General features: G+C 63.9%; 52 protein-coding genes (2 of these 52 running past the window's edge). 15 read left to right on the top strand and 37 right to left on the bottom strand.

The features are described from left to right. A protein-coding gene (edd, locus tag CJU94_RS08105; protein WP_095418245.1) for a phosphogluconate dehydratase crosses the window boundary here: on the bottom strand, positions 1-1,462 show its 5' portion. Its footprint begins 443 nt before the window's first position; only the first 1,462 of its 1,905 coding nucleotides appear in the window; it begins with the start codon at positions 1,460-1,462; its stop codon lies beyond the left edge, outside the window. A gap of 300 nt (positions 1,463-1,762) precedes the next feature. Between edd and CJU94_RS08100 the strand changes: the two genes are divergently transcribed. Beyond that, a complete protein-coding gene (locus tag CJU94_RS08100; protein WP_095418244.1) occupies positions 1,763-2,608 on the top strand; it encodes a MurR/RpiR family transcriptional regulator in 846 nt (281 codons plus the stop codon). Positions 2,609-2,674: 66 nt separating this feature from the next. Here CJU94_RS08100 and CJU94_RS08095 read toward each other — a convergent pair whose 3' ends face one another. Both CJU94_RS08095 and CJU94_RS08090 read right to left on the bottom strand, forming a co-directional pair. After that, a complete protein-coding gene (locus tag CJU94_RS08095) occupies positions 2,675-3,430 on the bottom strand; it encodes an OmpA family protein (protein ID WP_095418243.1) in 756 nt (251 codons plus the stop codon). A gap of 125 nt (positions 3,431-3,555) precedes the next feature. Beyond that, positions 3,556-6,669: a YadA-like family protein gene (locus CJU94_RS08090; protein ID WP_425272191.1), complete on the bottom strand. Its 3,114-nt coding sequence runs from the start codon at positions 6,667-6,669 to the stop codon at positions 3,556-3,558. Positions 6,670-7,265: 596 nt separating this feature from the next. Here CJU94_RS08090 and CJU94_RS08085 point away from each other — a divergent pair. After that, positions 7,266-7,805 (top strand): nuclear transport factor 2 family protein, encoded by a 540-nt coding sequence (locus tag CJU94_RS08085; RefSeq protein ID WP_244220929.1) that lies wholly within the window; start codon positions 7,266-7,268, stop codon positions 7,803-7,805. A 106-nt stretch (positions 7,806-7,911) separates the two neighbouring features. Here the strand turns inward: CJU94_RS08085 and CJU94_RS08080 are convergent, their stop codons facing one another. The 10 genes from CJU94_RS08080 to CJU94_RS08035 form a co-directional block, all read right to left on the bottom strand. Further along, a complete protein-coding gene (locus tag CJU94_RS08080; protein WP_095418241.1) occupies positions 7,912-8,364 on the bottom strand; it encodes a hypothetical protein in 453 nt (150 codons plus the stop codon). A gap of 440 nt (positions 8,365-8,804) precedes the next feature. Continuing rightward, a complete protein-coding gene (locus tag CJU94_RS08075) occupies positions 8,805-9,221 on the bottom strand; it encodes a CopD family protein (protein ID WP_095418240.1) in 417 nt (138 codons plus the stop codon). 85 nt (positions 9,222-9,306) lie between these two features. Next, positions 9,307-10,578, bottom strand: coding sequence for a glutamate-5-semialdehyde dehydrogenase (locus CJU94_RS08070; protein ID WP_091799142.1), 1,272 nt, complete (start codon positions 10,576-10,578; stop codon positions 9,307-9,309). 221 nt (positions 10,579-10,799) lie between these two features. Beyond that, complete coding sequence (gene holA, locus CJU94_RS08065; RefSeq protein ID WP_095418239.1) at positions 10,800-11,918, bottom strand: DNA polymerase III subunit delta; 1,119 nt, start codon at positions 11,916-11,918, stop codon at positions 10,800-10,802. A 54-nt stretch (positions 11,919-11,972) separates the two neighbouring features. Next, complete coding sequence (locus CJU94_RS08060) at positions 11,973-12,524, bottom strand: LPS-assembly lipoprotein LptE (RefSeq protein ID WP_095418238.1); 552 nt, start codon at positions 12,522-12,524, stop codon at positions 11,973-11,975. Positions 12,525-12,615: 91 nt separating this feature from the next. Then, positions 12,616-15,207 carry a leucine--tRNA ligase gene (gene leuS, locus CJU94_RS08055; RefSeq protein WP_095418237.1) on the bottom strand — a complete coding sequence of 864 codons (2,592 nt, stop codon included), beginning with the start codon at positions 15,205-15,207 and terminating at the stop codon, positions 12,616-12,618. A 128-nt stretch (positions 15,208-15,335) separates the two neighbouring features. Next, positions 15,336-15,767: an ExbD/TolR family protein gene (locus CJU94_RS08050; RefSeq protein ID WP_095418236.1), complete on the bottom strand. Its 432-nt coding sequence runs from the start codon at positions 15,765-15,767 to the stop codon at positions 15,336-15,338. Between the two features lie 27 nt (positions 15,768-15,794). Then, positions 15,795-16,505, bottom strand: a complete 711-nt coding sequence (locus CJU94_RS08045) for a MotA/TolQ/ExbB proton channel family protein (RefSeq protein WP_095418235.1) — start codon at positions 16,503-16,505, stop codon at positions 15,795-15,797. Between the two features lie 99 nt (positions 16,506-16,604). Further along, positions 16,605-17,402, bottom strand: coding sequence for a 4-hydroxy-tetrahydrodipicolinate reductase (gene dapB, locus CJU94_RS08040; RefSeq protein WP_095418234.1), 798 nt, complete (start codon positions 17,400-17,402; stop codon positions 16,605-16,607). A gap of 174 nt (positions 17,403-17,576) precedes the next feature. Beyond that, positions 17,577-18,407, bottom strand: a complete 831-nt coding sequence (locus CJU94_RS08035; RefSeq protein WP_095418233.1) for an outer membrane protein assembly factor BamE — start codon at positions 18,405-18,407, stop codon at positions 17,577-17,579. Positions 18,408-18,565: 158 nt separating this feature from the next. On the opposite strand from CJU94_RS08035, the gene fur reads away from it, so the two are divergent. After that, positions 18,566-18,994, top strand: coding sequence for a ferric iron uptake transcriptional regulator (gene fur / locus CJU94_RS08030; protein WP_095418232.1), 429 nt, complete (start codon positions 18,566-18,568; stop codon positions 18,992-18,994). Positions 18,995-19,112: 118 nt separating this feature from the next. Here the strand turns inward: fur and CJU94_RS08025 are convergent, their stop codons facing one another. The 3 genes from CJU94_RS08025 to CJU94_RS08015 all read right to left on the bottom strand — a co-directional run bounded on the left by CJU94_RS08025 (position 19,113) and on the right by CJU94_RS08015 (position 22,074). Beyond that, positions 19,113-19,625: an ureidoglycolate lyase gene (locus tag CJU94_RS08025; protein WP_167397521.1), complete on the bottom strand. Its 513-nt coding sequence runs from the start codon at positions 19,623-19,625 to the stop codon at positions 19,113-19,115. 16 nt (positions 19,626-19,641) lie between these two features. Next, positions 19,642-20,652: an allantoicase gene (gene alc / locus CJU94_RS08020; protein ID WP_095418230.1), complete on the bottom strand. Its 1,011-nt coding sequence runs from the start codon at positions 20,650-20,652 to the stop codon at positions 19,642-19,644. A gap of 99 nt (positions 20,653-20,751) precedes the next feature. Next, a complete protein-coding gene (locus CJU94_RS08015) occupies positions 20,752-22,074 on the bottom strand; it encodes a C4-dicarboxylate transporter DctA (RefSeq protein ID WP_095420258.1) in 1,323 nt (440 codons plus the stop codon). 228 nt (positions 22,075-22,302) lie between these two features. Here CJU94_RS08015 and CJU94_RS08010 point away from each other — a divergent pair, with 228 nt between their 5' ends. Then, on the top strand, positions 22,303-22,998 hold the full coding sequence (locus CJU94_RS08010; protein WP_095418229.1) for a FadR/GntR family transcriptional regulator: 696 nt from the start codon (positions 22,303-22,305) through the stop codon (positions 22,996-22,998). Positions 22,999-23,093: 95 nt separating this feature from the next. Here the strand turns inward: CJU94_RS08010 and gap are convergent, their stop codons facing one another. Both gap and tkt read right to left on the bottom strand, forming a co-directional pair. Continuing rightward, a complete protein-coding gene (gene gap, locus CJU94_RS08005) occupies positions 23,094-24,104 on the bottom strand; it encodes a type I glyceraldehyde-3-phosphate dehydrogenase (RefSeq protein ID WP_095418228.1) in 1,011 nt (336 codons plus the stop codon). 96 nt (positions 24,105-24,200) lie between these two features. Beyond that, the gene (tkt, locus tag CJU94_RS08000; protein WP_095418227.1) at positions 24,201-26,222 is read right to left on the bottom strand and encodes a transketolase; all 2,022 of its coding nucleotides are present in this window, start codon (positions 26,220-26,222) and stop codon (positions 24,201-24,203) included. Between the two features lie 279 nt (positions 26,223-26,501). On the opposite strand from tkt, the gene speE reads away from it, so the two are divergent. The 3 genes from speE to CJU94_RS07985 all read left to right on the top strand — a co-directional run bounded on the left by speE (position 26,502) and on the right by CJU94_RS07985 (position 28,662). Then, positions 26,502-27,374: a polyamine aminopropyltransferase gene (gene speE, locus CJU94_RS07995; protein ID WP_095418226.1), complete on the top strand. Its 873-nt coding sequence runs from the start codon at positions 26,502-26,504 to the stop codon at positions 27,372-27,374. Positions 27,375-27,488: 114 nt separating this feature from the next. Continuing rightward, positions 27,489-27,902: a VOC family protein gene (locus CJU94_RS07990; protein WP_011489849.1), complete on the top strand. Its 414-nt coding sequence runs from the start codon at positions 27,489-27,491 to the stop codon at positions 27,900-27,902. A gap of 19 nt (positions 27,903-27,921) precedes the next feature. Then, positions 27,922-28,662 carry a 16S rRNA (uracil(1498)-N(3))-methyltransferase gene (locus tag CJU94_RS07985; RefSeq protein ID WP_095418225.1) on the top strand — a complete coding sequence of 247 codons (741 nt, stop codon included), beginning with the start codon at positions 27,922-27,924 and terminating at the stop codon, positions 28,660-28,662. A gap of 154 nt (positions 28,663-28,816) precedes the next feature. Here the strand turns inward: CJU94_RS07985 and CJU94_RS07980 are convergent, their stop codons facing one another. The 3 genes from CJU94_RS07980 to CJU94_RS07970 form a co-directional block, all read right to left on the bottom strand. Then, on the bottom strand, positions 28,817-29,380 hold the full coding sequence (locus tag CJU94_RS07980; RefSeq protein WP_095420257.1) for a barstar family protein: 564 nt from the start codon (positions 29,378-29,380) through the stop codon (positions 28,817-28,819). A gap of 16 nt (positions 29,381-29,396) precedes the next feature. Then, complete coding sequence (locus CJU94_RS07975) at positions 29,397-29,813, bottom strand: ribonuclease (protein WP_095418224.1); 417 nt, start codon at positions 29,811-29,813, stop codon at positions 29,397-29,399. A gap of 442 nt (positions 29,814-30,255) precedes the next feature. Further along, entirely contained in the window at positions 30,256-32,595 is a 2,340-nt protein-coding gene (locus tag CJU94_RS07970) for an NADP-dependent malic enzyme (protein WP_095418223.1), read from the bottom strand. 207 nt (positions 32,596-32,802) lie between these two features. Here CJU94_RS07970 and thiL point away from each other — a divergent pair, with 207 nt between their 5' ends. The 4 genes from thiL to CJU94_RS07950 all read left to right on the top strand — a co-directional run bounded on the left by thiL (position 32,803) and on the right by CJU94_RS07950 (position 35,479). After that, positions 32,803-33,801, top strand: a complete 999-nt coding sequence (gene thiL, locus CJU94_RS07965) for a thiamine-phosphate kinase (protein WP_095418222.1) — start codon at positions 32,803-32,805, stop codon at positions 33,799-33,801. Further along, positions 33,791-34,369 carry a phosphatidylglycerophosphatase A family protein gene (locus CJU94_RS07960; RefSeq protein ID WP_208645352.1) on the top strand — a complete coding sequence of 193 codons (579 nt, stop codon included), beginning with the start codon at positions 33,791-33,793 and terminating at the stop codon, positions 34,367-34,369. The genes thiL and CJU94_RS07960 overlap by 11 nt, the downstream gene beginning before the upstream one ends. A 67-nt stretch (positions 34,370-34,436) precedes the next feature. Continuing rightward, complete coding sequence (locus CJU94_RS07955) at positions 34,437-34,937, top strand: CinA family protein (RefSeq protein ID WP_091799080.1); 501 nt, start codon at positions 34,437-34,439, stop codon at positions 34,935-34,937. A 23-nt stretch (positions 34,938-34,960) separates the two neighbouring features. Next, a complete protein-coding gene (locus tag CJU94_RS07950) occupies positions 34,961-35,479 on the top strand; it encodes a cupin domain-containing protein (RefSeq protein ID WP_095418221.1) in 519 nt (172 codons plus the stop codon). A 45-nt stretch (positions 35,480-35,524) separates the two neighbouring features. Here the strand turns inward: CJU94_RS07950 and pyrF are convergent, their stop codons facing one another. Then, positions 35,525-36,340, bottom strand: coding sequence for an orotidine-5'-phosphate decarboxylase (pyrF, locus tag CJU94_RS07945; RefSeq protein ID WP_095418220.1), 816 nt, complete (start codon positions 36,338-36,340; stop codon positions 35,525-35,527). Positions 36,341-36,582: 242 nt separating this feature from the next. Further along, positions 36,583-37,644, bottom strand: coding sequence for an aldose 1-epimerase (locus CJU94_RS07940; protein ID WP_095418219.1), 1,062 nt, complete (start codon positions 37,642-37,644; stop codon positions 36,583-36,585). A 53-nt stretch (positions 37,645-37,697) separates the two neighbouring features. Here CJU94_RS07940 and CJU94_RS07935 point away from each other — a divergent pair, with 53 nt between their 5' ends. Beyond that, entirely contained in the window at positions 37,698-37,874 is a 177-nt protein-coding gene (locus CJU94_RS07935; RefSeq protein ID WP_157763726.1) for a hypothetical protein, read from the top strand. Here the strand turns inward: CJU94_RS07935 and CJU94_RS07930 are convergent. From CJU94_RS07930 to CJU94_RS07890, 9 genes are all read right to left on the bottom strand, one after another. Beyond that, entirely contained in the window at positions 37,871-38,752 is an 882-nt protein-coding gene (locus CJU94_RS07930) for an SMP-30/gluconolactonase/LRE family protein (protein WP_095420255.1), read from the bottom strand. The two genes, CJU94_RS07935 and CJU94_RS07930, sit on opposite strands and share 4 nt — an antisense overlap. A gap of 29 nt (positions 38,753-38,781) precedes the next feature. Continuing rightward, on the bottom strand, positions 38,782-39,582 hold the full coding sequence (locus CJU94_RS07925) for an SDR family NAD(P)-dependent oxidoreductase (RefSeq protein WP_095418217.1): 801 nt from the start codon (positions 39,580-39,582) through the stop codon (positions 38,782-38,784). A gap of 30 nt (positions 39,583-39,612) precedes the next feature. Next, positions 39,613-40,629, bottom strand: a complete 1,017-nt coding sequence (araH, locus tag CJU94_RS07920) for an L-arabinose ABC transporter permease AraH (protein WP_095418216.1) — start codon at positions 40,627-40,629, stop codon at positions 39,613-39,615. Between the two features lie 54 nt (positions 40,630-40,683). After that, on the bottom strand, positions 40,684-42,216 hold the full coding sequence (gene araG, locus CJU94_RS07915; RefSeq protein ID WP_095418215.1) for an L-arabinose ABC transporter ATP-binding protein AraG: 1,533 nt from the start codon (positions 42,214-42,216) through the stop codon (positions 40,684-40,686). 133 nt (positions 42,217-42,349) lie between these two features. After that, positions 42,350-43,348: an arabinose ABC transporter substrate-binding protein gene (locus CJU94_RS07910; RefSeq protein ID WP_095418214.1), complete on the bottom strand. Its 999-nt coding sequence runs from the start codon at positions 43,346-43,348 to the stop codon at positions 42,350-42,352. 131 nt (positions 43,349-43,479) lie between these two features. Next, positions 43,480-44,256 (bottom strand): SDR family oxidoreductase, encoded by a 777-nt coding sequence (locus CJU94_RS07905; RefSeq protein ID WP_095418213.1) that lies wholly within the window; start codon positions 44,254-44,256, stop codon positions 43,480-43,482. Further along, positions 44,253-44,933: a 2-dehydro-3-deoxy-6-phosphogalactonate aldolase gene (locus tag CJU94_RS07900; RefSeq protein WP_095418212.1), complete on the bottom strand. Its 681-nt coding sequence runs from the start codon at positions 44,931-44,933 to the stop codon at positions 44,253-44,255. The genes CJU94_RS07905 and CJU94_RS07900 overlap by 4 nt, the downstream gene beginning before the upstream one ends. A gap of 36 nt (positions 44,934-44,969) precedes the next feature. Further along, positions 44,970-46,043 (bottom strand): 2-dehydro-3-deoxygalactonokinase, encoded by a 1,074-nt coding sequence (locus tag CJU94_RS07895; protein ID WP_095418211.1) that lies wholly within the window; start codon positions 46,041-46,043, stop codon positions 44,970-44,972. Continuing rightward, positions 46,040-47,044, bottom strand: a complete 1,005-nt coding sequence (locus tag CJU94_RS07890) for an IclR family transcriptional regulator (protein WP_095418210.1) — start codon at positions 47,042-47,044, stop codon at positions 46,040-46,042. The genes CJU94_RS07895 and CJU94_RS07890 overlap by 4 nt, the downstream gene beginning before the upstream one ends. A 1,179-nt stretch (positions 47,045-48,223) precedes the next feature. On the opposite strand from CJU94_RS07890, the gene CJU94_RS07885 reads away from it, so the two are divergent. Then, positions 48,224-48,676: a hypothetical protein gene (locus CJU94_RS07885; protein ID WP_095418209.1), complete on the top strand. Its 453-nt coding sequence runs from the start codon at positions 48,224-48,226 to the stop codon at positions 48,674-48,676. A gap of 547 nt (positions 48,677-49,223) precedes the next feature. On the opposite strand, the gene mtgA is transcribed toward CJU94_RS07885, so the two are convergent. The 5 genes from mtgA to mpl all read right to left on the bottom strand — a co-directional run bounded on the left by mtgA (position 49,224) and on the right by mpl (position 55,164). Continuing rightward, on the bottom strand, positions 49,224-49,946 hold the full coding sequence (mtgA, locus tag CJU94_RS07880) for a monofunctional biosynthetic peptidoglycan transglycosylase (protein WP_095418208.1): 723 nt from the start codon (positions 49,944-49,946) through the stop codon (positions 49,224-49,226). 65 nt (positions 49,947-50,011) lie between these two features. Next, complete coding sequence (gene aroE, locus CJU94_RS07875) at positions 50,012-50,875, bottom strand: shikimate dehydrogenase (protein ID WP_095418207.1); 864 nt, start codon at positions 50,873-50,875, stop codon at positions 50,012-50,014. Further along, a complete protein-coding gene (locus tag CJU94_RS07870) occupies positions 50,872-52,986 on the bottom strand; it encodes a ribonuclease catalytic domain-containing protein (protein ID WP_095418206.1) in 2,115 nt (704 codons plus the stop codon). The genes aroE and CJU94_RS07870 overlap by 4 nt, the downstream gene beginning before the upstream one ends. Before the next feature lie 184 nt (positions 52,987-53,170). Next, complete coding sequence (locus tag CJU94_RS07865; protein ID WP_095418205.1) at positions 53,171-53,773, bottom strand: YqiA/YcfP family alpha/beta fold hydrolase; 603 nt, start codon at positions 53,771-53,773, stop codon at positions 53,171-53,173. Continuing rightward, positions 53,770-55,164: a UDP-N-acetylmuramate:L-alanyl-gamma-D-glutamyl-meso-diaminopimelate ligase gene (gene mpl, locus CJU94_RS07860; RefSeq protein WP_095418204.1), complete on the bottom strand. Its 1,395-nt coding sequence runs from the start codon at positions 55,162-55,164 to the stop codon at positions 53,770-53,772. Before mpl ends, CJU94_RS07865 begins: the two co-directional genes overlap by 4 nt. A 277-nt stretch (positions 55,165-55,441) precedes the next feature. On the opposite strand from mpl, the gene CJU94_RS07855 reads away from it, so the two are divergent. After that, positions 55,442-56,095 carry a UDP-N-acetylmuramate--alanine ligase gene (locus tag CJU94_RS07855; protein WP_095418203.1) on the top strand — a complete coding sequence of 218 codons (654 nt, stop codon included), beginning with the start codon at positions 55,442-55,444 and terminating at the stop codon, positions 56,093-56,095. A gap of 10 nt (positions 56,096-56,105) precedes the next feature. Continuing rightward, positions 56,106-56,471, top strand: partial view of a TlpA family protein disulfide reductase gene (locus tag CJU94_RS07850; RefSeq protein WP_095418202.1) — the 5' portion only. Its footprint extends 186 nt past the window's final position; the window shows 366 of its 552 coding nt (coding positions 1-366); it begins with the start codon at positions 56,106-56,108; the stop codon falls past the right edge of the window.

The raw sequence follows: 56,471 nt of genomic DNA, 5'->3' as shown, positions 1-56,471 counted from the left end.
GCATGCCGTTTGCGCGCGCGCCCTGGAAGCGCACCACGGCAATGAAGTCGCGCTTCAGCTCGCCTTTGTCGAACGCTTCCTGCACGGCTTCCTGCGAATCGAACACGATCGCCGGTGCCTTCACCTTGCGATGCTGCGCCGCGACCGCCGAAATCTTGATCACGCCGCGGCCGAGCTTGCCCTGCATCAGACGCAGGCCGCCGTCCGGCTGGAACGGCTCCTTGATGCCGCGCAGCACGGCCGTGTCTTCGCTGTTTTGCGCGCCCGGCACCCACTGCAGCTTGCCGTCGATCAGCTTCGGCTCTTCGGTGTAGTGCTTGAGACCCTTGCCCGCGACCGTGTTGACGTCCTCGTGCAGCAAGCCGCCTTCCAGCAGATTGCGCACCAGGAACGCCACGCCGCCGGCCGCGTGGAAGTGGTTCACGTCGGCCTTGCCGTTCGGATAGATCTTCGCGAGCAGCGGCACCGCTTGCGACAGCGCGTCGAAGTCGTCCCAATCGATCACGATGCCCGCCGCGCGAGCAATCGCCACCAGGTGCAGCGTGTGATTGGTCGAGCCGCCCGTCGCCAGCAAGGCGACGATGCCGTTGACGATCGCCTTCTCGTCGATCACATGGCCGATCGGCGTGTAGTTGCCGCGCTCGACCGTCAGATCGAGCACGCGGCGCGCGGCCTGCGCGGTCAATGCGTCGCGCAGCGGCGTATGCGGATGCACGAAAGCCGAACTCGGCAGATGCAGTCCCATCAGTTCCATCAGCATCTGATTGCTGTTGGCCGTGCCGTAGAACGTGCAGGTGCCGTGGCTGTGATACGCGGCGGCTTCCGCTTCGAGCAGCGCGTCGCGGCCGCACTGGCCGGTGGCGAATAGCTGGCGTGTCTTGGCTTTGTCGTCGTTGGACAGGCCGCTGCCCATCGGGCCGGCCGGCACGAAGATGGTCGGCAGATGGCCGAACTGCAGCGCGCCGATCAGCAGGCCCGGCACGATCTTGTCGCAGATGCCGAGGCACAGCGCCGCGTCGAACATGTTGTGCGTCAGCGCGACGGCCGTGCTCATCGCGATCACTTCGCGCGAGAACAGCGACAGTTCCATGCCCGCGTTGCCTTGCGTGACGCCGTCGCACATGGCCGGCACACCGCCCGCGAATTGCGCGACGCCGCCGTTTTCACGCGCGGCCTGTTTGATGATGTCCGGGTAGTTTTTGTACGGCGCGTGGGCCGACAACATTTCGTTGTACGCGGACACGATGCCGATGTTCGGCTCGCGAATCTGCTTGATGACGAGCTTGTCGTTGCCTTCGAGCCCGGCGAAACCGTGGGCCAGATTGGCGCACGAGAGCGCGCCGCGCGCCGGAAACCGGCCTTGCGCCTGTTCGATGCGGGCCAGATACGCCTCGCGCGTGGGCTTGCTGCGCTCGACCACGCGTTGCGTGACCTTCAACAATTGCGAATGCGGGGAAACCATCGGAGCTCCTTCGTCGCTGGCGTGAGGCGGGCGCGCACTGTGCCAGGTAGGTATCGCGGGGATGTCGGATCAGTTGACGACGCCATCTTAGTAGAAAAACTACACGATCGCAACGACGAACGCTGCTGCGCTGCCGCATAGAGAAACGGCCCGAAAGGCCCAACCCGCCTTGATTCTACGTACCGCACCCATAACCTAGGGAATACACCTACGGCACGAAATGTAGTTTTTGTACCTATCCATCACCCTCCATCAATCGGATATAGTCCACGCATTCTTCAGCATAGTGCGAGTTTTCCAATGATGCTGTCCCAGGTGGAAGAGATGCGCGACCAGTTGCGGCCATCCGAGCGCAAACTGGCCGACTACGTGATCGAGGCGCCGCGCGAAGTGCTCGATCTGTCGATGACCGAAGTAGCCGCCCGCGCAGGCGTGAGCCAGCCAACCATCGCGCGGTTTTGCCATGCGCTCGGCTTTTCGGGGTTTCGCGAGTTCAAGATCCGGCTTGCGCAAGGCATTGCGTCGGGTGTGCCGACCGTCTATCGGGACGTGCGGCCGGACGAGGGCGCGCCCGGTCTGATCGCCAAAGTCTTCGACCGCACCATCGGCACGCTGATCGAGGTGCGCAACAGCCTGTCGCCGGATAGCGTCGAAGCCGCCGTCGAACTGCTGGCGAACGCGGCGCGCATCGAGTTCTACGGAGCGGGCGGCTCCGGGATTGCCGCGCAGGATATTCAGCACAAGTTTTTCCGGCTCGGCATGCCGAGCGTCGCGTACTCCGATCCGCATACCTATTCGATGTCGGCGGCGCTGCTCGGACACGGCGACGTGGTGGTCGCGGTATCGAATACCGGCCGCACCCGCGACATCATCGAAGCCGCGCGTTCGGCGCTTGCCCGTGGCGCGAAAGTGATCGCGATCACGCATGGCAGCTCACCGCTCGCGCGGGTCGCGTCGATCTGTCTGTTCTCGAACGTGGTCGAGGAAAACGATGTGTTTTCGCCGATGACATCGCGCATGTCGCATCTGGCGATCGGCGACATTCTGGCGGTCGGCGTCGCGCTCAAGCGCGGGCCCGAACTGGTGGAGCGGGTGGGACAGGCGAAAGGCGTGATCGGCCGCTTGAGGGTCGACGACGAGGGTTGATGCGTTCGATATGAAAAAGACCTGCGCGGTGGCAGGCCTTTGTGGTCGAGCGATGCGAGCCGCTGGTTACTCCGCGAGTACGCGAACGTCCACGCGGCGGTTTTGCATGCGGCCTTCCGCCGTCGCATTCGACGCCACCGGATCGGCGCTGCCCAAGCCTCGTGCGACGAATTGCCCGGCGCGCAGGCCGCCGTCACGCAGGTATTGCACGACAGCGGCGGCCCGCGCCTGGGAGAGGTTCAGGTTATGTGCTTCCGAGCCCGTCGCGTCGGTATAACCTACCACCGTCACGCGAGGCAGGTTGACGCCCTGATTCAAGCGCAGGAAGTCGTCGAGGTTTTTCTTTGCAACGGGGCTCAGCACCGCGCTATCCGTCGCGAAGTTCGCGTTGCCTTGCAGCAGGAGGCGAACCTGCGGCGCCACCTGTTTTGCTTGGGGCTGCGCAGCCGGCGGTTGCGGAACCGGCTGTTGTGAAGCCGCCTGCGGAGCCTGTGGCGGCGCCGGCTGAGCCACAGCCGGTGTGCCGCACATGAAGGTCAATTCGCGCGCGTCTTTCTTCGGCGCGCCGTCGCTTACGCGATCAACGGCTTCGAGCCATGTCACCGGTTGATTCTTGCAGGTCTGCCCAGCCACACGCACGCAACTCTTCGGGCTTTCGAAGAGTCCCTCGCAGCTGACCCGATAAATCGGCGCCTGCTGGTTCGGCACGCTCACTGCGTGAAGCGTATAGGTGGGGCCCGACTGCGTGGTGCACGCAGCAAGGAACGTCACAAACGCGCCGAGCAGCAGCACGCGCGGCGACTTAAAAAGAGTTGGGTTCATTTTCAGGAATTCAGTCGATCGAAGCGGCGCTCTTGCCGCGTGTGCCGCGGACAGGAGCGCGCTTGCAGTTAAGTCAAAGCAGACCAGGCTGACGGACGAGGCTCACGCCCCGTCCGTCATGGCGCTTACCACTGGTAGGAAGCCCCCACGCCCACCGTCGTGCCTTGCGAGCTCGTGCCCGCGCCGGCCTTCATCTTCAGGTTCTGGGTGATGCGTGCCGAGATGCCGAGCGCCACAGCCTGCGAGCCCTTGTACGAGCCACCGCCGACACCGACCGCGATCGTCTTGCCTTGATCGACGTCCGGAATCATCGTCAGCGCCGTAGCGGCCGCGATACCGGCGTACGCATTCTTCGCGACCTGGTTCACGCCGTTCTGCACCGCGTTGATCTGCTGGTCGGTGTAGTCCTTCGCCGACGTACCGGCCGGCAGATTGCCGACCGACGCGCCGATCGCCTCGTTCAGCTGGCCGACGTTGACGGCGTCGGTAGCAGTCGTACCGGCCGCGACGTTGGTGATCTGGCGTTCACTGCCCGCCGAGCCCACCGACACCGTGTTCGCACGGTCCGCCACCGAGTTCGCACCCAGCGCCACCGAATTGGCCGCGCTCGCCTTCGCGTTCGCGCCCATTGCCGTGGCATGCGTGCCGCTGGCCATTGCGGCGTCCGTGTCATGGTTCCCGTCGGCTGCGAACAGCGGGTTGCCCCCCGAATTGATGATATTCGTGACGTTGGAGATCGCCGCGTTCATCTGGCTGACGTTGACCGCGTCGTCAGCGGCCGAGCCTGCCGCCACGTTGTGGAGCTTCGTGCCGCCCGCTACACCGTTACCCATCGTGACGCTGTTGTAGTTGGCCGAGCCGTCCGCGTTGTGGTCGTACGTGACGGCGGCGTTGGTCGTGCCATCCGTATTGATCACACCCGACGCCTTCAACTGCGCGACGTTCACCGCATCCGTGTCCGCCGTACCGGCCGCCACGTTCGTGATCTGGCGCTCCGCACCGGCCGCGCCCACCGACACCGTGTTGGCACGATCAGCCACCGAGTTCGAACCCAATGCCACCGAGTTCGCTGCCTGCGATTGCGCGTTACCGCCGATTGCCACCGATTCCGCACCCTTCGCCAGCGAGTCAGCCAGGGTCGAGTTCACGTGCACGTACATGACGCCGCTACCCGTGGTGATGTTGTTCAGCGTGCTGTTGATCGTGCTGATGTCGGTGGTGTTCTGCGTCACACGGTTGTCGAGGTTGCTGATCGCGTCGCCCGCATTGTGCACGGTCGTGCCGTTCACCACGTAGGACGGGGCCGAGATCGAGCCATCCGTGTTGACCGTCGAACCGCCGCCGATCGCATCCGCCACGCTCTGCGATACGCCGTAGAGCTGCGAACCGTTCACCGCATCCGCGCTCGTCGCGTTCACTGCGCCTGCGGCCACACCCGTCAGTTGACGCGCGCCTGCGGTGCCCGTGAAGTCGACCAGCGTACCGTCGGTGGCCTTTGCGACCGTGATGTTGCGCGTCGTTGCGTCCTGTTGCACCAGGCCCACCGAACCGATGTTCATGTTGTTCGTCAGGTTGGTGATGTCCGTGGTGTTCCGCGTCACCTGCTGGTTGGTTGCGAACAGTTCGCTGCCGTTGACCGCATCCGTGCTCGTCGCGCTCAGGCGGCCAGCCGCCACGTTCGTGATCGTGCGCTCGCTACCCACTGTACCCACGCTCACCGTGCTCGACGGAGCGATGCCTGCGAACGTGTAGGTGATGCCGCCGATCGTCGTGCCGGAGGTTGCCACCGCCGTTGTCGTCGTCGAACCTGCGCCGAGTGCCACCGCGCCGGCGTTGGTTGCCTTCGCGCCGTTGCCCAGTGCGATTGCGTCAGCGGCGGATGCCACCGCTGCCGGGCCGGCTGCCAGGCTGTTGGTGCCTGTGGCCGACGAATCCGCCAGCGTCGAATTCGCGTGGAAGTACTTGACGCCGCCACCGTTGGTGATGTTGTTCACCGTGTTGCTGATGTTGGTGACGTTCCCCGCGATGTTCGTGACGTTGTTGCTCAAGGTGTTCACGTTGTTGTTGATCGTGTTCACCTTGGCGTCTTCGGACTGCAGCTGACTCACGTTCACCGCATCCGTGGCCGCCGAACCGGCCGCCACGTTCGTGATGCGACGCTCCTTGCCTGCTGCGCCCACCGACACTTCGCCATTGGCCGCCGACGCGATACCCGACAGCGTACCCGTACCCGGGTTGTAACCCGCAGCCGACAGGTTCGCCGTCGTCGTCGAGTTCGAACCCAGTGCCACCGAGTTCGCTGCCGTCGCCTGGGCATTGCCGCCGATCGCCACTGCATCCGTGCCTGTCGCCGAAGAATCCGCCAGCGTCGAGTTAGCGTGGAAGTACTTGATGCCACCACCATTGGTGATGTTGTTCACCGTGTTGCTGATGTTGGTGACGTTCCCCGCGATGTTCGTGACGTTGTTGCTCAGGGTGTTCACGTTGTTGTTGATCGTGTTCACCTTGGCGTCTTCGGACTGCAGCTGGCTCACGTTCACCGCATCCGTCGCAGCCGAACCGGCTGCCACGTTCGTCACACGACGCTCGGCTCCTGCCGAGCCCACTGACACTTCACCGTTTGCCGTCGAAGCCGTACCCGACAACGTCCCAGTACCCGGGTTGTACCCCGCTGCCGACAGGTTCGCCGTCGTCGTCGATCCGTAGCCCAGCGCAACAGAACCCGTGGTCGACGCATTCGCGCCCTCGCCGATGGCAGTGGAGTTGGTTGCGGAGGCTTGAGTGAAAGCACCGACTACGGTGGATTGGTCACCGCTGGCCGTTGACTGCGAACCTAACACTGTCGTGTAGTTACCCGACGCCAAAGCAGCGTCGCCAATCGCAGTCGTTGCCCAGTTTGTTGCTTGTGCCCAAGTACCCACGGCAGTTGCTTGCGAGGTACTATCGTCGGACCGGCCAGCGACAGATTGATAGCCTATTGCGACGTTTGCTCCTGGACTGATGCTATTTGCACCCCATGCCATTGCTCCTCCTCCAATCGCAATGGCACCGTACGAATTGCTTCTAGGGGTAGAAACCGTCGTCGCGTTACTCCCAAGCGCAACATCCCAGCCTCCACCAGTAGTCGCGCCCGCGCCTACGGCCTCCGACGTTGAGCCTCCGTTCGCCGTGCCACCATCCAGTGCTCCCGCGTTCGCCTGCATTGAAGCAAAGCCTCCTACCCCGGCTGCCAGTAGCACCGCCAAGCTTGCTTTCGTGCTTTTACTCTTCTTCCCCCGCGCCTTCGCCACTTCGGGTGCCGCGACATACGTCCCGGTCGTTTCATTCCACACGGTTTTGTACGACTTGTTCACAATCCTGCCTATTTAAGATGAGGTGACCCATTCGGCGCAGCACTGTCGCCTCGGAGAGAGGCGCTCCAGACATCCAATCGCAACCCATAGCATGGTTAAAACAACTGGGGAAAATGAGAATTTTCTCTTCAATCTCATTAATGCCTGCGGCGATATCGCAAAGATAAAGGCAGCCGAATAGGGGTTGAATAGGATTTGTCTCAAATCATTCGGCTATAAGTGCGCGTGTCCGAGTTAATCCACGCGCCGTACTGACGGCGATTTACGCTGCGCTCAAGCGTCGCAGCCAAGTATCGCTGCGACGGCGCTATAGCGAGCTGCCTACGTACTTGAGGTAAGCGGAAAGGTCGAAGAAGGAAAGGCAGCAGCCGCCGCTAAAGTACTCGAGACATCAAAAACAGACAGATTGAGAATTGTCTTATTTTAATTAAATAAAAAAGACTAATATTTTTACAAATACTGCCAACCAACGAAAATCATTCATGAAACTATCGCTTGGCAGCAAACACGAGAAAAACGATCGCACGGCACCCGACAACCTGGCTGGAACAGTGAGATCCAATACTCCCCCAACTCAATTTATTGAGATTAACGAAATGAAATCCGTTATTCGCCCCACGTTCGGCGCCTTATTACTTTGCTTGACGATTTCGCCTGCATTTGCAGCAGACCAGGATGAAACAACGCTAAAGGCATTGGAACAGACCTGGATCACCGCGATCACCAACACCGACCGGAGTACGCTCGACAAACTGCTCGACGATTCTTTCGTGGAAACCGCACCTAACGGCACGCGTCGGAGCAAGTCCGACCTTTTGCTGGCGCCGCCACCGCCGCCCGGTTCAACCCAAACGCTGATGGATATGGATGTAAGAGTAAGTGGTGACACAGCCGTAGTCACGGGCATCAACCATTTCAGACGCAATCCGGCTTCCCAGCCGGCGGACTATTCGTTTACGGACGTGTTCGTCCGCAAGCCGGAAGGCTGGCGAGTCATCTCCTCACAAATGGTTCGCAGATGAGCACAGAGATGTCGGCCTGCACACCGCCGTCGGCAACTTGAAACCCATGAGAAGCGCGACGTCGATCGCGCTTTTTTACCGTTGCTGGAACGTACCGGCTAATGTCTCAGTGCGCGGCCGCAACAATGGCTACATCCGCTTTCTCATTTGACACCTTACGCGTCGCAACTTCGCGCGATTTCGTGCGCTCGTCAGACCGCTTGATTTCCTGCCCCGCCTCCGCCAGCAGTTTCGCCGCAGCGCTCGCCGTAATGCGTCGATGCGCGATACCACGCGCATCGAGCGCAATCACCTCATACAACTCGCGGTCGCATTCCACTTCGCGCTCATATTCCTCGCACGTCTCCACCAGCAACTCGAGCAGCACTTGCCGGCTGCGTCGTTCGTGGTTCGTCAGTGCAGGATTCCTATATATCGAGGTCGCAAGCGTTGCCAGCCGGTTGAGTTGAGTCAACTGCCGTTCACACGAACCGAATGCCGACAGTGCAAGCTTTTCATACTGCAACGCATCGACTGGCGGGCGCGAGACGGGTTTGGTGTTCTTTCCGATTTTGCTCATGGTGCGATCTCCTAAGACTTGACTGGATCGCCCGACACTCGCTTGCAAGGAGGGTGAGCGGGCATGTAGCGAAGTTGACAGACCGGGCTTGAAACAATCCGGCGAGCCTTGCGGCTCCTCCACCACAGCCCGCCCATAGAAAATACAGACGTGCAGAGATAGACGCACGACCCGCCTGGACGGGTGTGCGGTTTCAAGCGCGAGCTGTCAAACTCGACCATCGGTTGGTGCCAATGGTGCGGAAATTATAAATCAGCCCACACACGCTTTGGCCGTCCCAATATAGCCTCACAACCGCCCTGGCCGTTCAGCCTAAGACAACACGTCGCACCTCAACACCAACAATAAAAAAAGGCAGTCTGCCGAATCCGGCAAACCGCCCTTCTACGAATCCAAACCTGCAACCCAACCAACGCAGCAACCGTTCGCGCACGCGTGAGTTAAAACGGCTTGATCACCACCAACGCCACCGCCGCCAACATCCCCAGCACCGGCAACTCATTAAACATCCGATACCACTTATCCGACCGACGATTCTCACCGCGCTCAAAAGTCCGCAGCAGCACGCCGCAATACGCGTGATAAACGATCAGCAACACCACCACGCCGACCTTCGCGTGAATCCACCCCTGCCCGCTGCCGATGCCAATCACCAGCCACAGCCACAGCCCGCACGCGAGCGCTGGCACCGCGATAAACGTCATGAAGCGAAACAGCTTGCGCGCCATCGTCAACAGCCGCGCTGTTGCGGCGGGTTCCGTTTCCATCGCCAGATTGACGAAGATGCGCGGCAAATAGAACAGGCCGGCGAACCACGAAGCAACCAGGACGATATGAAACGTTTTGACCCAAAGCATCGGCGATCCTTGTACAGCGTATTGGCGTAAAGAGAAGCGCGCGCATCAGCGCGCTTCTACGAAAGACGAGCCCGAGAAGCCGTCCTTATTGACGGCCTTCGCCGTGCCCGAGCACGACGTACTTCATCGACGTCAGCCCTTCGAGTCCCACCGGACCACGCGCATGCAGCTTGTCGTTCGAGATGCCGATCTCCGCGCCCAGACCGAATTCGAAACCATCGGCAAAACGCGTCGATGCGTTGACCATCACGCTCGCCGAATCGACTTCGCGCAGGAAGCGCATCGCGCGATCGTGGTCTTCGGTGACGATCGCGTCGGTGTGCTGCGAGCTGTACTCGTTGATGTGCTCGATCGCCGCATCGAGATCGTCCACCACCTTGATCGCCAGCACCGGCGCGAGATATTCGGTGCGCCAGTCTTCTTCGGTCGCATCGACGAGCGGACCCACGCCCGCATCCGCCAGCACCGCGCGCGCCGCGGCGTCCACCCGCAGTTCGACTTCCTTGTCGCGATACAGCTTGCCCAACGGCGGCAGCACTTGAGCCGCGATACCGCGCGCAACCAACAGCGTTTCCATCGTATTGCAGGTGCCGTAGCGGTGCGTCTTGGCGTTGTCGCAGACGGTCAGCGCCTTGGTCAGATCCGCGCGATCGTCCACGTACACATGGCAGATGCCGTCGAGGTGCTTGATCATCGGCACGCGCGCTTCGTTCATGAGCCGCTCGATCAGGCTCTTGCCGCCGCGCGGCACGATCACATCGACGTATTCGGTCATGGTGATCAGCTTGCCGACCGCCGCGCGGTCCGAGGTGGCCACCACTTGCACGGCGTCCTGCGGCAAGCCGGCGGCTTCCAGACCTTCGCCGATCAGCTTCGCCAGCGCCGTATTGCATTCGAGCGCTTCGGAACCGCCGCGCAGAATGGTGGCGTTGCCCGACTTGAGGCAGAGCGCCGCGGCGTCGATCGTCACGTTCGGACGCGATTCGTAGATGATGCCGATCACGCCGAGCGGCACGCGCATCTGACCGACCTGGATGCCGCTCGGCCGGTACTTCAGATTACTGATCTCGCCGATCGGATCGGCCAGCGCGGCGACTTGCCGCAGACCTTCCACCATCGTCTTCAGCGCTTTGTCCGACAGCGTCAAACGGTCGATGAACGCGGCGTCGTGGCCTTTCTCGCGAGCCTTGGCCACGTCGCGCGCATTCGCTTCTTTCAGCGAGGCGGCGTCGCGCTCGATCGCCTCGGCGACGGCTGCAAGCGCGGCGTTCTTCGCCGCCGTCGACGCCCGCGCCATTGCCCGCGATGCCTGGCGGGCGCGACGGCCGAGGTCGGTCATGTACTGGTCGATATCCATGGAAATTCTCGTGGTGCCGCGCACGTCGAGGTGCGGCGGACGGACAGAATGAGCGAATGATTCAGCGATTGTAAGTCGGGCGAAGGCGCTTTGCTTGCCGGCGGGGCGGGTTGCGATCAATGCCCGCGCACGGTGACCGTAGCAGGCTTGCCGGCTCACTCGCGCTTCACGAGCGACTCACCAGCGCCCTCACACGTTGCCGGTTAGCCTGGCGTTGCCGTTCAGGCCGGCCTTCGTGCCGGTGCAGCAGTCCCGGCCCGAGGTCGTGGCGGCGGCACGGGCGCCGTTTTCGGCGAAGCCACCGTCATGGCGAGTTCAAACAAACCATCCCACGGATCAGGCGGAGGATCGTTGCGATGATTGCCCGGCGTGCCGCCCGACAAACCCTTCACCTGTCGATCGAGCCGCGCCGCCAGCGCAAGCGCCTTTTCCAGCGTGCCTTCGCTGACACGCGACAAGGCCGGCCCGATCAACCGTTCACGCGGACCCCACACGCGGTTCTCGCGCACCAGCATGGCAAGCGGCTTGCCGGCCGCGACGCCACGTTTGATCCGCAGCAGCGTGCGGACTTCTTCCACCACCGCCCACAGCACCAGCACCGCGGCCTCGCCTTCGCCGCGCAAGCCGTCGAGCATGCGCGACAGGCGGCCGACGTCGCCGGCCAGCATCGCTTCGTTCAGCTTGAAAACGTCATAACGGGCGACGTTGAGCACGGCGTCCTGAACCTGCTCGAAGCTCAGCGACCCGGCCGGATACAGCAGCCCGAGTTTCTGGATTTCCTGATGCGCGGCGAGCAGATTGCCCTCCACACGCTCGGCGATAAAAGCCAGCGCGCGCCGCCCTTCTTCACCGGCCGCCACGCGTTGTCCCTGCGCCGCGAGCCGCTGGCCGACCCAATTGGGCAACTGCGCGCGCTCGACCGGATCGATTTTCAACGCGACGCCGGCATCGGACAACGCCGTGAACCACGCCGACTTTTGCGTGGCCGCATCGAGTCGCGGCAGCGTGATCATGGTGAGCACGTCGTCATTCACGGCGGCGGCCAGCGCTTTCAGCGCGTCCGCGCCTTCCTTGCCGGGCTTGCCCGACGGAATGCGCAACTCGACCAGTTGACGGTCGCCGAACAGCGACATCGACTGGCTCGCGCCCAGCAGCGAACTCCAGTCGAAGCCGCGCTCCACGGTGAACACCGAGCGATCGGTGAAGCCGGCCGCGCGCGCGGTGGCGCGAATCCGGTCGCACGCTTCCTGCGCGAGCAGGTGCTCGTCGCCGTACACGACGTACAGTCCGGCGAGTCCCTTGGCGAGATGCGCTTCGAGCGCGTCAAGTCGCAGTTGCATGGCTACCGATCGGCGAGGTTGAACAGGTGCGGCACATTGAACGAAGCACGACGCTCACAGCGGCGGCGGCGGCAACGGCGCGCGCGGCGCAATCGACGGCACTTGCTGGTCCGGGGTCGGATGCATCGTGCGCACGACCGACAGACGGCGCGTGAGCTGGTCGATCGCGTCGTTTTCCATGTCGGCGAAGAGAATTTCGGCTTCCGCCGATTTCGCCTGCGAATACTGATCGCTATAGGTCATCGCGCGGTTCAGCGCGATCACGCTCGGCGGAATCAGCAGCGTGCCGTCCTTGGCCGTCAGCGAATAGGTCATGGACAGATTGATTGCATATTCTTCGACCGCGCCCAGCGAGTTCAGCGTCAACGTGCTGGTGCCGCGGCCTTCGGTGATCTGCAACGTGGCGTCGGCATTCGCGACCGAAGTGACCACGACCGTGTCGCTGCCGCCTTGCACGATACGCGTCAAGCGCGCGGCCGCCGCTGGGGAACCGCCGGCGATAAAGAGGCGTTTGAATGCGTAGTCCTGCTGTCCGCGCAGCTGGAAGCCGCAGGCGGACAACATCAGCACGCTGCAAGCCAGCGTCAAAAACGATCTGCGAGTCACATTGGCTCCTGGTTCGCAGTAGATTCCGCAGCGAGAGACAGGCGCCGCCGCACGCGGCGGCGTCCTGTTGCTGTCATGGCTTCGTTGATCCTCACACCACCACGTTCACGAGGCGACCCGGCACCACGATGATCTTCTTGGGCGCCTTGCCTTCGCTGAACTTCGCGACCATCTCGTGAGCGGCCGCGAGCTGTTCGATCGCTTCACGCGAGGCGTCTTTCGCCACCGTGATCGCGCCGCGCACCTTGCCGTTCACCTGCAGCACGAGTTCGATCTCGGACTGCTCCAACGCCTTCTCGTCGACCTTCGGCCACGGCGCGTCAAGCAGCGAGCCGAGTTCGTCGGCGAAACCGAGTTCCTGCCACAGCTGGAACGTGAGGTGCGGCACGACCGGATACAGGACGCGCAGCATCACGCTGTACGTTTCGCGCAGCACGGCCGGGCGGGCGCCCTTCGCGCTGTCGAGCGCGTTGAGCATCTTCATCGCGGCGGACACCACCGTGTTGTATTGCAGACGCTGATAGTCGAAGTCGGCCTGCTTCAGCACGCTGTAGATCTCGCGGCGCAAGACTTTCTCGACGTCGCTCAGTTGCGCGGCGTCGAACGTGCCGCCCTCACGCAACGCGGCTTCGTTGGTCTGGCTGAAGCTCCACACGCGGCGCAGGAAGCGGCTCGCGCCTTCCACGCCCGAACCGGACCATTCGAGCGACTGCTCGGGCGGTGCGGCGAACATGACGAACAGACGCGCGGTGTCCGCGCCGTGCTGATCGATCAGCAATTGCGGATCGACGCCGTTGTTCTTCGACTTCGACATTTTCTCGACGCCGCCGAGCACCACCGGCTGGCCGTCCGCGTTGAGGATCGCGCCGACCGGGCGGCCCTTGTCGTCGAACGAGACGGTCACGTCGGCCGGGTTGTACCAGGTCTTCTTGCCCGCTTCGTTTTCACGATAGTAGGTTTCGTTGAGCACCATGCCCTGCGTCAGCAGATTCTTGGCCGGCTCGCCGAACTTGACCAGACCGAGGTCGCGCATCACCTTCGCCCAGAAGCGCGAGTACAACAGGTGAAGAATCGCGTGCTCGATGCCGCCGATGTATTGATCCATCGGCGCCCAGTAGTCGGTGCGCTCGTCGACCATGGTTTTCGCATCCGGCGACGCGTAGCGGTAGAAGTACCACGACGAATCGACGAAGGTGTCCATCGTGTCGGTTTCGCGTTTGGCCGCGCCGCCGCAGGTCGGGCAGCTGCAGTTCACGAACGCTTCGGACTTGGCGAGCGGATTGCCCGTACCGTCCGGCACGAGGTCTTCCGGCAGCACCACCGGCAGATCCTGTTCCGGCACCGGCACGTCGCCGCAAGTCGGGCAGTGGATGATCGGAATCGGCGTGCCCCAGTAACGCTGACGCGACACGCCCCAGTCACGCAGACGCCACGTGATCTGCTTGTCGCCGAGGCCGAGTTCCTTCAGGTCCGCGGCGATCTGGTCCACCGCTGCTTCATAGCCAAGGCCGTCGTATTTGCCGCTGTTGATCAGCGTGCCGGTCTTCTCGCCGTACCATTCCTGCCAGGCATCGGTCGAGTATTCCTTGCCTTCAACCGCGACCACCTGCTTGATCGGCAGACCGTATTTCTTCACGAACGCGAAGTCGCGCTCGTCGTGCGCCGGCACGCCCATCACGGCGCCTTCGCCGTAGCTCATCAGCACGTAGTTGCCGATCCACACTTCGACCTGTTCCTGCGTCAGCGGATGCGTGACGTAGAAACCGGTGGCCATGCCCTTCTTTTCCATGGTCGCGACGTCGGCCTCGGCCACGCCGCCGCGCTTGCATTCCTCGATGAAGGCCTGCAGTTCCGGCTTGTCTTTGGCGAGGCGCGTGGCGAGCGGATGCTCGGCGGCAATTGCGCAGAAGGTGACGCCCATGATCGTGTCGGCGCGCGTGGTGAACACGCGCAGCAGTTTCTGTTCACCGTCGATCTCGTACGGGAAGCCGAAGTTCACGCCGAAGCTCTTGCCGATCCAGTTCTGCTGCATGATCTTGACGCGCTCAGGCCAGCCGAGGCCTTCGAGGTCGTTCAGCAGTTCGTCCGCGTACTGCGTGATGCGCATGTAGTACATCGGGATTTCGCGCTTTTCGACCAGCGCGCCCGAACGCCAGCCGCGGCCGTCGATCACCTGCTCGTTGGCGAGCACGGTCTGATCGACCGGGTCCCAGTTGACGGTGCCGGTTTTCTTGTACGCGATACCCTTTTCGAGCATCTTCAGGAACAGCCACTGGTTCCACTTGTAGTAATCCGGGCTGCAGGTCGCGACTTCGCGCGACCAGTCGATCGCGAGGCCCATCGACTGCATCTGCTTCTTCATGTAAGCGATGTTGTCGTAGGTCCACTTGGCCGGCGGCACGTTGTTGGCCATCGCGGCGTTTTCCGCCGGCATGCCGAACGCGTCCCAACCCATCGGCATCAGCACGTTGTAGCCGTTCATCCGCAGATAGCGGTACATCACGTCGTTGATCGTGTAATTGCGCACGTGACCCATGTGCAGCTTGCCCGACGGGTACGGCAGCATCGAGACGCAATAGAACTTGGGCTTGTCGGTGACTTCCGTCGTCTTGTACGCGTCGATGGCGCGCCATTGCCCTTGCGCGGCGGATTCGACGTCGGAGGGAACGTATTTTTCGTGCATGGTGTGATGGGATCGCTGGGTTCGGTGCTTTCGCACCGGGCCTGGTGCTCTGCTGGATGAAATGGCGTCGATTCCCCTTCTGCGGGGGAAAGGGCTGATTATACCGTCCGCGGACGGGTACGCCGTGCCTAGGGCCTGGCAGTCGGCGGCGGCGGGTCCGTCACGAAACCGATCCGCTCGAGGCCCGCCTGCTGCGCCGCGCCCATGACCTGCGCGATCACCTCGTAGCGCGTGGAGCGCTCGGCGCTCAGCTGGATCTCCGGCTGGTCGCTCTGCTTGCCCGCTTGCGCGAACCGCTCGCGCATCTGCTCGAGCGTGATGACAGTGCCGTTCCAGTAGAGTTTGCCGGCGGCGTCGATGGAAAGGGAAATGGTTTGCGGCGTCTGGCGCGCGGGCGCGGCGGCGACTTTCGGCAAATCGAGCCGGATCGCGTGCGTGAATAAAGGCGCGGTAATGATAAAAATCACCAGCAGCACCAGCATCACGTCGATCAGCGGCGTCATGTTGATCTCGGCCATGGGCGCGGCCGTCTGCTTTTTCTCCAGTCCGCCGAATGCCATGTCGCCTCCTTCTGCCTGAGCGCGCGCTTAGTGGGTCGAGACCGGGTGGGCGCGCGCGGGTGCCTGAGCCGGCTCCGCCGGCGCGCACACGTAGGCATGCAGATCGTGCGCGAAGCCGTCGAGTTCTTCCGACAACTGCCGCACCAGCCGGCCGAGCACGTTGTACGCCAGCACCGCCGGAATCGCGACCACGAGGCCGAAAGCGGTCATGATCAGCGCCTCGCCGACCGGCCCGGCGACGTTTTCGATCTGCGCCTGACCGCTCGCCGCAATGCTGCCGAGCGCGTGATAAATGCCCCACACGGTGCCGAGCAGACCGACGAACGGCGCCGTGCTGCCCACCGAGGCCAACAGCACCTGGCCGAATTCGAGCCGCCGCTGCGACGCATTGAGCGCCTGGCGCAACGCCCGCAACACCCGCTCGCCACGTTCGACGCGGGCGAGCAGCGCACCCGGAATATCCACCTCGGCCGCGTGAAGCGCCGCTTCCGCAAGCGGCGTGAAGACCCGCTCGCGGTCCGCGCGCCTTAACGCCGCCACGCCTTCGGACAGCGTGGGCGCCTGCCAGAACTGGGCGATCGCGCGCGTGGCCTGACGTTTGGCGCGCGTCAGGATCCAGCTTTTGACGATCAGAAAACACCAGCTCGCAATCGACATGGCCAGCAGCACATAAGCGACGCCATGCGTGATCGCGTCGCTGGTTTGCAGGTAATGGATGATGCCGCTGCCGCCTGCCATCTGACCTCGCCGTGGAGTAGGGATTGCACGAGCGCGCCGGGGGACGCAATCCCCCGGTTTTTGCTCAGAATACGTCGAACATAGCGTTGAACGCAGCGTTCAACGCAGGCCGAGTACGTCCTGCATATCGAAAAAGCCGGTTGCGTGGCCTTCGAGGAAACGTACAGCACGAAGCGCGCCTTGCGCATACGACAGACGGCTCGCCGACTTGTGCGTAATTTCGATGCGCTCGCCGATGCCCGCAAACAGCACCGTATGGTCGCCGACGATATCGCCGCCGCGAATCGCCGAGAAACCGATGGTGGACGGGTCGCGCTCGCCGGTCACGCCTTCGCGGCTGTAGACCGCGCAGTCGTCGAGATTGCGGCCGAGCGCATGGGCGATCACTTCGCCCATCGTCAATGCCGTGCCGGACGGCGCGTCGACCTTGTGGCGGTGATGCGCCTCGATGATTTCGATGTCGTAGCCGGTCGCGAAATGCTTCGCGGCATATTCGAGCAGCTTCAGCGTGACGTTCACGCCCACGCTCATGTTCGACGCGAACATGATGGCGATCCTGTCCGCCGCGGCGCGCAGTTGCGCCTTCTGCTCGTTGTCGAAGCCGGTCGTGCCGATCACCATTTTCACGTTGTGGCGCTGCGCCGCTTCCAGATGCATCAGCGTGCCTTCGGGGCGCGTGAAGTCGATCAGGTAATCGGATTCGGCGAACACGCGCTCGACGTCGTCGGTCAGCGTGACGCCCGTCTGTTTGCCGAGGAACGCGCCCGCGTCCTGACCGAGTTGCGGGGAGCCCGCGCGGTCGAGCGCGCCGGACAGCGTGGCGTCGGCATCGTTGAGGACTGTTTCGATGAGCATGCGGCCCATACGGCCCGATGCGCCAGCAATGGCAATTTTCATGGCTACGAGGGTTCGAAAGGACAAAACCCGGCAAGGCGGGCGAAAGCGGCGGCGGGCAGCACCCGTGCGCCGCGCATGACTGAACCAGCAGAGAACCGCACGGACGCCGCGCGCCGCGGTTGCCCGTGCGCGGCGTCCGTCTTAAGCGTGAGTCTTAAGACAGGGACAGCGCGATTAGCCGCCCGTTCCCGAAACCGGCGAAGAGGTCAGCGGCGCATTGTACGTCGGGCCGCCATTGCTGCTCTGCGGGCCCGTCGGTCCCACCGGATTGCTGTTGTCCGTATTCGGATTTTGCGGCGGCGGCGGACGATGGAACTGGAACTGCGGCTGCCCATTGCCCGTGGGGCTTTGCTGCGGGATACCGCCGCCATTGGCGGTCGGCGCGGTCGGCACGGACGGACGCGCGTTCGGCGACAGCTGCACCGCATTGGTCGCACGATTGGCGGCTTGCGCGGCTTCCGCGTTGGCGTCCGTGGACGGTACCGCCGCTGCGGTAGCGCCGGCGACCGACGGCGAACGCGTGGTGTCGAGCGTGACTGGCGCGGCTGCGGCCGCCGGCGCGCTCGCGCCGCTGGCCGCGCTCGCCACGGCTGCCGCGGCCTTCTTCTTGCCCAGCTTGTCGCCGTCGATTTCAGCCAGCAACTCGAGGTTGGACGGCAGATCCTCTCCGCCCGACCAGCTGGCGACGCGGTCACCCGCGAACATCACCACGAAGTCGCGCTGCTGGACGACACTAGTCGAGCCGCGCTTGAAATAGAACACGTAGTCCCAGCGGTCCGCATGGAACATGTCGGCGAGGAGCGGCGTGCCGAGCAACTGCTTGACCTGGGCGCGGGACAAGCCGACCTGCATCTGTGCAGCCGCTTCTTTCGAGACGAAATTGCCTTGCACCACCGTGATCCGGTACGGCGTGATGCTCTGGGCAATACGCTGTGTCAGGCTGTCGTAAGTGGAACATCCGGCAAGAACCGCGACAGTCGCAACAGCGATCAAGGTACCCCGCATGCGGCTCCCCCGGTAGATCAATTGAGATTTTGAAATCATTTCACTCACCGTGCGGGCCCGCTGACGAGCCGCGCGAGTTTCATTCCATCGAAGATGACCAGAACGGCAAAAACACATTACTATGAGAGCCCAGCATTGTACTCTAGGGATCCCTTGTCATGACCAATCCAACCGATCTCAAGAATATCGGGCTCAAGGCGACCCTTCCGCGCCTCAAAATCCTTGAGATTTTTCAGCACAGCCCGGTGCGTCACCTGACCGCCGAAGATGTGTACCGCAACCTGCTGCACGAAGAACTCGATATCGGGCTTGCAACCGTGTATCGCGTGCTGACGCAATTCGAGCAAGCCGGCCTGCTCTCGCGCAGCAATTTCGAGTCGGGTAAGGCGGTGTTCGAACTGAATGAGGGGTCGCACCACGACCACCTCGTGTGCCTCGATTGCGGGCTCGTCGAAGAGTTTTTCGACTCTGAAATCGAGAGCCGTCAGCAGTCCATCGCGAAGGAACGCGGCTTCAAGCTGCAGGAACACGCGCTGGCTTTGTACGGCGCCTGCATCAAGGAAAATTGCCCGCATCGCAAGCATTGACGCGAGGCCGGCCGCGCTGGGGTGCGCGGTCCGGCGGGCAAAAAAAGACCCGGCCGAGGCAAATCGGCCGGGTCTTTTTGCATCTGGCGCGCACGTTTTGTGCGGGCCGTTTACGCCCCTATTCCACCAGTTCGGCGCTCGCTTCGAACGTCAGCCGCCATGGCTGCGCCAATGACAATTCGTCGCAATTGGGCTGCTCGCCGCCACGGTCGACCACCACGAAATCGCTCACCCGGTCGAGCGCGAGCAACGGGTGATGCCAGACGCCTTTCGCATAGTTCACGCCCTGCCACGCATCGGTCCAGAAGGCGCGCATTTGCGCCGGATCGAATTCGCCGGCCGGCGCGACCACCACCAGATAGCGGCCCGCCGTTAAGGGAATGAAAGCCTGACTGCCGAGCGGGTGCCGCTCCATCATCGTGATCTCGACCGGCAGGGCGCGCGGCTGCGCGCGAAACAGGCTGATCAGCGGCCGGCCGCCGTTCTCCGTCACGTCGACGCCGGCGAGGTCGTGATAACGCTCGGTCGTGCCCCCGTTGATGGCGAAATGACGCGCCCCGTCCAGTTCGATGACGTCGCCGAACGGCGCGAAGGCCGCGCGCGTAAGCCGTTCCATCTGCAATGTCTTCATCGACGCCACTCCTCCGTTATGCGACTTCGCCCCACAGGCGCAGGCGCGAGACGCCGCCGTCCGGAAAGATATTGAAACGCACGTGCGTGACCGGGCCCAGCGACGCGAGGCTGTCCGCGAAGGTGTGGACGTGGTCCATCTGCAGTTTCTGTTCGTCGAGCAGCACGGGCCAGAACATGGCCTGCGTGACGAGCGAATCGTCGGTGCCGCCCGTCACCGACGCGGCCTGCAGCGAACAGCGGTCCGGGAAGTTGCCCTTGAAGTGCGCCGTGTCCACTTCGATCTTGCGGATCACGCCCGGCCGCGCCAGCGCGACGATCGCCCAGTCGTTGCCCGGCTCGCGACGGCGCCGGGTTTCCCAGCCGTCGCCCATGTTGACGCCGCGGCCCGGCATCAGCATTTGCGAGGCCGGCCCGAAGTGCTGGTTGTTCGCCGCGACCAGATACGCGCCGTTCTCGATGGCCGCCAGATCCAGCAGCGTGCCGCGCTCGACGCGCTCCCAATCGCGCTTCGGCTGCCCATACACGCGCAGGCGGGCAAGGCCGCCGTCCGGATACAAATTCACGCGCAGATGCGTGAAGGCACGCGCGTCGTTCACGTCGACGTAGTGGTGCTGGTTGCCCTGCAAGGTGGTGGCCGGCACGAGCGCCTGCCACTCTGCGTTCTCGGGCGGCACCTCGCCGTCCACGTAGCAGGCGTCGATCGACGCGGCCGGCGGAAAGTTGCCGGTGAAGTGGCTCGTATCCAGATCCACGCCGTGCACGACGCCCGGGCGCGCGAGGCGGATCACGCAGAAATCGTGGCCGGTGGTGCGCTTGCGGCGGGTTTCCCAGCCGTCCATCCACTTGCCGTGGTCGTCGTATTTGCCGGGGATGAACACCGCCGGCTGGGGTTCGAGCATGCGTTCTTTCGGCGCGAAAAATTCGTCGCTCGCGAAGAGCGCCTTCGCGCCCAGACGCGGGTCGGCGAGGTTCATGTAGCGACGGGTGAAAGCGGGAGCGTTGGGGTCGAGGATCGGAGTGGCCATAGTCTCGGTCAGGCGACGAAAAAGTGAAGGAGTGCCGGCATGGGCAGCCCCTGCCGGCGCAGAAGGCGCGCTGCGTCGGCGCGCCGATTCGAAAGCGGTTCAGACGGCCGGAGCGGGTTCGCCTGCGGCGGGCTCGGCGTCGTCGCCGGCCGGCACGTAGCGCAATGCCGCGTCGCGGTTCAGCACGCGATGCGCGCGCGCCCGGTCGATATCGTTTTCCCACACGGAGACCACCACCGTCGCCACGCAGTTGCCGATCAGGTTGGTCAGCGCGCGCGCAATGCCGACGAACCAGTCGACCGGCAGGATCAGCACGAGGCCGAGCACGGGGATCGCCGGAATCGCGGACAACGTGGCGGCCAGAATCACGATGGCCGAGCCGGGAATGCCATGCGCGCCCTTCGACGTCACCAGCGAAACCAGCACCACCACGATCAGGTCGTGCATCGACAGCGGCGTGTTGGTGGCCTGCGCGATAAAAATCACCGCGAGCGTGAGGTAGATGGAGAAGCCGTCGAGATTGAACGAGTAGCCGGTCGGAATGACGAGACCGACGGTCGAATCCTTGACGCCCATCCATTCGAGCTTGCGCATGATCTGCGGCAGCACGGCGTCAGACGAAGCGGTGCCGAGCACGATCGACAGTTCTTCGCGCAGATAGCGGATCAGCTTGAAGATGCTGAAGCCGGCCAGCCGCATGACGACGCCCAGCACCACGACTACGAACACGAAACAGCTCGCGTAGAACACGAGCACCAGCATGCCGAGTTGCTTGAGCGACTCGACACCATACGTGCCGGTGGTGAAGGCGATCGCCCCAAGCACGCCGAGCGGCGCGAGCTTGATGATGAAACCCATCACGCGGAAAAACACCTGCGACAGTTCGTCGATCAGGCTGCTCACGCGTTGCGCCTTATTGCCGAGCAGCGACAGCGCCGAGCCGAACAGCACCGAAAACACCAGAATTTGCAGGATGTCGCCGGCGGCGAAAGCGTTGATCGCGGTGTCGGGGATGATTTTCAGCAGGAAGCCGGCCGTGTCCTTCAGGCTCTTGGCGTGCTCGGTGTACGTGGAGAGCGACGCGGGATCCAGCGAGCGCAGATCGATATTCATGCCGACGCCAGGACGCGTAACGTACGCCAGGACTGCGCCGATCACGAGCGCGATCGTCGTCATCACCTCGAAGTAGACCACGGCCTTCAGGCCGACGCGGCCCACTTTGCGCAAGTCGCCGGCATGCGCCATGCCGCTGACCACGACGCAAAAGACGATCGGACCGATCACCATCTTGATCAGCTTGAGAAAGCCGTCGCCGAGCGGACGCAGCGATTGGGCGAAATGCGGGTACACGGCGCCGATTACGATACCCGCCACCAGCGCTATGACGACCCGGCCAAACAGCGAATTGAAAAATTTCAACACGGCTTCCTCCTGGTTGCGATTCATATCTGTTCAGACTGGTCCGACCAGTGCTGTTATGTCGAATAGTAGGAAGCCGATATACTGACGTCAAGGTTTCATAAAACAGTGTTTACCCGCTGTTTTTGCAGCGGTTTCAGGCCGGATCGGCGGTGGCGAACGGTACGCCGCACGAGCGTTCGGACCGCGTATTACAATGCTGGTCAGACCGCGCTTACAAGTGAGACAACCATGAAAAACGTCCCGCATACCGTGACCGATGCCGCCATCGCGACCATCCGCGAACGGATCGAAGCGGGCGTCTATCCCGTAGGCAGCTTGCTGCCGGCCCAGCGTCAACTGTCCGAAGAACTCGCGATCAGCCGCGCTTCCCTGCGCGAAGCGCTCTCCACGCTCGAAGCGCTCGGTTTGCTCGTGATCAGGCCCGGCAAGGGCGTTTATGTGGAAAGCGCGCAGGCGTCGGCCGCGCAGTCGTGGCGCTTCGCGGAGCAATCGTCACTGCCTGATACGTATCAGATGCGCTTCGCGTTGGAAGGCTTTATCGCGCGTATGGCGGCGCTCGCGGTCAGCGATTCCGACCTCGCGTGGTTCGAAGAGAACATCACGGCCATGCAAACAGCGCTCGCCTGCGACGAACTCGATGAAGCCGCCCGGCTCGACTACGACTTCCACATGCGGATCGTCAGCATTGCCGGTAACGCGGCGATCGAGTCGATCCTGAGCAGCAGCGCGGAGATCATGAAGGAAAGCCAGCGCATGCCGTATTACCGGCGTGAATTGGTGCTGTCTACGTACAACGAGCATCGCGTGATTCTGGATGCGCTCAAGGCGCGCGATTCCGCCGCGGCCGGCAAGGCCATCGAAACGCATATCTCGAACGCCGCGCAGCGCGCCGGCGTCTATTTCCCGACTCCGCAACCGCAGTAGGCGAAAAAAAAACCGCTCCGAAGAGCGGTTTTTTTCTGCCTCCGCCGACTCAAACCGGCTTTGGCAGGCATAGCTAGCGCACGAAGCGCCGTGATTTACTTCGCGTTGGCCAGCGCCACAGCCGTGTCCAGCATGCGGTTCGAGAAGCCCCACTCGTTGTCGTACCAGCTCGACACCTTCACCAGACGGCCCGACACCTTGGTCAGCGTCGCGTCGAACGTCGACGAAGCCGGGTTGTGGTTGAAGTCGATCGACACCAGCGGTGCGTCGTTGTAGCCGAGGATGCCCTTGAGCGAGCCTTCCGACGCTTCCTTCATGATCGCGTTGACTTCTTCGACCGTCGTGTCGCGCGCGGCGATGAACGACAGGTCGACCACCGACACGTTGATCGTCGGAACGCGAATCGCGTAGCCGTCCAGCTTGCCGTTCAATTCCGGCAGCACCAGGCCGACCGCCGACGCAGCGCCGGTCTTGGTCGGGATCTGGCTGTGCGTGGCCGAGCGCGCGCGGCGCAGGTCTTCGTGATACACGTCCGTCAGAACCTGGTCGTTCGTGTAAGCGTGGATCGTGGTCATCAGACCGTTCACCAGGCCGATCTTGTCGTTCAGCGGCTTGACGAGCGGTGCGAGGCAGTTCGTCGTGCACGATGCGTTCGAGATCACCGTGTCCGATGCCTTCAGCACGTTGTGATTCACGCCGTAGACGATCGTGGCGTCGACGTCTTTGCCGCCCGGCGCCGAAATGATCACCTTCTTCGCGCCGCCCTTGATGTGCGCGCTGGCCTTTTCCTTGGTCGTGAAAAAGCCCGTGCATTCCATCACGACGTCCACGTTCAGCTCGCCCCACGGCAGTTCGGCCGGGTTGCGGTTGGCCAGCACGCGGATCTTGTCGCCGTTGACGACGAGGTATTCGCCGTCCACCGACACTTCGCCCGGGAACTTGCCGTGCGCGGTGTCGTATTGCGTCAGGTGAGCGTTGGTCTTGGCATCGCCGAGATCGTTGATGGCGACGATTTCGATATCGTGCTTCTTGCCGTTTTCATAGAAGGCGCGCAGCGTGTTGCGGCCAATACGGCCGTAGCCGTTGATTGCGACGCGAATCGTCATGGTCTATCTCCTGATGGCTGAAAAAATACTTCCAGGTTCGTCTGACCGGCAGCGTTGCCGCGCGTTCGCACGCGGAACGGCAACGCTTGTCCAGGATCAGCCGAGTGCGGCTTTTGCCGTCTCTACCACGTGTTCGACGGTGAAGCCGAAATGCTTGAACAGCACGCCAGCCGGGGCCGATTCGCCGAACGTGTCGATGCCGACCACGCCGCCTTCCAGACCCACGTACTTGCGCCAGAAATCCGTCACGCCCGCTTCGATCGCCACGCGGCGTACGCCTTGCGGCAGCACGCGTTCACGGTACTCGGCGTCCTGCTTGTCGAACACGGTGGTCGACGGCATGGACACGACGCGCGCCGCGATGCCTTCGCGCGCCAGCGGCTCGACCGCGTTGAGCGCCAGTTCGACTTCCGAACCGGTGGCAATCAGGATGATCTTGCGCGCAACGATCTCGTCGTTCCAGTCGCGCAGCACGTAACCGCCCTTCTCGATGTTGGCGATCTGCGCGTCGGTGCGCTCCGAAAACGGCAGGTTCTGACGGCTGAAGATCAGGCACGACGGGCCGTGATGCTCGACCGCGTGGGTCCAGGCCACCGCGGTCTCAACGGTATCAGCCGGACGCCACACTTGCAGGTGCGGAATCAGACGCAGGCTCGCAACATGTTCGATCGACTGGTGGGTCGGGCCGTCTTCGCCCAGACCGATCGAGTCGTGCGTGAACACGAAGATCGATGGCGCTTTCATCAGCGCGGCGACGCGCAGCGCGTTGCGGCTGTAGTCCGAGAACGTCAGGAACGTGCCGCCGAAGGCCTTGAAGCCGCCATGCAGCGCGACGCCGTTGATCGCGGCGCTCATGCCGAATTCGCGCACGCCGTAGTTGACGTAGTTGCCGGCAGCCTTGCCTTCGGCGTTCACACGCACCGGCTTGGCGGCCTTCCAGTTGGTCAGGTTCGAACCGGTCAGGTCGGCGGAGCCGCCCAGCAGTTCCGGCAACACGGCCGACAAAGCCTCGATAGCCTGTTGCGATGCCTTGCGCGTCGCCACGGTTTCCGCGCGCTCGTTCGCGCCGGCGATGATCGCCTTGGCCTTTTCCTTCCAGCCTGCCGGCAATTGCTTCGCGTCGCGGCGCTTGAATTCAGCGGCTTCCTGCGGATATTTGGCGGCGTACGCTGCAAATGCCTTGTCCCACTCGGACTCGTTGCGCGCGCCCGCTTCCGTCGCGTCCCACGCCGCATAGACCTCTTGCGGGATCACGAACGGTTCCCACTTCCAGCCGATCTTCTCGCGCGTGGCCGCAACTTCCTTGTCGCCGAGCGCCGAGCCGTGCGAATCGTGGCTGCCGGCTTTGTTCGGCGAGCCTTCGCCGATCACCGTCTTGCAGCAGATCAGCGTGGGTTTGTCGGATTGCTTGGCCTGCTTGATGGCTGCGTCGACCGCCTCGACATCGTGGCCGACCACGTTCGGGATCACGTTCCAACCGTACGCCTCGAAGCGCTTCGGCGTGTCGTCGTGGAACCAGTGCACCACTTCGCCGTCGATCGAGATGCCGTTGTCGTCGTAGAACGCGATCAGCTTGTTCAGCTTCAGCACGCCCGCGAGCGAGCAGGCTTCGTGCGAGATGCCTTCCATCAGGCAGCCGTCGCCGACGAACACGTACGTGTGATGGTCGACGATCTTCGCGTCAGGCTTGTTGAATTCGGTGGCGAGCAGCGACTCGGCGAGCGCCATGCCGACCGCGTTCGCCAGACCCTGTCCGAGCGGGCCGGTGGTCGTTTCGACGCCCGGCGTAATGCCGTATTCCGGGTGGCCCGGCGTCTTCGAATGCATCTGGCGGAAATTCTTCAGCTCTTCGATCGGCAGATCGTAGCCGGTCAGGTGCAGCAGCGAATACAGCAGCATCGAGCCGTGGCCATTGGACAGCACGAAACGGTCGCGATCGGCCCATTGCGGGTTCTTCGGGTTGTGACGCAGGTGACGCGACCACAAAGCCACGCCGATTTCGGCCATGCCCATGGGCATGCCGGGGTGGCCGGAGTTCGCTTTTTGAACGGCGTCCATGGACAACGCGCGGATCGCGTTGGCCATCAAGGAAGTGGGTGCGGGAGACGGGGTCGTCATGTCGAGTCCGGAGACAGAGTCAGAAGGCGGTACGCGCTTGAGGCCCGGATGCTCGAATGCCAGTTCACTCGGGCGCACGGTGCGGCGCCAGGAGACGCGAAACGGGCAGAGCAAACGGACAAGGCTGAAAGCGTGACATTCTAACAGAACGTTGCCCGCCCCCCGCCCGGAAAGCCGCCTGGTCGTGCGGCGCGATGCGTCCGCCGAGGCCACGACGCGCTTCGCCCTTTACAATTGCGCAACCTCAACCCACCGCGCTCCGCACGGAGCCCGCCCGCCGTGAGCGCTCCGCTGCTGTTCCGACCGAGTCCCGACGCCGTCTACGGATTTCCGCACGCGAAGCGCGTGGCGCGGGTCGATTCCCCCTATCAGCGGATCGAGGTCTGGGACACGCCGCAGCTCGGCCGGCTCTTCACGCTCGACGGCCGCCCCATGACCTCCACCGGCGACGAGTTCATTTATCACGAATGCATGGTGCATCCGGCCGCGCTGGCGCATCCATCGCCGCAAGCGGCGCTCGTGCTGGGCGGCGGCGACGGCGGCGCCGCGCGGCAATTGCTGCGGCACGCGGGCATCGGACGGATCGTGGTCGCGGAACTGGACGCGGAAGTGGTCCGCCTGACGCGCGAGCATCTGCCCGAAGTACACGGCGGCGCCTTCGACGATCCGCGCGTCGAACTGTTGATCGGCGACGCCGCGCGCTACGTCGAAGCGGCGGCGCCGGCGCAGTTCGATCTGGTCGTATTCGACCTGACGCCGCCCGATTCACCCGCTGCCGGTCTTTACACGCAAGCCTTCTATCAGCAGCTCAAGCGGGTCATGAGCCGGACCGCCGCCGTCTCCGTGCACCTCGGCTCGCCGTATTTTCACGCCGAACGCATCGCACGCCTGATCGAGGACCTGCGCGCGGCGTTCGCCATCGTCCGCACCATGAACACGTTCATTCCGCTATACGGCTCGCTCTGGATGATGGCCACCGCCAGCGACACGCTCGACCCCGCCGCCCTCACCGCCGAGACGCTCACCGAGCGCCTCGCCGCGCGCCGAATCGACGCCCTGATGCATTACGGCGCGGCCATGCACGCCGGACTATTCTCGGCATCCCGCTCGGTGCGCGATAAACTAAGTCAATTCTTAAAGCCAGCGAGCTAACGCGTGGGCAAAATGCACGGTTCCGTCGCACTGCGCTATCGGCATATCGATATGCGGCCGTCCGCCTGGACTCGCAGCACCTGCCCCGCCAACCCTTTGGATCCGGAGAACCCCATGACCGCCTCCCGCCCCGCCGGTGTGCCCTGGTTGACCCCCTATCTGACGGTGCGCGACGCACGTGCCGCGTCCGCGTTCTTCACCGCGGCGTTCGGCTTCGAAGTTCGCGACAGTGTCCAGGACGACGGCGTCGTCATGCATGTCGAGATGACCTATCAAGGCCAGTTGATCGTGATGTTCGCACCGGAAGGCGCGTTCGGCTCGGCGGCGAAAACACCCAAAAGCGCGGGCGCCATCGCACCGCAATCGTTCTATGTCTATGTCGACGATGTCGACGCGATTTACGCGCGGGCGCTCGCCGCCGGCGCAAAATCGCTGAGCGAGCCACAGGATCAGTTCTGGGGCGACCGCTTCGCCCAGGTCGAAGATCTGGACGGCTACCGCTGGGCGCTCGCTCGCCACCTTTCGTGAACCAATGAGTATTTTTTTGATGCCACGCTTTTTCGTCGGTACGCCCCTCCAGCCCGACGACATCATGCAGCTTCCCGATGACGTCGTCAGGCATGTGCTCGTGCTGCGTTTGCAGCCCGGCGATTCGATCGTGCTTTTCAACGGCGAAGGCGGCGAGTACAGCGCCGAACTCGTCGAGGTCGAGCGCCGCTCGGCCAAGGTAAGAATCCGCGAATTCCGCAATATCGAAGTCGAAGCGCCGTATCGCCTCACGCTCGCGCAGGGCATCGCCGGCGGCGACAAGATGGACTGGCTGATCGAAAAGGCGGTCGAGCTCGGCGCCTCGGCCTTCGTGCCGCTGACCACCACGCGCAGCGTCGTGCGTCTGACCGGTGAGCGCGCGCAGCGGCGCCATGCGCATTGGCAAGGCATCGTGCGGGCGTCGTGCGAGCAGTGCGGGCGCAATCGGCTGCCAGAAGTGATGCCGGTGCGGGAGATCGCCACCTGGCTGGGCGCGATGCCTCGCACGCCGGAAGAAGGCGACCTGCGTATTCTGCTGTCGCCACGCGCCAGCATCAGCTTTTCCGCGTTGCCCGCCGAGCCGCCGAAAGGTCGCGTGACGGTACTGGTCGGCCCTGAAGGCGGTTTTTCCGCCGCTGAAGAAGCGGCCGCGACGGATCACGGGTTCACCGCCGTCGGCCTCGGCCCGCGCGTGATGCGCACTGAAACTGCCGGCATCGCCGTGCTCTCGGCGCTGGCTGCCGGCTGGGGCGGCTGGTAAGCCGCTTCGGCGCCACGACGGCCGCGTTGATCGAAAGCGGCGGGCTGTCCCGGGATCGCTGTCAGGGGCAGAAAAAGCAAAGGCCCGCCAAATGGCGGGCCTTTCTCACTTAGCCCAAGCGGGCAACGCTCAGGCAAAAGCTCAACCGGAAATCTCAGGCAAACGAGTAAAACACCCGGAATGCCACTTTGCGCTCGGCCCAGAATTCCGACGCTTCGCGGAACACGTCCAACAGTGTCTCGCGCCCTTCCTTGTCGAACTTCTGAGCCACGGGCAACTGCTCGAGCACGATCACGAACCCCGGCTGCGCCCCCGCTTTATGGACCAGATCGGTCAAACAGTCGTAAAGGGCGTCGTAATTCTTGCCGAAGTGTTTCGGAAACAGGAACGACGTTGCGATGGTTTCAAGCACTTCCTGTTTAGACTGCGCATTGGCGCAATACGCATACAGAAAATGCTGGCCGAGCTGGTTGGCCTCGTCGGCGAGATCCTGCACGCGGAACGCGCGGATCGACTGTACGATGTTCGGTCGTACGGTCTTGAAAAGACTCATGGGCTCCTCGTTCGATGAAACCACAGTGCCTGCTGCTTCGCTCTGGTTCTCGCGGCCCTGATCGCCGGCTCGCATCTGCATGACGCGCTGGAACAGATTGCCGTCGCCGGCCGCGAAAAGATCCGTCGCGACTCCGGAGTCGTGCGCGTAGACGTTGTCGCTCATGCCGTTCATCCCGATGTCATTCAACAATACGATTAAAACTGGTGTAGTGGTCGTCCGAGTAGTAACAATTATCGGTTCGCTTCAGCGGACCTCCGCAGACGATGCGACGCGCCCCGCGATTACGTGAGCGAGGCGTGGGAACGGTGTATTCGTGGTAATAGCCGCGCCGATGGGCCGGCAGCAACCGTTCGCGATTGCCGAATACGATGCCGTCCTTCTCATACGGGTAAGGCCCGCCTGCGGCAATCAAGTTCAATGTATTGACCGCTTCGCGTGGCAACTGCGCCAGCGCGATCGTGCCCTGCAACTGCGCGTTCGGGTCGGCGGGAGCCGTGGAGTCGCGCGCAAACGCGCCAGGCACGGGGCCGGATAAAGCGCACAGCGTTACAGCACCGATCAGCACGCCTTTCATGCGTTGCCACTTGCGTGCCATGTATCAGGGTTCCCCGCTGTTAGATCACGAGTTTGACGACCATGAAAGTCGTAAGGGTATCGCTAATAGCCCCCGGAATCAACGCTCGCCGGGCAGCCGAATTCTTCCGATCAGGCGGGAAAGGGCCACCGGAGGGACTTTGACGACTTTTGACAGAATATCCAGCTTGGTCAAGCTAAAATTAGCTCAACGATGCAAAACGAGGTGAAGGCAGGCTGATCGGGAGCGGGTCGCAGGCCGCTTCGGTACGTTTGCAGGCATCTCGATGCGCCGTTGTGAGGGTCTATCGCCCTTCAGTGCTCTTTGTAGGCGGAATTTTGTCTGACTTGCCGTTTTTTCGGGTGAAGTATCCCCTGTTCACCCTGAGGCGTGCCCGTTGCGGGCGCGCCTTTTTTTTGCATGGCGCGGAGGTTTCCGCGCCATGCCTCGTCTGGATCGCGGATTAACGGGCCGCGATCACATCCGCCACCAGCAGCGCCGTCATGTTGACGATGCGGCGCACCGTCGCCGAAGCCGTCAGCACATGCACGGGTTTCGCCGCACCCAGCAGCATCGGACCGATCGCGATGTTGTTGCCCGCGGCGGTCTTCAGCAGGTTGTACGAGATGTTGGCCGCGTCGATGTTCGGCAGCACCAGCAGGTTCGCGTCACCTTCGAGCGTCGAGTCGGGCATCACTTCGCGACGCAGATTCGCGTCGAGCGCGATGTCGCCGTGCATCTCGCCGTCCACCTGCAGGTCCGGCGCGCGTTCGCGCAGGATCGCCAGCGTGTCGCGCATCTTCTGCGCGGTCGGCGCGTTGCTGGTGCCGAAATTCGAATGCGACAGCAGCGCGATCTTCGGCTCGATACCGAAACGGCGCACTTCTTCCGCCGCCATGAGGGTGATTTCCGCCAGTTGCTCCGGCGTCGGATCCACGTTCACGTGCGTATCCACGAGGAAGATCTGCCGATTCGGCAGCACCAGTGCGTTCATCGCCGCGTAGACCTTCGCGCCTTCCTTCTTGCCGATCACCTGATCGATGAAGTGCAGATGCCGGTGCGTGGTCGACACCGTGCCGCAGATCATGCCGTCGGCCTCGCCCTTTTCCACCAGCATCGCGCCGATCAGCGTGGTGCGGCGGCGCATTTCGAGCTTCGCCATCTGCGCGCTGATGCCCTTGCGCGACATCATCTTGTGATATTCCTGCCAGAAGTCGCGATAACGCTCGTCGTGGTCGGTGTTCACCACCGTGTAGTCCTGACCCGCGACCAGCCGCAGACCGTAGCGCGCAATGCGCTGCTCGATCACCGCCGGGCGGCCGATCAGGATCGGCTTGGCCAGCTTTTCGTCGACGATGATCTGCATCGCCCGCAACACGCGCTCTTCCTCGCCTTCCGCGAACACGATGCGCTTCTTCTCCGGCTCGACGCTGCGCGCCAGCTGGAAAATCGGCTTCATGGTCGTGCCGCTGTGATACACGAACTGCTGCAGATGCTGTTCGTAGGCGTCCATGTCCTCGATCGGACGCTCGGCGACGCCCGAATCCATCGCGGCCTTCGCCACGGCCGGCGCGACCTTGACGATCAAACGCGGATCGAACGGCTTCGGAATCAGATACTCAGGGCCGAACGACAGGTCCTGAATGCCGTACGCCGTCGCGACGATATCGCTCTGCTCCTGGCGTGCCAGTTCGGCGATCGCGTTGACCGCGGCGATTTCCATTTCCCGCGTCACCGTGGTCGCGCCCGCATCCAGCGCGCCGCGGAACAGGAACGGGAACACCAGCACGTTGTTCACCTGGTTCGGGTAGTCGGTGCGGCCCGTGCACAGCACGGCGTCCGGGCGCACTTCCAGCGCCAGCTCCGGCAGGATTTCCGGCGTCGGGTTGGCCAGCGCCAGGATCAGCGGCTTGTCCGCCATCTGCCTGACCATGTCCTGCTTGAGCACGCCGCCGGCCGACAGGCCGAGGAACACGTCCGCGCCGCCGATCGCTTCGGCGAGCGTGCGGGCGTCGGTTTCACGCGCGAAGCGCTCCTTGTCCGGGTCCATCAGTTCGACGCGGCCCTTGTAGACCACGCCGGCCAGATCGGTGACGGTGATGTTTTCGAGCGGCAGGCCGATATCGACCAGCAGGTCCAGACACGCCAGCGCCGCCGCGCCCGCGCCCGAGGAGACCAGCTTGACTTCCTTGATGTCCTTGCCGACCACCTTCAGACCGTTGGTGATGGCCGCCGCGACGACGATCGCGGTGCCGTGCTGGTCGTCGTGGAAGACCGGAATCTTCATGCGCTTGCGGCATTCGCGTTCGACGATGAAGCAGTCCGGCGCCTTGATGTCTTCGAGGTTGATGCCGCCGAAGGTCGGTTCCAGCGCCGCGATCACGTCGACCAGCTTGTGCGGGTCGGACTCGTTCAGCTCGATATCGAACACGTCGATGCCGGCGAACTTCTTGAACAGCACGGCCTTGCCTTCCATGACCGGCTTCGAGGCGAGCGGCCCGATGTTGCCCAGACCGAGCACCGCGGTGCCGTTGGTGACCACGCCCACCAGGTTGCTGCGCGCGGTGAAACGCGCGGCATTCAGCGGGTTCTCGACGATTTCCTCGCACGCGAACGCCACGCCCGGCGAGTACGCCAGCGCGAGATCGCGCTGGTTGATCATCTGCTTGGTCGGGGCGATCGCGATCTTCCCGGGGGTGGGGAACTCGTGGTAATCGAGGGCGGCTTCGCGGAGTTTGCTATTGACGGGAGTCGACATAAGGCGGGCTTCGAAGGGCAGATTAGAATAGATGTTCGACGGCATTGTAGCCCCAATTGCCGGCCCAATTCCTTCAATACGGGTACAACTGCCGCGACAGAAACATAGCGAAAGGCCGGCGTAACCTGCTTGCGCCCGCACGCCACCCAGACCGGTGTTGCCCGCGGATCGCGTGTTTACCCTTTGGCTAGCCCGTACAATGCGCGCGGTTAGCCGAATTTCGCGGCACTGATCCGTTCACCCATCGCTCCCATGCTCTCCGAGTTCTCGCTGATCGACCGCTTCTTTGCCCGCCGCGCCGCTGCCCGGCCATCCGATGCCGCGGACGCCACCCTCGGCATCGGCGACGACTGCGCGCTGCTCGCGCCGCCCGCGGGCGAAATGCTGGCGATATCGACGGACATGCTGGTCGAAGGCCGCCACTTCTTCCCCGACATCGATCCCGAGGCGCTGGGTCACAAAGCGCTCGCGGTGAATCTATCGGACCTCGCCGCCATGGGCGCGAGACCACTGGCGTTCACGCTGGCGTTCGCCTTGCCCAAAGCGGATGAAGCCTGGCTCGCCGCGTTCAGCGCAGGGCTGTTCGCGCTGGCCGAGCGCTACGGCTGCGAACTGGTCGGCGGCGATACGACGGGCGGCCCGCTGAATCTGTGCATCACGGTTTTCGGCAGCGTGCCGCCGCACGCGGCGCTGCGCCGCGACGCCGCGCAGCCGGGCGACGACATCTGGATTTCCGGCACGCTCGGCGACGCGCGTGCCGGCCTCGGCGTGCAGCGCGGCGAATGGTCCGCCAATGCCAGCGACACTGCGACGTTTCGCCGCGCCCTCGAACGCCCGGAGCCGCGCGTCGCGCTGGGTTTGGCGCTGCGCGGCATCGCCCGCGCGGCGCTCGATCTCTCGGACGGCCTCGCCGGCGATCTGCTACACATCCTCGAACGGTCGAACGTGCGCGCCAGCGTCGACGTCGACGCCGTGCCGCGTTCCGCCGCGCTGCGCCGCCTGCCGCCCGAGATCCAGCGCCGTTGCACGCTCGCCGGCGGCGACGACTACGAGCTGTGCTTCACCGCGCCGGCCACGGCGCGCGCGTCGGTGGAAGCGGCAGGTCGGGAGGTGGGGGTGCCGGTCACCCGCATCGGTACAATAAGCGCTCTCCAGGCGGCGGCCGAGCACCCGGCGATCAGCTGGCACGATGCCGCCGGCGCGCCCCTCACATTGACGTTGCAAGGCTTCGATCACTTTCATGCAGACTGATCCCCCGCTCGGCGCTGCCGACAAACTCGTCGGCGGCGAGCCGCCCCGTCCGCGCGCGCCCGATCCGCGCCCGCCGGGCCGCCAGCCACGGCGCGCCACCGCGCGCTTCATGCTGTCGCATCCGCTGCACCTTCTGTCGCTGGGGTTCGGCAGCGGCTTGTCGCCGGTCGCGCCGGGCACGATCGGCACACTGTTCGCGTGGGTTTCGTTTGCCGTCTTGAGCCGTTATCTGACGGTGATCGAATGGGGTCTGCTGATCGTCGCCGGCTTCATCGGCGGCATTGCGATTTGCGGATTCACCGCGAAGCGGCTCGGCATCGACGATCCGTCGCCGGTCGTGTGGGACGAAATCATCGCGTTCTGGCTGGTGTTGCTGATCGTCACGCCGGTCACGCTGACCGGCCAGTTGTGGGCATTCCTCGTGTTCCGCTTCTTCGACATGGTGAAACCGCCGCCCATCGGTTATTTCGATCGACGTCTGAAAGGTGGTTTTGGCATCATGTTCGATGACCTGGTCGCCGCGTTTTTCACGCTGCTCGTGATTGCGCTCTGGCGCATGTCCGTTTGACCGCTGCCCGGCGGCCGCCGCGCCGCCGGGTGTTCACCGCCGGCCCCCGTTTTTCCGGATAGACGCCATGCCTACCGATTCCGTCGTTCATCAGCTCGCCATTCGCGTGAGCAACCGTCTGCGCGACGAGCGCCTCATGCTCGTCACCGCCGAATCCTGCACGGGCGGCATGGTGGCGACCGCGATCACCGACATCTCCGGCAGCAGCGGCTGGTTCGAGCGCGGCTTCGTCACGTATTCGAATCAGGCGAAGAGCGAGATGATCGGCGTACCCGCCGAGCTGATCGAGAAGCACGGCGCGGTCAGCGAGCAAGTGGCGCGCGCCATGGCCGAAGGCGCGCTGCGCAACAGCCGCGCGCAGGTCTCGCTGTCGATAACCGGCGTCGCCGGTCCGGGCGGCGGTACGGAGACCAAGCCGGTCGGCATGGTGTCGTTCGGCTGGAGCAACCGGCTGCATACGTCGGTGGAAACGAAGATTTTCAAGGGCGACCGCGAAAAGATCCGCGTGCAGGCCGCCGCGCATGCCTTGCGCGGGGTACTCGCCCTGCTCGACGAACGCGAGCATTGACCTCTGTTCGGAGCGGAAAGCCGATGCCTGATTCGCCCGCAGTCAAAGACGAACTGATCCGCCGTCTCGATCTCAAGCCGCATCCCGAAGGCGGATTTTTTAGCGAGACGTACCGGTCGGCCGAGCGCGTGGTCCGCGACAAAGACGCCGGCGGCGCCGGGGAAACGCGCTCTGCATCGACCGCGATCTATTACCTGCTTTGCGACGGCGCGCATTCGGCGTGGCATCGGATCAAGTCCGACGAAGTCTGGCATTTCTATGCCGGCGAACCGTTGAACGTCCACGTGCTCGACGAGACCGGCGCGCTGGTGACGCACAAGCTCGGCAACGCGCTGACCCATGCCGATGCGGTGTTTCAAGCCGTGGTGCCGGCCGGTTTGTGGTTCGCGGCGGAGTGCGCCGATCCGGCGACGTTCGCGCTGGTGGGCTGCACCGTGGCACCAGGCTTTGAATTCAGCGAATTCGAGCTGGCGGATCTCGGCGCGCTCAAAGCGCGGCATCCGCGGCATGCGGCGTTGATCGAGCGGCTGGGGCCGGTTTGAACCTCATCCGCTCATGAAGCTGTCTTCGCGACAGACAGCCTGCGATTAGCGGAAAGCGTTGATCCGGTCACGCGTCTCCATGGCGGCTTTCGCTGCCGCTTCGGCAAAATCGTCACCCTTGCCCGCGTAGATGATCGCCCGCGACGAGTTGATCAGCATGCCCGTGCCGTTCGCGGTGCGGCCGGCATTGACCGTCGCCTGCACGTCGCCACCTTGCGCGCCGATGCCCGGAATCAGCAGCGGCATGGCGCCCACAATCCCGCGCACCACCTGGATTTCCTTCGGGAACGTCGCGCCGACCACCAGACCCAGCTGGCCGCTCGCATTCCATTTGTCAGCCGCCAGTTGCGCGACGACCTGATACAGCGGACGGCCGCCCGTTTCCAGGAACTGCAGATCGGAGCCGCCCGCGTTCGACGTGCGGCACAGCACGATCACGCCTTTGCCTTCGTGTTCCAGATACGGCTGGATCGAATCGAAACCCATGTAAGGATTCACGGTCACCGCGTCGGCCTGATAGCGCTCGAACGCCTCGCGCGCATATTGCTCGGCGGTGCTGCCGATGTCGCCGCGCTTCGCGTCGAGAATGACCGGCAGACCCGGATGGTTCGCATGAATGTGGGCGATCAGCTGCTCGAGCTGGTCTTCCGCGCGATGCGCCGCGAAGTAGGCAATCTGCGGTTTGAACGACGACGCGTACGGCGCGGTCGCATCGACGATCGTGCGGCAGAAGTCGAAGATCGCGTCAGGACGGCCCGCGAGCGCGCCCGGGAATTGAGTGGGCTCGGGATCGAGGCCGACGCACAGCAGCGAGTTAGTACGCTGCCAGGCGTCGTTGAGTGTCTGGATGAAATTGGCCATGGTGGGTCTCGCGGCGAGCAGGAAAACGGAAGAGGCGCGTATTTTACCCGTCCCGCGCCGCGCTCCGCGCGAGGGACGCGTCCGGGCGCGCATGCGCGCCGCCCGACCGCACAGGATGGCTGCCACGCAAGCTGCCCGCGCCGCCGGACCGTACGGCATGGTGCCCCGCGAACTGCGGGCGCCACCGGACCGTACGGCATGGCCGCCGCGCGAATTACACCCGCCGCCCCGCGCCGCCCCCCCTACTGTTTCCGACGCGAGCCGCGCGCGCCCGGCATCGAGCGCAAACCCATCCGCTCGACGGTAAAGCGGAACGTGCGCGTCAGGCGCTCGCCCCGCGCCAGCAAGGTCATGCCGTTTTCGCTGGCACCGCCGGCCAGGTTCATCGCGTTGATCGGATGATCCACGGGTTCGAAGCAGAAGAAGTCTTCGCCGGGCGGCGTGTACAGCACGTAGTAATCGGTGTCGGCGGCAATGTTCAGCGACAGGCGGCGCTTCGGCCACACCACCGCCGCCTGGCCGCTCCAGCCGGTGAAAGCGTGATTGACAATGGTTTCCGGCAGCGGATACGCCACGCCGAACTGCCATGCAGGCGGCGCCGGCACATGCCGCACCGGCAGCCAGTCGTCGCCGGAGAGCCACAGGCCGCCGGCCGCGGCCGACAACTCGGTGTCGGCGTCGCGCACGAAGAACGGATGCACGCCGAGCCCGAAAGGCAGCGCCTCACGCCCCGCGTTTTCGATGTCGAGCGTGATGACGAGCGTCGGGCCGTCCAGCGTATAGGTTTGCGTCGCACGGTAGGCGTACGGCTTGCCGTCGCGGCGATCTAGCGTGAGGCGGACGTTTTCACGGTCCGACCCGGCGACCTGCCAGGCCGATTGCCAGCCGTCGCCGTGAATCGGCAAGGGTTCGTCGGCGCGATTGCGCGGCACGTCCACGCGCCGTCCCGCCACGCTGAAATGGCCGCCGCCGATCCGGTTCGAATACGGCAGCAGCGGATAGCAGGCGAGTTCGTTCGGCTGCGTGTCGGCCCCGACATGGCGGCAGCGCCGGAAGATCGGCGTGAGCGCGCCGTCGTTGCGCCAGTCGAAACGGGTGACGCCGCCGCCCAGCGTCGGCGCGACATCGAGGCGCAAATGCGCATTGGCGAGCGTAATGCACGCGACATCGCCGCCACTGGTTTCGCCGACGGCCACCGCCGACGTGCTCGGACCCGGGAGCACCGGATTGGCCGCCGCGGCGAGTCGCGAGCGTCGGCTCTGAGAGGTCTGTGGGGAGGAGGAAACGAGATTCGCAACAGTCATATCTGGCTCCATCGAGAGGCTTGGGACGTTGCCGTCATTGCTGACGGATGCTGTTGGGCGATTTTCTTGAAGCGGTCGCCTCTGGGTCCGAACTGCATGCTGCCGATTTGCTGCCACTGGAAATGCAACATCAACTTGCGACTCACTTTCAGATTCACTGCCTCGCTGCGCTTTATCGCTTCATGGCGGCATCCCTGCCGCCGGACCGAAGCAGCGTCATTCTGCGCTAAGCGGGCGCGCCCAGGAACACCGGTTCCGGCAAACCGCGCCGTCCGGGTGTGGCGATGAACACGCCGCCCGCCCGCGGATCGTCGGCAAGCGCCGCCGCGTCGAGGTCGCAGCGCGCGCTCGTGATGTACAGCGTGCCGAGCTGGGAGCCGCCCAGCGCGACGCAACTCGGCTGCGCGGTCGGCACGTCGACGCGCTCCGTTTCCACGCCGTCCGGGCCGTAGCGCACCACCCGCCGGCCGCCCCACTGCGCGTTCCACAGGCCGCCGTCGCGGTCGACGGTCGAGCCGTCCGGTTCGCCGCTGAAGTCGGTCAGACGCGTGAAGAGGCGATCGTTGGCGACGCCGCCGTCCGCGCGATAGTCGCACATGCGGATCTCGCGCGTGGGCGAATCGCAGTAGTACATCGTCGCGCCGTCGGGACTGAACGCGATGCTGTTCGAGATCGCCGGCGCGGGCAGCGGCAAACGCTCCAGCGACAAATCGTGATTGAGCCGGTAGAACCCGCCGACCGGCCGCACCGGCGCGCTTTCATCTTTGGTCCCGAACACGAAGCGGCCCTGACGATCGCAGCGGCCGTCGTTCACCCGCGTGTTCAAACCGGGTTCCACGTCGACGATGCGCCGCGTCTCGCCGGTGGCCAGATCGAAAAACGCGAGATGCGTGGCAAGACCGAGCAACAGGTAATGGGGGTCGGCGCACAGCGCGAACGTGGCAAGCCGCTCGGGCATGCGCCAGAACGTGCTGCGGCCGTCGCTCGGGTCATGGCGCCACAGGCGCGCGCCTTCGATATCCGCCCAGTAAAAACGGCCGGTTTGCGCGCACCATGTCGCGCCTTCGCCGAGCGTGCACTTCGTATCGAGCAGCAGGGCGGCGTGCATGCCGGCTGTGCGTGCCGATCCGTTCGCACTCACGCCCAGCCTCCGTCGACGACGAGGTCCTGCGCGGTGATCATCCGGCTGTCGTCGGCGGCGAGGAAGAGCGCCATGCGGGCGAGGTCGGCCGGTTCCAGCTCGGCGTCGATACACTGCCCTTCCTTGATCGAGCGACGGCCCGCGTCGTCGAGCCACAGGCGCTTCTGCTTCTCCGTCATCACCCAGCCCGGCACCAGCGTATTGACGCGGATATTGAAGTGACCGAGGTCGCGCGCGAGGCCGCGCGTCAAACCCTGCACCGCCGCTTTCGACATCACGTACACCGGATAGCCGCCGTTCTTCAGCATCCAGCTGATCGAACCGAGGTTGATGATCGAGCCGCTGTTGGCCGCCTTCATGTCTTCCATCACCGCCTGCGCCGCGAAGAACTGGTGGCGGATATTCACCGCGATGCCCGCGTCGAACGACTCGCGCGTGACTTCGCCGATCGTGTGGCGTTTGTCGTTCGCGGCGTTGTTCACCAGCACCTGGATCGGACCCAGCGCGGCCCTCACGTCGGCGATCGCTTTTTGCAGCGCGTCGACATCGGTCAGGTCGCACGGCAGGAACAGCGGCTTGTGCTTCGAATCGCCGAGTTGGTCGGCGAGCGCTTCACCGGCGCTCGCATCGATATCGAAGAACGCGACGCGCGCGCCCTGCGCCGCGAAATGCTCGACGAACGATGCGCCGATACCGGTCGCGCCGCCCGTGATCAACACCGTTCGGTCGACAAGACTCGGATAGCGGGCGAAGGTGCTGTCCGCGAGACGGGCGTTTGCATTGGCCGGAGACGACATCGTTCGATTCCTTTTAGAACTGGAGAGTGATTAATCCCGCGAGCCGCGGTTCTTCAACTGGTCGAGCAGCACGGCGGCGAGCAGGATCGCGCCACGCACGAGGTACTGATAGAACGCGTCGATGTTCATCAGGTTCATCACGTTCTCGACCGTGCCCATGATCAGCACGCCGATCACGACGCCGGAAATCGTCGCGCGGCCGCCGAGCAGCGACACGCCGCCCAGCACGCACGCCGAGATCACGTTCAGCTCGAAGCCTTCCGCGGCATTCGGCTGACCCGACGTGATACGCGAGGCCAGAATCACACCGGCCAGCGCGGTGACCGCGCCCTGAATCAGGAAGATGTAGACGCGCGTGCGTTCCACGTTGATACCGGCCAGACGCGACGCTTCAGGATTGCCGCCGATGGCGAGCGTATTGCGGCCGTACACGGTCTGGTTGAGCATCACGCCGAACACGATGAAGCACAGCAGCGTGACCCAGATCGGCAGCGACACGCCGAAGAAGCTCAAACCGCCCAGCGCGATAAACGTATCCGACGACACGCCGACCGCCTGACCATGCGAGACGATAAAGCCGAGACCGCGGACGATTTCCATCGTGGCGAGCGTGGTGATCAGCGCGTTGATGCGCAGATACGCGATCACCGCGCCGTTGACGAAACCGATCACGGCGCCCGCCGCCACCGCGGCGATGATCGCGATGAAGGTATTGCCGGTGGCGTTGAGCACCATCGCGCACAGCACGCCGGCAAACGCGACCGTCGACCCCACCGACAGGTCGAAATCACGCGAGGCGAGACAGAACATCATCGTGCACGAGACCATGCCGATCTGCGAAATCGACAGTGCGAGGCCGAGCATGTTCTCGATCGAGAAGAAGTGATCGACGGTCAGCGACATCGTGACGAACATCACGACGAAGATCACGATCAGGCTGTACTCGGTGATCTGCTGCCACCATTTCGCCTTGTCGTTGGACTGCGGAATCAGCGCATCAGCGGCGCTCTTGGCGGCCTGTTGCGCGAGGTTTTCTCTGGCTTGCATGTTGAAGACTCCTCCCGTTCCCCACGGGTTGCCGGACTTTCGTCCGAATGATGTTCAGGCCGCCCGTTGGGCAGCAGTTTCGGGCAGCGCGGTCGAGCTTTGCGGCAGCGCGAGGCTCAACACCGATTGTTCCGTTGCATCCTTGCGCGCCAGTTCGCCGGAAATCCGGCCCTGGCGCATCACGACGATCCGGTCGGACACGCCGAGCACTTCCGGCAACTCCGACGAAATCATCACGATCGCGCAGCCGCGTTCGGCAAGCTGATAGATCACGTTGTAGATTTCATGTTTCGCGCCGACGTCGATACCACGGGTCGGCTCGTCGAGAATCACGACTTTCAGATCCGGCTCCGCCAGCCAGCGCGACAGGATCGCCTTCTGCTGATTGCCGCCCGAGAGGAAACGAATCTTCTGGCGGCGGCTCGGCGTCTTGATCTTCAAGAGCTTGATGAAACGGTCCGCGGTTTCCGCTTCCTTCTTGCGGTCGAGGAACATCCCCGCGCGCAGATAGTGACGGCGGCAACTGATATTGATGTTCTCCGACACGGTCGCCATCGCGACGATGCCCTCTTCCTTGCGGTCCTCCGGACACAGCACGATGCCGTGCCGGATCGCTTCGCCCGCGCTGCGGACCTTGATCGGCTTGCCGTCGAGCATCAACTCGCCGCCCTTCTTGTGATCGGCGCCGTACACCAGATGCATCAGTTCGCTGCGGCCCGCGCCCACCAGCCCGAAGAAGCCGACAATCTCGCCGCGCCGCACTTCGAAGCTGGCAGGTTGCATGAGCGCGTGGCCTTCGATCGCTTTCGCCGCGAAGCGCACTTCTCCGAGCGGCCGCGCCGAGTAGTTATAGATGTCCGAAATTTCCCGCCCGACCATCTCGCTGACGATGGTGTCGCGCGACACGCCTTCGAGCGTCGGGTGCGACGCGATCTTGCGGCCGTCGCGGAAGATCGTGCAGGCGTCGCACAACTCGTAGATCTCGTCCATGCGGTGCGAGATGTAGATCATTGCGCGGTTGTCGGCGCGTAGGTCGCGCACCAGCTTGAACAGCACCTCGGTCTCGCGATGCGACAGCGAACTGGTCGGCTCATCCAGTGCGATCACGCGCGCGTTGCGCAGCAGCGCCTTGCAGATTTCCACCATCTGGCGTTGCGCGATCGAGAGCTTGCGCAACTTCGCGTTCGGATCGAGCGCCACGCCCATCGCTTCGAGGCGCTCACGCACGAAGCGTTTGGCTTCGCGCTTGTTGACCCAGCCCAACGAGTTCGGCAACTGGCCGAGCAGCAGATTTTCCGCGACCGTCAGATCGGGCACGTATTGCAGTTCCTGGTGAATCACCGCGATCCCCGCCGCGATCGACGACGCCGCGCTCGAGAAGCGCACCTCGTTGCCGTCGATCATCACGCGGCCCGAGTCGGGCTGATATTCACCGCCGAGAATCTTCAGCAGGGTCGATTTCCCTGCGCCGTTTTCGCCCATCAGGCCGTGCACCTGGCCGACGTTGACGTCGAAGGACACACCGTCGAGCGCGCGCACGCCTGGAAAGACCTTGCCGATATTGTCAAAACGTAGCGTCGCTGACACTTCGCCTCCTCATGCTTCGTGTGAAACGTCTGTCTCTACTGCTGATCTTTTATTGCTACTACCGGCACGTCGATCTTTGGAGAAAGACGCACCGGCAGTTCACTTCATTGCACCGCGTACTGAATCACCCAGCTCAATTCGCCGCGAGACCCATCTTCTGACGCACATCCGCCACGTTGTCACGCGTGGCCAGCATGCCGGTCGTCAGCGTCAGCGCCGGCGGTGCCTTGCCTTGCGTGATCCAGTCGTACATCAGCGTCGAGGTTTCTTCGCCGTGGCGCTTCGGGCTGATGATGACCGTGCCGAAGAAGCCCGTCGGCGTCGGCTTCTTGAACTCGTTCAATGCCGAGTCCGAACCGCCGATGCCGATACCGATCATGTTGTCCGCCTTGAAGCCGCGGCCTTCCGCTGCGCGCACCGCGCCGAGCACGCCTTCGTCGTTCAGCGCGTAAGCGACCCAGTGCTTGAACTGCGGATTCTTCGTCAGCGCGATGTTGGCGGCGTTGAACGCGTTTTCCGTGTCCGTCTTCGCTTGCGGCGCGGCGATGATGTTCGCCTTCGGGAAGCCGGCGGCGATCAGCGCGTCGGTTGCGCCGCTGGTGCGGTCATGCGCGGTCGGCAGCTGTTCGTAGGTCACGTCGATCGCGCCCACGTCCTTCATGTCCCAGCCGCGCTTCTTGATTTCCGCAGCGAGGCCGTCGCCGACCTGCTTGCCGATGTTGTATGCCGAGATGCCCATATGCGGCACCGACGCGATCGGCTTGCCCGCGCCATCCACCAGGCGGTCGTCCACCGTCATCATCTTCAGGCCGTCGGCCTTCGCCTTCGCGACGATGCCCGGTCCGAGCTTGACGTCAGGCGTGCAGATCACGAAGCCTTGCGCCTTTTGCGCCGACAGGTTGTCGATTGCGCTCATCACCTTCTCACCCGACGGCGCGCCGATCTTCACGAGCGTAAAGCCCTTCTCCTTGGCGGCGATTTCGGCGAACTTCCACTCGTCCTGGAACCACGGCTCTTCCGGCTGCTTCACGAGGAAGCCGATCTTCACCGGATCAGCGGCCTGCGCGACCGGTGCATTGAAGAGCACACCCGCCGCCGCTGCTGCCAGCGTGAGGAAAATTCTACGTTTCATGATGCGTGTCTCCTGACTAATTGATAACGAGAAGGTATCGGCCGCGTCTTCTTGTACCGGTTATGACACACGCGGCCAGCGCGTCGTCCGGTGTACTCCTTGCGCCCCTGCGCAATTCGAGCCCTGCAAAATCAGTCGTGATACAGCGCCGAACGCCCGCCATCCACCGTGATGCAGGTGGCGTTGATGAACGGCGCTTCGTCCGAAGCGAGAAACACCGCCGTCATCGCCACTTCTTCCGGGCGGCCGATACGCTTCATCGGTTGCAGATCCAGCGTCGCCTGCTGCGCGGCGGCGGGATCGGGCTGTTCGTTCCACCAATCGTGCGTCAGTTGTGTTTCGATGTAACCCGGCGCGATTGCGTTGACCCGCACGTTGCGCGGCGCGTATTCGATGCCGAGCGCGCGCGTCAGGCCGATCACGCCGTGCTTGGCCACCGGGTACGGAAAGCAGCCCGGAATGATCTTGAACGAGTGCGTCGACGCGATATTCACGATGCTCCCCGCGCCGCGTTCGACCATGCCAGGCAGCACCGCGCGGCAGCCGTTCCACACGCCGTCGAGATCGACCGCGAAGCAGCGACGCCAGTCGTCGTCGGTCATGGTGAGCGGATCGCAGAATACGTTGATGCCGGCATTGTTTACCAGCACGTCGAGCGCGCCGAATGCACGTTCGGCCTCGCTCACCGCGTGCTGAACGGAGGCCGCCTGCGTCACGTCCGTGTGCACCGCGAGCACGCGCGCGCCGGTCTGCGCCTTGATGTGACCCGCTGTCTGCTGCGCGGTCTCGATGTCGAGTTCGGCCAGCACGACCGCCGCGCCCTCACGCGCGAACGCGTGCGCGATCGCCGCGCCGATGCCACGTCCGGCGCCGGTGACGAGGGCGACTTTGCCGGCGAGCCGCTTCATTTCTTCGCACCCGCGCGCGCAATGCGCAAACCGTTGATGAACGCCTTCGCGTGCGAGGCGGTCACGGCCGCGCTCTGGCCCGGCTTGTACAGCGCCGAGCCGAGGCCGAAGCCGTTCGCGCCCGCGCTGAGAAACGGCCCCATGTTGTCGGGCGTGATGCCGCCGACCGGCACCAGCGGCACTTCCGCTGCGATCACCGCGCGCCAGGCCTTCACGACCTGGCAGCCGAGCTGTTCGGCGGGGAACATCTTCAGCACGTCCGCGCCGTTCTTCAGCGCGATGAACGCTTCCGTCGGCGTCGCGACGCCCGGCGCGCAAGCCATGCCTTGCGCTTTCGCGGCGCTGACCACTTCCGGGTCGCTATGCGGCATGACGATCAGTTCGCCGCCCGCCGACTTCACGTCGTTGACGAAACTCGGATGCAGCACCGTGCCCGCGCCGACGATCGCATCGGCCGGCAACACCTTGCGGATCGCGGCAATGCTGTCGAACGGTTGCGGCGAGTTCAGCGGCACTTCGACGATCCGGAAGCCGGCTTCGTAAAGCGCCTGACCGTGCTCGGCGGCATCGGCGGGCGTCACGCCGCGCATGATGGCGATCAGCGGGCAGGCCTCGAACGCCGCGATCAAACCCGCGTGCGGCATGTACGGAGCGGGCAGATTGATGTGAGGTTGCATGTCGGTTCCTTGATTCGTGAGCGGCGGCGCTGCCGGTTAGCCCGCGCGTGCCGCTTGAGCGGCCGGTTTGACGAGTCCCGCCTGCGAGGCCACGCGCCACAGGCCGCGCTCGGTGGCGTGCTTGACCAACTCCGCCTGGACGCAGCCGAATTGCGCCAGCGCGAGGCGATAGCGCTCGCACAGCGCCTCGTTGCCGATCAGCCGCAGGCTCTGTCCGGCGAGCGCGCTTTGCTGCTGGACGAGCACGGCGTCGAGGCCGGCCAGTTCGTGCCCGATCAGCAATCCCGACAGATAGTCGGGCTGTTGTTCGCGCGAAAGTTGTCCGGTGAGACCGAGCGTGCGCGCGCTGAATATAGTCGCGAGCACACCTGCCTGGCCCTTTTCCCGCGCAATGTTCACGCCGTGCAGGAACGCGCCGGTGTCCGGCCGGTCCGGCGTGAGCATCGTACGGCCGAGGATCGTGTGCTCGCGTAACGCCGCGAACACTTCGCCGGTCATGAAGGTGTGAAAACGCTCGATCCGGCCCGCCTGCACCACCGCCCATTTCGCGTGGGTGCCGGGCAGGCCGATCAGCGCCCGCCTGGCGCTGTCGGTGGAGTTCGCGGCGTTGGTTGCGCTCGCTTCCTCGCCGAGCGCGCCGAAAATCTGCGTCTCTTCGCCACGCATCACATTGGGCAGTTCGCCGCGCTGCAGGACGCCCGGCACGATATGCAGGGTCACGCCGCACGCCGCCTCGACGCGAACGATGCCGGCCACGAGGGCTTCGGCGCTCGCCGGCGTATCCACGTAAGGCGCTTCCAGCCAGCCCTGCGCGCTGCCGACCATCCCCGCCGCGATCACCGGTACGCCGGGCGCGTGTTCCAGCCAGGCGCCGCAAGCGTCGTCGAAGGCCGCGTCGAAGCCGCCCTGCTCGGCGTTGCGCGGCAGATTCATGATGCCCGCCGTCGAGGCGCGCGTCGCCAGCACGTTGCCGGACGCGTCGTACAGATACGCGCGCAACGACGTGGTGCCCCAGTCGAGCGCGATCAGCGCGGCGCGCGCGTGGTCGGCGCCGACTGGGCCTCTTGCGGCGTGGCTGACTGCCGGGGTGGGAGAACCCGCTTGCTTCATCGCTTGATCCTGCGGGTTGCCGGTTGCGGGGCGCGCCAGCCGAGTTCTTCCGAGATCGCGCGCGCTTCGCGCTGCACGACCGGAATCAGTTCGTCCATGCGTTCGAGCGACATATACGGAATCGTGCTCGCCACGGAGAGCGCCGCCACCACCGCGCCCGATGCATCGCGCACCGGGGCCGCGACGCAGCGGATCGACGCTTCGTTTTCTTCGAGGTCGAAGGTGTAGCCGCCGGCGGCGTAGTTGGCCATGCGCTGCATGAAGGTCTGCGCGTCGGGACGGTTATCCGGCTTGAAGCTGACGCCCGCGAGCGCGCGGCGGGAGGCGTCGAAAAGCGACTGCCAGACGTCCGGCGTGAGGTCGAGCATCATGGCCTTGCCGATTCCCGTCGACGCGAGCGGCATGCGGTGGCCGACGCGCGAGCGCATTTCGAGACCGCGCGTGCCGGGAATCTTGTCGATGTACAGCACGTCGTCGCCGTCGCGCACGCCGAGGTGGATCGTGTCGAGGGTTTGCTCCGCGAGCGATTCGAGATGCTGACGCGCGACCGCGGTGAGCGGCATCTGTTCGAGCGCGATGGTGCCGAGTTCGATCAGCTTCGGGCCGAGCAGATAGCCGCCTTGCACCTGGCGCAGATAGCGGGCCTGCACGAGGCTGCTCACCAGCCGATGCGTCGTGCTGCGGGTCGTGCCCAGCGCGGCGCCGAAGGTGCGCAGGTCGCGCACGCCGGCTGCCGCCGCTTCCAGGATCGCGAGGCCGCGCAGGAGCGTTTGGGTGCCCGCTTGCTGCGGTGTAATGTCGAGCAGTGTGCTGGGAAGCGCGATTCCGTCGACCGGGGCCGGTTGGATAGCGGCGCCGGCGCGCGGCGCTTTGGTGGCAGGCGCCGGGCGCGGTGTTGCGCTGCGCGCTGGATCGGCGGATGCCGCCAGGTCGGCTTCGGACGCGGCTTCAGACGCGGCTTCAGACGCGGTTGCGGCGTGAGTGGGCATCGCTTTGTTCATGGCGATTCGCTTTTCGGTGGTTTTCTTGCGCTTACAGCGCGGGGCCGGAGAGGGAGCCTTGGGTGCTCGCCGTGCGCGTCGTTCTGGCGATGCTTTGAGCGATGCTTTGGGCGTTGTGATGCTGCCTTTTTGCTTTGGGCATGGTTGGCTTTGTCTCCGGTTTTTTTGCTGTCGCTTTGGCGCTGCGTGGGCTTTTTTTGCCGTTGCTTTGTTGCGCTTTGCGTGTTGGTTCGGATTGTAGGGCGGTTTTGGGAAACCTCCAATATGTGAGTGGTTGATCCATATAATGGGAAGTTTGATGCGTTGGGTTTTTTGTGGCCGCTTTGGGTTTTTGGCCTTTCCTTGCTTTCTTAGTGGTCTATTAGCGTTGCCCCTGTGCGGGGCGGCACCTACTTTCTTTGCCGCGGCAAAGAAAGTAGGCAAAGAAAGCCGCTTTGAACCGCCAGCCCATAAGCGGGTCCCCCGCACAGTCACGGTAGTGGCGCATCTGGAATCGGTGTTCTCGCACATTCGGCGCGAGCGACAAGGCCGTCATACCTCCCGACTCGCGCTGCGCGCTCGCCGGAACGGTCTGCCGTGTAGTGGATTTATCTGTGCGCCGGGGGGCCGTCGGCTTCGCCTCGGCGTGATGCCAATCATTGAAATGTCAACGCCGGCGATCCAATCGCCAGCGGTCTGACACACCGTGCTGTCCCTTTGGGCGGTTACGCCCTGCCAAGCCTGGCCGCGCCTTCGCGGACGCGATCGCGGCCACGGAGTTGATCGCCATGTGCGTGATGGCCAACAACACCATTTCTTGATGCATTCGCCTCGGAAGTTACTTAGTGCGGTCGCCGCGATTCCGACGAAGTGCCTAGGAAATTTCGGAAATGATGGCGGCGCGCACCTTTTAGCTTGGGTAGGTGATCACTGTCGACACGACTTGTCTAAACTTGGTTTGCCGTCGCGATTGCGATGGTTCAGGTTCGACAGCCTGATGCGTAGAGTAGAACCCGCGCGTCTGTATCGCAGGCGCGCGTTAGCTTAAGCACGCCTCCTTTCCATGGGCGGGCCTTGGCATGGAGACCTATGGGTCTGCCGGTTTGGTTCTACGCCGGTCTGTCGACCTGTCACTGTGCCCGCTCACCACCCTCCACGCGCGTGACGGGCGATCCAGTCAAGTTTCAGGGAGATCGCGCCATGAGTAAATCCATCAAGAATTCTCGAATCACGTCGCGCCCACCCGTTGACGCACTTCAATACGAAAAGCTCGCCCTATCCGCTTTCGGTTTAGTTGAAAGGCAACTAGACCAACCGGACAAACTGATCAAGCTTGCGGCCTCAATAGTTAGGAGTCCGGCAGTGACACGAGACGAGAGACATAGTCAGCGGAAGTTGCTGGAACTGTTAATCGACACTGGGGAGGATTACCAGCTCGAAGTCGAAATCGACCGTGAGTTGTATCAGGTCATCGCGCTCGACGCGACGGGCGTTGCTCAAAGCCGCATCACAGCGCGGCACGCAGCGGACCTTCTCTCGAAGGCCACGCAGACTGCATCAGAAAAGCGCGAACGCATTGGCGCCACGAGAAAGCTGGAGAACGGACGGCCCCGCTTCCGAACGATCGCGCGAGCAACTACCACGGCACATTGACGGCGCTACGCCCCACTGCGACAGGCACCTGAAAAGCTTGAAGCATCGCGGCGCCACGTGACGAAGCCGCCACCTACGCGCCCTAATCGTCTAAAGGACACTGCGACACTAACCGAAGCGCGAATCATGCGGCCACCATGAGCGCTCTGGTGAACATCAGTGCGGAGCCGCATCAAAAAAAACGAGGTGCACTACGGCATTTCGCCGAGGCGAAGCCGACGGCCCCCACAGCGCACAAACGCAACCAATGTTTTTGAGCAGACCGTTCCGGCGAACGCGTAGCGTGAGGCGGGAAGCATGACGGCCTTGTCACGAAGGCCGAGTGTGCGAGAACGCCGATTCCAGATGCACCACTATCGTGGCTGTGCGGGGGACCCGCTTATGGGTTGGCAGTGTAAAGCGGCTTTCTTTGCCTACTTTCTTTGCCACGGCAAAGAAAGTAGGTGCCGCCCCGCACAGGGGCAACGCCAATAGACCACGAACAAATCAAGGAAAGGCCAAGCCCCCAAAGAACAAAACCACAAACACGCCGCAAAGGCAAAAAAAGCTAATCGGGCAACTCCGCCGCCCCCATCCTGCGAGCAATAACCCGCGACCGCTGCGCAAGATAAGGCGACCCTCGATGCTCATCAAAATACTTAGGCTGCGGCAGCATAACGGCCAACCGAGCCGACTGCGCAGCAGTCAACTTACTGGCCGAAGTTTTATAGTAATAACGAGCCGCCGCCTCAGCCCCATAAACCCCATTCCCCCACTCAACGGAGTTGAGATAAATCTCAAAGATCCGTTCCTTATCCATCAAGGTCTCAAGCATCCACGTAATGATGAGCTCCTGCCCCTTGCGGATATAACTCTTCTCGCGCGACAAAAACAGGTTCCGCGCCAACTGCTGGGTAATAGTGGATCCACCCCGCACAATCTTGCCCTTGGCCTTATTCCGCTCCCAGGCCTGCAAAATAGCATCCGTCTCATACCCATTGTTATTGACGAAATTCGCATCCTCGGAAGCGATGATCGCGCGCTTCAGATTGCGCGAAATCTGGTCATACGGCACCCACGTATGCTGCACCGAAAGATCCGGCCGATCCTGCGACAAACGCCACGCGTCCGACCGCATAAACGCGGTACTCCGCGGATTGACGTAATTCCAAACGCCGATCTGCGCGAAATAAAACGCCTGCGTCGTCAGCCACGCAATCGCCACCACCGCGCTCAGATAGACCATCCATCGCACCGGACCTGCCCGGCTCACGCGCCGCGTTGCTGTCATCGTGCTCCAAGTCCTCGTGTCGGTGAATGCGGCAAGGTGAGACGCGGCATTAGCGTGACGCGCTGTTACGCGTGCGACGGCGCCGCCAACAGCGCACGCAACTCAGCCAGCACCGGCGCGCCATCAGGCCGCACGCCGCGCCACACGTAAAACGACTCAGCCGCCTGCTCGACCAGCATGCCGAGTCCATCGGCGCCGCTCGCGCCCAGCTTGCGCGCGTGCTCCATGAATACGGTCGGATGCGCGCCGTACATCATGTCGTAGGCAAGCGTGCCGCTACCGAACGCGCGGTCGTCGCACTCGGGCAACGACGCGTCGAGGCTTCCCGCCGTCGCGTTGACGATCACGTCATAGGCGCCCGCTTCGATCGCCCGCGCGCTGCCGCCGCTCAGACGGCATGCGGCGTCGCGCGCGGCCTGCGCGAACTGGTCGACCAGCGCTTCAGCCTTCTGCGCCGTGCGATTGACGATGGTCAGCGTATGCGGCGCGCGTTCGAGCATCGGCAGCACCACGCCGCGAGCGGCGCCGCCCGCGCCGAGCAACAGAATGCGCGCGCCCTTCAGGGACACGCCGAGATTCACCTCGATATCGCGCACGAGACCGAAGCCGTCCGTGTTGTCGCCGTAAATACCGGTCGCATCGACGCGTAACGTATTGACCGCACCCGCGGCCGCCGCGCGCGGCGACAACGTGTTGGCGAACGCATACGCTTCGAGCTTGAACGGCACGGTCACGTTCAGGCCGCGCCCGCCTGCGTCGATAAAGGCCCGCACGTGCGGCACGAACGCGTCAACCGGCGCGAGCAGGCGGCCATATTCGATCGGCTCGCCGGTCTGCGCCGCAAAGCGGCCATGAATGAACGGCGATTTGCTGTGGCCGACCGGGTTGCCGATAACCGCGTAGCGGTCGAGTGAGTCGTTGGCGCTCATCGTCCCGGCTCCGCAATCTGTTGGTGAGCGGCGGCATCGCTCGCGGTATCGCCATTTGCGGCGTCGCCCGGCGTGGCCGCCTCGTTGCCGTCGAGTTCGGCTTCGGCCTGAGCCTCGGCTTCACCTTCGGCGCTCTCATCAGAAGCGTCGATGATGTCCTCTTCGCCCTCGTCCGCTTCTTCAGCCTCGCTGCCGCTCGTCACGGTCGGCGCGTCGAGCACGTGCAGGAGACGCACAGACGCTTCGACGGTCAGCTCGTCGATCGACATCACTTCCATCTGCAAGCGCGTGCCACGCGCGTGCACGCCGAGACCCGGCACGTGCAGCAACAACGGAATCTCTTCGAGACGCACCAGGTCGCCCTTCACGACCGAGGCCACCACCTGCTTCTTATTCTCCTGCTTCAGCCAGCGCAAACACCAGAAGTACTCCATGCGGCGCTGATGATCGGCGTACGCGGTATACGTGTCGTCGAAACCTTGCACGACGGCGAACAGATCGGCGTCTTTCGGCTTGAACGGCGCGGCCAGCTTCGCGGTCACGCCATGCTGCACGCAGGCGATCAGCTGCCACTGGTTCACCAGGTCGACATAACGGCGCAGCGGCGACGTGCTCCACGCGTACTGGGTCACGCCAAGGCCTTCGTGCGGCGCGGCATTGGTCTGCATACGCGTGCGCTTGGGACCGGTCGGCGCACCGAATGCGCGCTGCGTGCGATAGATGCCCGGCACACCGTGGTCGTGCAGGAACGCGCCCCACGACGAGTTGGCGAGAATCGCCAGTTCGGCGACGATCGTGTCGAGCGGCGAACCACGCCGGCGCGGCGTGATCGTGATGTGCTCGCCTTCCACGTAGAAGTTGAAGTCCGTATTGCGCTGCACCTCGCGACGCAAACCATAACCCGCGCGCGCCGCCTGGCGCTTTTCGAACAGCGCCTGCGCGAACGGCCACAGCACGGCCAGGTCTTCCTTGTGCGGATAGTCGCCGGTGCCGGCGGCAAGCGCCTCCTCGGTCACCAGTTCGTCGAGCGTGTTGTGGCGCAGATTGTTCTTCACGAACACGCGCTCGGCGCGCGTTTCGCTCGCGACGATCTCCTGCGTCTCGCGATTGACGATCACATACAGCGAGAGCGCCGGGCGCAAGCCGCCTTCGGCCAGCGTGAACGCTTCGACGACGCTGTCGGGCAGCATGGTGATCTTGTCGCCCGGCATGTACACGGTCGACAGGCGCGTGCGCGCGATCGCATCGACCTCGTCGCCGCGCTGAATGCCGAGCGCCGGCGCGGCAATGTGCACGCCGATCCGCACACGGCCATCGGCCAGATGCTCGACGGAAAAGGCGTCGTCGATTTCGGTCGTAGTGATGTCGTCGATCGAGAACGCCTGCACGTTCGCTTCGGGCAGATCTTCGGGCAACGCGCCGACGGTAACCGGCGGGAAGCCGGTGCCGTGCGGGAAAAACTCCGAGAGGAATTTCGCCTCGTGCAATGCGCGCGCCGACGGAATGGCGCCGCATTCGAGCATCAGGCGCGCTTGCGAAATGCCGCGCGCCGCGGCCGCGCCTTCGAGCGCCTTGTATTCGATCGTGTTCTTGTCGGGCTTGGTCAACAGCGCCAGCGCTTTGCTGCCGGTGAAGGCTTCCGGCAAACGGCCGGCCTTCAGCTCTTCCTCATAGCCGGCCTGCACCAGCGCCTGCTGACGCTTGCGCTCGAGTCCGGCAAGCGCCATCTTCAGTTGTTCTTGCGGCGCGCGCTGATACATGCCGCGGCCCTTGCGGCGGAAGTACACCGGCGAGCCGTGCATGCGCAACACCAGCGCGGCGCGCTCGATCGAGCCGAAGCGCTCGCCGAAATACTCGGCGCCGAGCGTGGCGAACGGGAATTCGTCGTCGGGCGCGCATTCCCACAGGAAATCCAGATCGATCTCCTGCGCGGCGGCGTCGGCCTCCTGCATCAACTCGGCCGCACTCGGCTTGTCGAATTCGATCAGCACATCTTTCGCGCGCACCTTGGCGCGGCGTCCGCCCGGCAACTCGACCTGAAAAGCATCGCCCTGGCGTGACAGCACGCTGCCTGCCTTGAAACTGCCCGATTCCTCGAAGAAAACGTTCACTCAATACTCTCGTTCTGACTTGCATCTGCCGGCGCGCCCGATCTTGTTCAGCAATCGGTCACTGCGCGCGCGGCACGGCAACGTGTTCGTGGTAGTGGATCCGCGGCGCGATACGCGCGCGCCGGCGGTATGAATCTGATGCGCGGCGATCGCCTCGCGGCCGGAACACCCGGCTTGACCGCCTTTACGCGGCTTCGCGCGGGGCCGGCGGTTCGACGTCTTCCGCGTCGCAAAAGGCCAGCACGTCGTCGACGTATTCCGGGAACTCGCTGATCGCGTGGTCGCTCCCTTCGATCAGCGTAGTGCGTGCGCCGGGATAGTGCGCGAGCATTTCGCGGTAGTCGAGCACTTCGTCGCCGGTGGCGGCCATCAAATAATAGCGCTCGGGCCGCGTGATCGACGCCACGCGGAGTTCGCGCAACTCATCCAGATGATGCGGCTCGACGACGATGCTGCCGCCCCCGTGCCACAACGGCTGTTCACCGAGATACGCGCTCAGATCGCGCTGCGGCACGACCGCCGGGTTCAGCAGCACCGCCGGCCAGCCGTGCTTTTCCGCCAGCCAGGTGGCGAAATAGCCGCCGAGCGAGCTGCCGATCAGCGTAACGTTTTTCGGCCTGGCAGCGGCCACCAGCGATTCGGCCAGCGCCACCGTCTCGAACGGCGACACCGTCAACATCGGGCAGCACCATTCGTCGCCGCGGCCGAGTTCGACGAGCCGCGCCGCCAGCACGCGCGCCTTGAACGAATTGGGCGACGAGCGGAAACCGTGCAGATAAAGAATCACGAAGTGCCTCGCGCGGAAAGAGCGTCGAGCAGCTTCTGGTGCACGCCGCCGAAGCCGCCATTGCTCATCACCAGAATCTGGTCGCCGGGGCGCGCGGCATGGACGACCGCTTTGACCAGCGCGTCCAGATTGTCGAAAGCTTGCGCCTTGCCGCCGAGCGGCGCGAGCGCCTCGCCGAGATTCCAGCCGAGCGCGTCGCGGCCGGTCGGCGCGCCGTAGCCGAATACGAGGTCGGCGTCGGCGAGGCTGGCGGGCAATTGCGCTTTCATCACGCCGAGCTTCATGGTGTTCGAGCGCGGCTCCAGCACGGCGACAATCCGCGTGTTGTCGCGGCCCACGCGGGCGCGCAGGCCGGCGACTGTCGTGTCGATGGCGGTCGGATGGTGGGCGAAGTCGTCGTAGACGGTCACGCCGTCGACGCTGCCACGCACTTCCATACGGCGCTTGACGTTGCGAAAGCTCGCCAGCGACCGGGCGGCCTGCGCCGGCGGCACGCCGACGTGGCGCGCGGCGGCGATCGCGGCCAGCGCGTTCATGCGGTTGTGCTCGCCTTGCACCAGCCACTCGACCACGCCGACACGCTCGCTGTTGTGATAGACGGCAAAACGCTCGTCCACCGGCACGCCGTCTTCCGCCGGCAAGGTTTCCCAGCCGCCCTGCACGCCGAAACGCTCCACTTCGCTCCAGCAACCGCGCGTCAGCACGCGCTCGAGCGCGCCTTCACGACCGTTCGTGACGATCCGGCCAATCCCCGGCACGGTGCGGATCAGATGATGGAACTGCGTTTCGATCGCGGCGAGATCCGGGAAAATGTCCGCGTGATCGAATTCCAGGTTGTTCAGAACGGCGGTCTTGGGCCGGTAGTGGACGAACTTCGAGCGCTTGTCGAAGAAGGCCGTGTCGTATTCGTCGGCTTCGATCACGAAGAAGCTCGAATCGGTCAGCCGGGCCGACACGCCGAAATTCAACGGCACGCCGCCAATCAGGAAGCCCGGATTGAGGCCGGCGTCTTCGAGCAGCCAGGTCAGCATCGAACTGGTGGTCGTCTTGCCGTGCGTGCCGGCCACCGCCAGCACCCATTTGCCGTTCAGCACGTGTTCGCCGAGCCATTGCGGACCTGACACGTATGGCAGGCCGCGGTCGAGAATGGCTTCCATCAGCGGATTGCCGCGCGAGACCACGTTGCCGATCACGAACAGGTCGGCGTTCAGGCCGTTCAGCTGGTCAGCGTCGTAGCCTTCGATCAGACGAATGCCCTGCGCCTCGAGCTGCGTGCTCATGGGCGGATAGACGCCGGCGTCGCAACCCGTCACGGTGTGGCCCGCGCCGCGCGCGAGGACCGCAAGACCGCCCATGAACGTGCCGCAGATACCGAGGATGTGGATGTGCATAAGCCTGTCGTGCCGCGCGGGCGTTTTTCCTGGAATGACCCCCAAACCTGCCGCTTCGCGCCAGGCCCCCGAGGGGGCGGGAAAAGCCGGGGCGGGCCGGCATTTTCCTGAGAGGGAGGGGAGCGCAGAAGAGCGGCCGAAACGACCGTCTGCAAAGGTCGCTATTGTAACCGACGCCTCCGGATCGCCCTATGAACGCTTGCCCGTACTGCCCTTGCCGGGCGCGCGGTGCGACCCGCCAGGAAAGGCTGTCATCAATCTCTAGTATGATCGGGGGATGGTTCGCAAATCACATTTCGATCCGCAGCGCGTGCGCGAGGAAATCGCAATCGCGGCTGCGCGCATGATCGCCGAAGACGGTCTGGACTACGCCACGGCGAAGCGCAAAGCGGCCCGGCAAGTGGTCGGCGAGAGCCGTGTTGCCGGCGAATGGCTGCCGGATAACGACCAGATTGAAGAAGAAATCCGGGAATACCAGTCGCTGTTTCAGGGAGACAGCCAGCCCGCCCTGTTGCGGCGGCTGCGCCATATCGCAGTCGACTGGATGGAGCGGCTCGCGCCGTTCAATCCTTATCTGACGGGCGCCGTACTCGGCGGCACGGCCGGTGAACACTCGGACATTCACCTTCAGGTGTTCTGCGACACCCCGAAAGAAGTCGCGATCTACTTCCTGAACGCGAACATTCAGTACGACGTTTCGGAAACGCGGCATTTTGCCGGCCGCGGCTATGTCGAAACGCTCAGCTTCCTGTGGCGTCCCACGAACGAAGGGCGCGAGGCGGAGCCCGTGGGCGTGCACGTCGCGCTGTACGAAACGGACGACCTGCGCGGCGCAGTTCGCGCCGACACACGCGGACGTACCGCGCGCGCGAATCTGCAAGCCGTTCAGACGCTGCTCGACGGCAGCGACGTCGCCCCTTCAACCAACTAGACTGACCAAGATGAATACGAGACGGATTCTGGCAGCCGCGCTTGTCGCTATCGCCGCGGCGGGCGGCGGCGTGCTGGCCAACCACTTGTTGAACGGCGGCAGCGCCGAGCTCGCGCGCGCCGCCCCACCGGCCTCCGGCGAAGACGCGGTCGCCCAACTCTGGAGCGCGCCGGTCACTACGGTGGACGGCAAACCGCAAACGCTAAGTTCGCTTAAAGGCCGCCCAATCGTCGTCAACTTCTGGGCCTCGTGGTGCGGGCCTTGCGTCGAAGAAATGCCCGCGCTGTCGCAGCTTCAGCGCGATTACGCAAAAAAAGGGATCCAGTTCGTCGGACTTGGCGTCGATTCGGATAAGAACGTTCAGGCATTCCTGCAG

It is taken from the genome of Paraburkholderia aromaticivorans, from assembly GCF_002278075.1.
Classification (GTDB): Bacteria; Pseudomonadota; Gammaproteobacteria; order Burkholderiales; family Burkholderiaceae; genus Paraburkholderia; species Paraburkholderia aromaticivorans.
The sequence above is the reverse complement of the archived record's forward strand: the minus strand, read 5'-3'. Positions and strand labels throughout refer to the sequence as shown.

What these genes read in the sequence shown, in the direction of transcription:
- CJU94_RS08025 (WP_167397521.1), bottom strand. Translation starts at nt 19,625, where the DNA reads ATGAAGACATTGCAGATGGAACGGCTTACGCGCGCGGCCTTCGCGCCG.
- CJU94_RS07975 (WP_095418224.1), bottom strand. Translation starts at nt 29,813, where the DNA reads ATGGCACGCAAGTGGCAACGCATGAAAGGCGTGCTGATCGGTGCTGTA.
- CJU94_RS07955 (WP_091799080.1), top strand. Translation starts at nt 34,437, where the DNA reads ATGCCTACCGATTCCGTCGTTCATCAGCTCGCCATTCGCGTGAGCAAC.
- CJU94_RS07890 (WP_095418210.1), bottom strand. Translation starts at nt 47,044, where the DNA reads ATGAACAAAGCGATGCCCACTCACGCCGCAACCGCGTCTGAAGCCGCG.
- holA (WP_095418239.1), bottom strand. Translation starts at nt 11,918, where the DNA reads ATGCAACTGCGACTTGACGCGCTCGAAGCGCATCTCGCCAAGGGACTC.
- thiL (WP_095418222.1), top strand. Translation starts at nt 32,803, where the DNA reads ATGCTCTCCGAGTTCTCGCTGATCGACCGCTTCTTTGCCCGCCGCGCC.
- mpl (WP_095418204.1), bottom strand. Translation starts at nt 55,164, where the DNA reads ATGCACATCCACATCCTCGGTATCTGCGGCACGTTCATGGGCGGTCTT.
- CJU94_RS08070 (WP_091799142.1), bottom strand. Translation starts at nt 10,578, where the DNA reads ATGGATATCGACCAGTACATGACCGACCTCGGCCGTCGCGCCCGCCAG.
- CJU94_RS07950 (WP_095418221.1), top strand. Translation starts at nt 34,961, where the DNA reads ATGCCTGATTCGCCCGCAGTCAAAGACGAACTGATCCGCCGTCTCGAT.
- CJU94_RS07970 (WP_095418223.1), bottom strand. Translation starts at nt 32,595, where the DNA reads ATGCCGTCGAACATCTATTCTAATCTGCCCTTCGAAGCCCGCCTTATG.
- aroE (WP_095418207.1), bottom strand. Translation starts at nt 50,875, where the DNA reads ATGAGCGCCAACGACTCACTCGACCGCTACGCGGTTATCGGCAACCCG.
- CJU94_RS08045 (WP_095418235.1), bottom strand. Translation starts at nt 16,505, where the DNA reads ATGGCAGGCGGCAGCGGCATCATCCATTACCTGCAAACCAGCGACGCG.
- CJU94_RS07960 (WP_208645352.1), top strand. Translation starts at nt 33,791, where the DNA reads ATGCAGACTGATCCCCCGCTCGGCGCTGCCGACAAACTCGTCGGCGGC.
- CJU94_RS08010 (WP_095418229.1), top strand. Translation starts at nt 22,303, where the DNA reads ATGAAAAACGTCCCGCATACCGTGACCGATGCCGCCATCGCGACCATC.
- CJU94_RS07930 (WP_095420255.1), bottom strand. Translation starts at nt 38,752, where the DNA reads ATGCACGCCGCCCTGCTGCTCGATACGAAGTGCACGCTCGGCGAAGGC.
- leuS (WP_095418237.1), bottom strand. Translation starts at nt 15,207, where the DNA reads ATGCACGAAAAATACGTTCCCTCCGACGTCGAATCCGCCGCGCAAGGG.
- fur (WP_095418232.1), top strand. Translation starts at nt 18,566, where the DNA reads ATGACCAATCCAACCGATCTCAAGAATATCGGGCTCAAGGCGACCCTT.
- mtgA (WP_095418208.1), bottom strand. Translation starts at nt 49,946, where the DNA reads ATGACAGCAACGCGGCGCGTGAGCCGGGCAGGTCCGGTGCGATGGATG.
- CJU94_RS07990 (WP_011489849.1), top strand. Translation starts at nt 27,489, where the DNA reads ATGACCGCCTCCCGCCCCGCCGGTGTGCCCTGGTTGACCCCCTATCTG.
- CJU94_RS07885 (WP_095418209.1), top strand. Translation starts at nt 48,224, where the DNA reads ATGAGTAAATCCATCAAGAATTCTCGAATCACGTCGCGCCCACCCGTT.
- alc (WP_095418230.1), bottom strand. Translation starts at nt 20,652, where the DNA reads ATGGCCACTCCGATCCTCGACCCCAACGCTCCCGCTTTCACCCGTCGC.
- pyrF (WP_095418220.1), bottom strand. Translation starts at nt 36,340, where the DNA reads ATGGCCAATTTCATCCAGACACTCAACGACGCCTGGCAGCGTACTAAC.
- CJU94_RS08050 (WP_095418236.1), bottom strand. Translation starts at nt 15,767, where the DNA reads ATGGCATTCGGCGGACTGGAGAAAAAGCAGACGGCCGCGCCCATGGCC.
- CJU94_RS08075 (WP_095418240.1), bottom strand. Translation starts at nt 9,221, where the DNA reads ATGCTTTGGGTCAAAACGTTTCATATCGTCCTGGTTGCTTCGTGGTTC.
- CJU94_RS07940 (WP_095418219.1), bottom strand. Translation starts at nt 37,644, where the DNA reads ATGACTGTTGCGAATCTCGTTTCCTCCTCCCCACAGACCTCTCAGAGC.
- CJU94_RS07980 (WP_095420257.1), bottom strand. Translation starts at nt 29,380, where the DNA reads ATGAGCGACAACGTCTACGCGCACGACTCCGGAGTCGCGACGGATCTT.
- CJU94_RS07855 (WP_095418203.1), top strand. Translation starts at nt 55,442, where the DNA reads ATGGTTCGCAAATCACATTTCGATCCGCAGCGCGTGCGCGAGGAAATC.
- CJU94_RS08085 (WP_244220929.1), top strand. Translation starts at nt 7,266, where the DNA reads ATGAAACTATCGCTTGGCAGCAAACACGAGAAAAACGATCGCACGGCA.
- gap (WP_095418228.1), bottom strand. Translation starts at nt 24,104, where the DNA reads ATGACGATTCGCGTCGCAATCAACGGCTACGGCCGTATTGGCCGCAAC.
- CJU94_RS07985 (WP_095418225.1), top strand. Translation starts at nt 27,922, where the DNA reads ATGCCACGCTTTTTCGTCGGTACGCCCCTCCAGCCCGACGACATCATG.
- CJU94_RS07895 (WP_095418211.1), bottom strand. Translation starts at nt 46,043, where the DNA reads ATGAAGCAAGCGGGTTCTCCCACCCCGGCAGTCAGCCACGCCGCAAGA.
- CJU94_RS07900 (WP_095418212.1), bottom strand. Translation starts at nt 44,933, where the DNA reads ATGCAACCTCACATCAATCTGCCCGCTCCGTACATGCCGCACGCGGGT.
- CJU94_RS07925 (WP_095418217.1), bottom strand. Translation starts at nt 39,582, where the DNA reads ATGTCGTCTCCGGCCAATGCAAACGCCCGTCTCGCGGACAGCACCTTC.
- CJU94_RS08080 (WP_095418241.1), bottom strand. Translation starts at nt 8,364, where the DNA reads ATGAGCAAAATCGGAAAGAACACCAAACCCGTCTCGCGCCCGCCAGTC.
- CJU94_RS08035 (WP_095418233.1), bottom strand. Translation starts at nt 18,407, where the DNA reads ATGCGGGGTACCTTGATCGCTGTTGCGACTGTCGCGGTTCTTGCCGGA.
- tkt (WP_095418227.1), bottom strand. Translation starts at nt 26,222, where the DNA reads ATGACGACCCCGTCTCCCGCACCCACTTCCTTGATGGCCAACGCGATC.
- CJU94_RS08095 (WP_095418243.1), bottom strand. Translation starts at nt 3,430, where the DNA reads ATGAACCCAACTCTTTTTAAGTCGCCGCGCGTGCTGCTGCTCGGCGCG.
- araH (WP_095418216.1), bottom strand. Translation starts at nt 40,629, where the DNA reads ATGCAAGCCAGAGAAAACCTCGCGCAACAGGCCGCCAAGAGCGCCGCT.
- CJU94_RS07910 (WP_095418214.1), bottom strand. Translation starts at nt 43,348, where the DNA reads ATGAAACGTAGAATTTTCCTCACGCTGGCAGCAGCGGCGGCGGGTGTG.
- CJU94_RS08100 (WP_095418244.1), top strand. Translation starts at nt 1,763, where the DNA reads ATGATGCTGTCCCAGGTGGAAGAGATGCGCGACCAGTTGCGGCCATCC.
- CJU94_RS07905 (WP_095418213.1), bottom strand. Translation starts at nt 44,256, where the DNA reads ATGAAGCGGCTCGCCGGCAAAGTCGCCCTCGTCACCGGCGCCGGACGT.
- dapB (WP_095418234.1), bottom strand. Translation starts at nt 17,402, where the DNA reads ATGAAAATTGCCATTGCTGGCGCATCGGGCCGTATGGGCCGCATGCTC.